General features: G+C 60.5%; 53 protein-coding genes (2 of these 53 cut by a window edge). 12 read left to right on the plus strand and 41 right to left on the minus strand.

Translation table 11 applies throughout. The annotated features are described in order from the left end of the window. The 4 genes from ACWNZ1_RS20915 to ACWNZ1_RS20930 all read right to left on the minus strand — a co-directional run. Positions 1-582 carry the start of a hypothetical protein gene (locus tag ACWNZ1_RS20915; protein WP_456027866.1) on the minus strand. It extends 1,269 nt beyond the left edge of the window, so only the first 582 of its 1,851 coding nucleotides appear in the window; the start codon lies at positions 580-582; its stop codon lies beyond the left edge, outside the window. Then, positions 579-1,577, minus strand: a complete 999-nt coding sequence (locus ACWNZ1_RS20920) for a PD-(D/E)XK motif protein (protein ID WP_053182134.1) — start codon at positions 1,575-1,577, stop codon at positions 579-581. The genes ACWNZ1_RS20915 and ACWNZ1_RS20920 overlap by 4 nt, the downstream gene beginning before the upstream one ends. Beyond that, the gene (locus tag ACWNZ1_RS20925; protein WP_216598582.1) at positions 1,570-4,200 is read right to left on the minus strand and encodes a Z1 domain-containing protein; all 2,631 of its coding nucleotides are present in this window, start codon (positions 4,198-4,200) and stop codon (positions 1,570-1,572) included. The genes ACWNZ1_RS20920 and ACWNZ1_RS20925 overlap by 8 nt, the downstream gene beginning before the upstream one ends. Before the next feature lie 184 nt (positions 4,201-4,384). Further along, positions 4,385-4,849, minus strand: coding sequence for a very short patch repair endonuclease (locus ACWNZ1_RS20930; protein ID WP_082306342.1), 465 nt, complete (start codon positions 4,847-4,849; stop codon positions 4,385-4,387). Positions 4,850-4,862: 13 nt separating this feature from the next. Between ACWNZ1_RS20930 and ACWNZ1_RS20935 the strand changes: the two genes are divergently transcribed. After that, the gene (locus ACWNZ1_RS20935) at positions 4,863-6,512 is read left to right on the plus strand and encodes a DNA cytosine methyltransferase (protein WP_053182144.1); all 1,650 of its coding nucleotides are present in this window, start codon (positions 4,863-4,865) and stop codon (positions 6,510-6,512) included. 84 nt (positions 6,513-6,596) lie between these two features. Here the strand turns inward: ACWNZ1_RS20935 and ACWNZ1_RS20940 are convergent, their stop codons facing one another. The 12 genes from ACWNZ1_RS20940 to ACWNZ1_RS20995 form a co-directional block, all read right to left on the minus strand. Continuing rightward, complete coding sequence (locus ACWNZ1_RS20940) at positions 6,597-6,956, minus strand: DUF6124 family protein (protein WP_053182146.1); 360 nt, start codon at positions 6,954-6,956, stop codon at positions 6,597-6,599. A gap of 787 nt (positions 6,957-7,743) precedes the next feature. Continuing rightward, the gene (locus ACWNZ1_RS20945; protein WP_053182152.1) at positions 7,744-7,974 is read right to left on the minus strand and encodes a hypothetical protein; all 231 of its coding nucleotides are present in this window, start codon (positions 7,972-7,974) and stop codon (positions 7,744-7,746) included. A gap of 37 nt (positions 7,975-8,011) precedes the next feature. Beyond that, the gene (locus ACWNZ1_RS20950; RefSeq protein ID WP_456027867.1) at positions 8,012-8,371 is read right to left on the minus strand and encodes a DUF6124 family protein; all 360 of its coding nucleotides are present in this window, start codon (positions 8,369-8,371) and stop codon (positions 8,012-8,014) included. 743 nt (positions 8,372-9,114) lie between these two features. Further along, positions 9,115-10,389, minus strand: coding sequence for a glycoside hydrolase family 68 protein (locus ACWNZ1_RS20955; RefSeq protein WP_258636281.1), 1,275 nt, complete (start codon positions 10,387-10,389; stop codon positions 9,115-9,117). A gap of 690 nt (positions 10,390-11,079) precedes the next feature. Further along, a complete protein-coding gene (locus ACWNZ1_RS20960) occupies positions 11,080-12,492 on the minus strand; it encodes an aldehyde dehydrogenase family protein (RefSeq protein WP_456027868.1) in 1,413 nt (470 codons plus the stop codon). Next, the gene (locus ACWNZ1_RS20965; protein ID WP_256453811.1) at positions 12,489-13,547 is read right to left on the minus strand and encodes a homoserine dehydrogenase; all 1,059 of its coding nucleotides are present in this window, start codon (positions 13,545-13,547) and stop codon (positions 12,489-12,491) included. Before ACWNZ1_RS20965 ends, ACWNZ1_RS20960 begins: the two co-directional genes overlap by 4 nt. 286 nt (positions 13,548-13,833) lie before the next feature. Beyond that, positions 13,834-14,271 (minus strand): Lrp/AsnC family transcriptional regulator, encoded by a 438-nt coding sequence (locus ACWNZ1_RS20970; protein WP_109756321.1) that lies wholly within the window; start codon positions 14,269-14,271, stop codon positions 13,834-13,836. Positions 14,272-14,283: 12 nt separating this feature from the next. Next, positions 14,284-15,663 carry a threonine synthase gene (gene thrC / locus ACWNZ1_RS20975; RefSeq protein WP_456027869.1) on the minus strand — a complete coding sequence of 460 codons (1,380 nt, stop codon included), beginning with the start codon at positions 15,661-15,663 and terminating at the stop codon, positions 14,284-14,286. A gap of 16 nt (positions 15,664-15,679) precedes the next feature. Next, on the minus strand, positions 15,680-16,570 hold the full coding sequence (locus ACWNZ1_RS20980; RefSeq protein WP_456027870.1) for a LysR substrate-binding domain-containing protein: 891 nt from the start codon (positions 16,568-16,570) through the stop codon (positions 15,680-15,682). A gap of 57 nt (positions 16,571-16,627) precedes the next feature. Continuing rightward, positions 16,628-18,058, minus strand: coding sequence for an amino acid permease (locus tag ACWNZ1_RS20985; protein WP_280944425.1), 1,431 nt, complete (start codon positions 18,056-18,058; stop codon positions 16,628-16,630). A 127-nt stretch (positions 18,059-18,185) separates the two neighbouring features. Then, positions 18,186-19,445, minus strand: coding sequence for a cystathionine gamma-synthase family protein (locus ACWNZ1_RS20990; protein ID WP_265072444.1), 1,260 nt, complete (start codon positions 19,443-19,445; stop codon positions 18,186-18,188). A 254-nt stretch (positions 19,446-19,699) separates the two neighbouring features. Continuing rightward, a complete protein-coding gene (locus ACWNZ1_RS20995; RefSeq protein ID WP_280944426.1) occupies positions 19,700-20,158 on the minus strand; it encodes a GNAT family N-acetyltransferase in 459 nt (152 codons plus the stop codon). A 403-nt stretch (positions 20,159-20,561) separates the two neighbouring features. On the opposite strand from ACWNZ1_RS20995, the gene ACWNZ1_RS21000 reads away from it, so the two are divergent. Genes ACWNZ1_RS21000 through ACWNZ1_RS21025 form a run of 6 tightly spaced genes read left to right on the plus strand, consistent with a single transcriptional unit; the run spans position 20,562 to position 26,306 of the window. Beyond that, entirely contained in the window at positions 20,562-21,185 is a 624-nt protein-coding gene (locus ACWNZ1_RS21000; RefSeq protein WP_456027871.1) for a CDP-alcohol phosphatidyltransferase family protein, read from the plus strand. A gap of 11 nt (positions 21,186-21,196) precedes the next feature. Next, positions 21,197-22,954, plus strand: coding sequence for a bifunctional alpha/beta hydrolase/class I SAM-dependent methyltransferase (locus ACWNZ1_RS21005; RefSeq protein ID WP_456027872.1), 1,758 nt, complete (start codon positions 21,197-21,199; stop codon positions 22,952-22,954). Beyond that, on the plus strand, positions 22,954-24,297 hold the full coding sequence (locus ACWNZ1_RS21010; RefSeq protein WP_256453816.1) for a phosphatase PAP2/dual specificity phosphatase family protein: 1,344 nt from the start codon (positions 22,954-22,956) through the stop codon (positions 24,295-24,297). The genes ACWNZ1_RS21005 and ACWNZ1_RS21010 overlap by 1 nt, the downstream gene beginning before the upstream one ends. Then, positions 24,287-24,742, plus strand: coding sequence for a hypothetical protein (locus tag ACWNZ1_RS21015; protein WP_135847376.1), 456 nt, complete (start codon positions 24,287-24,289; stop codon positions 24,740-24,742). The genes ACWNZ1_RS21010 and ACWNZ1_RS21015 overlap by 11 nt, the downstream gene beginning before the upstream one ends. 9 nt (positions 24,743-24,751) lie before the next feature. Further along, complete coding sequence (locus tag ACWNZ1_RS21020) at positions 24,752-25,372, plus strand: lysophospholipid acyltransferase family protein (protein WP_456027873.1); 621 nt, start codon at positions 24,752-24,754, stop codon at positions 25,370-25,372. A gap of 1 nt (position 25,373) precedes the next feature. Further along, the gene (locus ACWNZ1_RS21025; protein ID WP_135847378.1) at positions 25,374-26,306 is read left to right on the plus strand and encodes a phosphatidate cytidylyltransferase; all 933 of its coding nucleotides are present in this window, start codon (positions 25,374-25,376) and stop codon (positions 26,304-26,306) included. Positions 26,307-26,393: 87 nt separating this feature from the next. Here ACWNZ1_RS21025 and ACWNZ1_RS21030 read toward each other — a convergent pair whose 3' ends face one another. From ACWNZ1_RS21030 to ACWNZ1_RS21090, 13 genes are all read right to left on the minus strand, one after another. Further along, on the minus strand, positions 26,394-27,551 hold the full coding sequence (locus ACWNZ1_RS21030) for a glutathionylspermidine synthase family protein (protein WP_456027874.1): 1,158 nt from the start codon (positions 27,549-27,551) through the stop codon (positions 26,394-26,396). Between the two features lie 12 nt (positions 27,552-27,563). After that, positions 27,564-28,268 (minus strand): DUF1190 domain-containing protein, encoded by a 705-nt coding sequence (locus tag ACWNZ1_RS21035; protein WP_135847380.1) that lies wholly within the window; start codon positions 28,266-28,268, stop codon positions 27,564-27,566. Between the two features lie 19 nt (positions 28,269-28,287). After that, positions 28,288-28,716: a DUF350 domain-containing protein gene (locus ACWNZ1_RS21040; RefSeq protein ID WP_135847381.1), complete on the minus strand. Its 429-nt coding sequence runs from the start codon at positions 28,714-28,716 to the stop codon at positions 28,288-28,290. A gap of 15 nt (positions 28,717-28,731) precedes the next feature. Beyond that, entirely contained in the window at positions 28,732-29,400 is a 669-nt protein-coding gene (locus ACWNZ1_RS21045; protein ID WP_135847382.1) for a DUF2491 family protein, read from the minus strand. Then, entirely contained in the window at positions 29,387-30,421 is a 1,035-nt protein-coding gene (locus ACWNZ1_RS21050) for an ion channel (protein WP_280944427.1), read from the minus strand. Before ACWNZ1_RS21050 ends, ACWNZ1_RS21045 begins: the two co-directional genes overlap by 14 nt. Positions 30,422-30,686: 265 nt before the next feature. Next, positions 30,687-31,385 (minus strand): PspA/IM30 family protein, encoded by a 699-nt coding sequence (locus tag ACWNZ1_RS21055; protein ID WP_003185899.1) that lies wholly within the window; start codon positions 31,383-31,385, stop codon positions 30,687-30,689. A 22-nt stretch (positions 31,386-31,407) separates the two neighbouring features. Then, complete coding sequence (locus ACWNZ1_RS21060; protein ID WP_092258175.1) at positions 31,408-31,989, minus strand: YjfI family protein; 582 nt, start codon at positions 31,987-31,989, stop codon at positions 31,408-31,410. Positions 31,990-32,331: 342 nt separating this feature from the next. After that, positions 32,332-33,147 carry a YfaP family protein gene (locus ACWNZ1_RS21065; RefSeq protein ID WP_135847384.1) on the minus strand — a complete coding sequence of 272 codons (816 nt, stop codon included), beginning with the start codon at positions 33,145-33,147 and terminating at the stop codon, positions 32,332-32,334. Between the two features lie 3 nt (positions 33,148-33,150). Then, the gene (locus ACWNZ1_RS21070) at positions 33,151-34,770 is read right to left on the minus strand and encodes a DUF2300 domain-containing protein (protein ID WP_280944429.1); all 1,620 of its coding nucleotides are present in this window, start codon (positions 34,768-34,770) and stop codon (positions 33,151-33,153) included. 1 nt (position 34,771) lies between these two features. Further along, positions 34,772-39,340: an alpha-2-macroglobulin family protein gene (locus ACWNZ1_RS21075; protein ID WP_265073118.1), complete on the minus strand. Its 4,569-nt coding sequence runs from the start codon at positions 39,338-39,340 to the stop codon at positions 34,772-34,774. After that, positions 39,337-39,975, minus strand: a complete 639-nt coding sequence (locus tag ACWNZ1_RS21080) for a DUF1175 domain-containing protein (RefSeq protein WP_406550195.1) — start codon at positions 39,973-39,975, stop codon at positions 39,337-39,339. Before ACWNZ1_RS21080 ends, ACWNZ1_RS21075 begins: the two co-directional genes overlap by 4 nt. A gap of 5 nt (positions 39,976-39,980) precedes the next feature. After that, on the minus strand, positions 39,981-41,690 hold the full coding sequence (locus ACWNZ1_RS21085; RefSeq protein WP_256453820.1) for a DUF2138 domain-containing protein: 1,710 nt from the start codon (positions 41,688-41,690) through the stop codon (positions 39,981-39,983). A 35-nt stretch (positions 41,691-41,725) separates the two neighbouring features. Further along, entirely contained in the window at positions 41,726-42,514 is a 789-nt protein-coding gene (locus tag ACWNZ1_RS21090; protein WP_135847389.1) for a YfaP family protein, read from the minus strand. A 524-nt stretch (positions 42,515-43,038) separates the two neighbouring features. On the opposite strand from ACWNZ1_RS21090, the gene ACWNZ1_RS21095 reads away from it, so the two are divergent. The 4 genes from ACWNZ1_RS21095 to ACWNZ1_RS21110 all read left to right on the plus strand — a co-directional run bounded on the left by ACWNZ1_RS21095 (position 43,039) and on the right by ACWNZ1_RS21110 (position 48,204). After that, a complete protein-coding gene (locus ACWNZ1_RS21095; RefSeq protein ID WP_003185917.1) occupies positions 43,039-43,281 on the plus strand; it encodes an exodeoxyribonuclease VII small subunit in 243 nt (80 codons plus the stop codon). Further along, entirely contained in the window at positions 43,278-44,165 is an 888-nt protein-coding gene (gene ispA, locus ACWNZ1_RS21100; protein ID WP_256453821.1) for a (2E,6E)-farnesyl diphosphate synthase, read from the plus strand. Before ACWNZ1_RS21095 ends, ispA begins: the two co-directional genes overlap by 4 nt. A gap of 114 nt (positions 44,166-44,279) precedes the next feature. Beyond that, positions 44,280-46,178 (plus strand): 1-deoxy-D-xylulose-5-phosphate synthase, encoded by a 1,899-nt coding sequence (gene dxs, locus ACWNZ1_RS21105; protein ID WP_256453822.1) that lies wholly within the window; start codon positions 44,280-44,282, stop codon positions 46,176-46,178. Between the two features lie 145 nt (positions 46,179-46,323). Next, positions 46,324-48,204, plus strand: coding sequence for a TonB-dependent receptor domain-containing protein (locus ACWNZ1_RS21110; RefSeq protein WP_265072456.1), 1,881 nt, complete (start codon positions 46,324-46,326; stop codon positions 48,202-48,204). 38 nt (positions 48,205-48,242) lie between these two features. On the opposite strand, the gene ACWNZ1_RS21115 is transcribed toward ACWNZ1_RS21110, so the two are convergent. The 12 genes from ACWNZ1_RS21115 to nrdR all read right to left on the minus strand — a co-directional run bounded on the left by ACWNZ1_RS21115 (position 48,243) and on the right by nrdR (position 56,921). Continuing rightward, the gene (locus ACWNZ1_RS21115; protein ID WP_135847393.1) at positions 48,243-49,040 is read right to left on the minus strand and encodes a cobalamin-binding protein; all 798 of its coding nucleotides are present in this window, start codon (positions 49,038-49,040) and stop codon (positions 48,243-48,245) included. Continuing rightward, positions 49,040-49,459, minus strand: coding sequence for an MFS transporter (locus ACWNZ1_RS21120; protein ID WP_135847394.1), 420 nt, complete (start codon positions 49,457-49,459; stop codon positions 49,040-49,042). Before ACWNZ1_RS21120 ends, ACWNZ1_RS21115 begins: the two co-directional genes overlap by 1 nt. After that, positions 49,456-50,073 (minus strand): GTP cyclohydrolase II, encoded by a 618-nt coding sequence (ribA, locus tag ACWNZ1_RS21125; protein WP_135847395.1) that lies wholly within the window; start codon positions 50,071-50,073, stop codon positions 49,456-49,458. Before ribA ends, ACWNZ1_RS21120 begins: the two co-directional genes overlap by 4 nt. A gap of 109 nt (positions 50,074-50,182) precedes the next feature. After that, positions 50,183-50,941, minus strand: coding sequence for a substrate-binding periplasmic protein (locus ACWNZ1_RS21130; protein ID WP_135847396.1), 759 nt, complete (start codon positions 50,939-50,941; stop codon positions 50,183-50,185). Between the two features lie 11 nt (positions 50,942-50,952). After that, positions 50,953-51,456 carry a phosphatidylglycerophosphatase A family protein gene (locus ACWNZ1_RS21135; RefSeq protein WP_003206020.1) on the minus strand — a complete coding sequence of 168 codons (504 nt, stop codon included), beginning with the start codon at positions 51,454-51,456 and terminating at the stop codon, positions 50,953-50,955. Further along, the gene (gene thiL, locus ACWNZ1_RS21140; RefSeq protein ID WP_256453824.1) at positions 51,453-52,418 is read right to left on the minus strand and encodes a thiamine-phosphate kinase; all 966 of its coding nucleotides are present in this window, start codon (positions 52,416-52,418) and stop codon (positions 51,453-51,455) included. Before thiL ends, ACWNZ1_RS21135 begins: the two co-directional genes overlap by 4 nt. Positions 52,419-52,434: 16 nt before the next feature. Next, on the minus strand, positions 52,435-52,935 hold the full coding sequence (gene nusB / locus ACWNZ1_RS21145) for a transcription antitermination factor NusB (RefSeq protein WP_135847398.1): 501 nt from the start codon (positions 52,933-52,935) through the stop codon (positions 52,435-52,437). Continuing rightward, the gene (gene ribH / locus ACWNZ1_RS21150) at positions 52,932-53,408 is read right to left on the minus strand and encodes a 6,7-dimethyl-8-ribityllumazine synthase (protein WP_047229743.1); all 477 of its coding nucleotides are present in this window, start codon (positions 53,406-53,408) and stop codon (positions 52,932-52,934) included. The genes nusB and ribH overlap by 4 nt, the downstream gene beginning before the upstream one ends. 90 nt (positions 53,409-53,498) lie before the next feature. Continuing rightward, the gene (gene ribBA, locus ACWNZ1_RS21155) at positions 53,499-54,590 is read right to left on the minus strand and encodes a bifunctional 3,4-dihydroxy-2-butanone-4-phosphate synthase/GTP cyclohydrolase II (RefSeq protein WP_265072457.1); all 1,092 of its coding nucleotides are present in this window, start codon (positions 54,588-54,590) and stop codon (positions 53,499-53,501) included. A gap of 16 nt (positions 54,591-54,606) precedes the next feature. Next, a complete protein-coding gene (locus tag ACWNZ1_RS21160; protein ID WP_135847400.1) occupies positions 54,607-55,281 on the minus strand; it encodes a riboflavin synthase in 675 nt (224 codons plus the stop codon). Between the two features lie 45 nt (positions 55,282-55,326). After that, positions 55,327-56,460, minus strand: a complete 1,134-nt coding sequence (ribD, locus tag ACWNZ1_RS21165; RefSeq protein ID WP_135847401.1) for a bifunctional diaminohydroxyphosphoribosylaminopyrimidine deaminase/5-amino-6-(5-phosphoribosylamino)uracil reductase RibD — start codon at positions 56,458-56,460, stop codon at positions 55,327-55,329. Beyond that, on the minus strand, positions 56,457-56,921 hold the full coding sequence (gene nrdR, locus ACWNZ1_RS21170; protein WP_024778359.1) for a transcriptional regulator NrdR: 465 nt from the start codon (positions 56,919-56,921) through the stop codon (positions 56,457-56,459). Before nrdR ends, ribD begins: the two co-directional genes overlap by 4 nt. Before the next feature lie 127 nt (positions 56,922-57,048). On the opposite strand from nrdR, the gene ACWNZ1_RS21175 reads away from it, so the two are divergent. Next, positions 57,049-57,251, plus strand: the 5' end (the start) of a protein-coding gene (locus ACWNZ1_RS21175; RefSeq protein ID WP_256453826.1) for a YbaY family lipoprotein. It continues 262 nt past the right edge of the window; only the first 203 of its 465 coding nucleotides appear in the window; the start codon lies at positions 57,049-57,051; the stop codon falls past the right edge of the window.

Raw genomic sequence — 57,251 nt, forward strand, 5'->3', positions numbered from 1 at the left:
ATCAGCATCAAAAGCCGAACCGAGATGGCAGCCCATGAATCTGCGCACGGGTCTCCCTTCGTAAACTGTCTGGGTATCCACGAGAATTGTCGAGCAGGAGCTCATTGCATAGAGAGACGTCTTGCCATAGCCGTAAGTGCCGCCACCGTGATGCGTATCACGCGCGACACCCACGTTTCGCATAAAGTTGACAAAGTCGAGTGTCTCGTCACCGGTTGGCACCACATCAGCCGATGAGGGTCCACCAAGTCCTGTCGAGCTGAAGTCACATATTTCCAGAACTTTCAGCGCGCTCTTACCAAGCGATACTGCTATCTCATTTCGTGTCTGGTCTCCTTCGGGGAGATCCACAAGAATGCTTTCTCGGAGTGAGGCGCACTGGGCGGCAGTGAGGGTACGATATCGAACAAGTAAGCTAGGACCATACCCAAGTCGTGCAGCATCGATACTATTCTGGATCGACTCCCGCAAAGCTGTTTGAAGTAGCCCCTGAGTTGGGCAACCCAAGAGTCTCCTGAATCCGTCAGCTGCAATATTTCCCGTCTTGGAGAAAGGTTCGCTGAAACGCTCAAGTCGAATCATCCTGCTATTCTCCTAAAGGCGAAGTCATAATCGGCCGCGGACAGCTCAAACGATACGGCATGACCAAGATCAACTTGGTATTCTATTGCGGCAATACCTTGCGGGAGAGATCCCACATTAAAACTGGCCCCGATAACCCTCGGAAAACCATCCTCAACGGAATATACCTTTAGCCCCTCAAGCGTAAATGAAAGGCGATTCCATTCCCTCGCATGTGGATCCGGACAGTCCAAGGCAGCCAGGCGCTGGAGCAGTGAACTACCATCCACACCCAACTTAACTAGAGTGTCGAAAAGCTCGCCCACAAAGAAGAGTCCATTTTCAGCCCTTTCCATGCGGACATGAGCAAGCAGCAAGGTTCCACCTTTAGGAGCCTGGAGCTGATCGATTCCGTGAATCAAAACACTTTTTGCATCGGATCGACCCGAGGTTTTCACCTCCAGAGCGTGAATATGACGCCGAAAATCATGACGCATTTCATACGGACCAACCCAAGCTTCAACTGCTGTAAGATTGTATTTCGTCAGGACCTGCAATATATATAATTCCCCAACAACTCCGATAATTTTTCTATCGGGCACGTCAGCTCGGGAGTGTTCTCTAAGCAACTCCCTAAAATCCTCTATGGTCTCGGTCACGGAAATCAGCGGCGCAACCCCATCGCCAATACGACGCAGAATATTTTCTGCCAGTTCTGCAAACACAGAGTCCAGAGCCCGGTCCAAACTCATGATATCTATGAATAAAATCCCTTTCCCTGAAAGCTTGAAGCTAGATGTTGTCACGGAGAGTTTCGTCGTAGATGCAAGACTTTTTATTGAGTTCATGCCGCCTATAGGAACGAGGAGTCGAGGCTGGCCCTGCCCTCCTATCGCATACCTAGCAGTCCCAAATCCTGTCGCAACACCTGAGTCGATACTGGGAACTTCAATAACCCCGTCCCCCGTACCGGTCTCTCTCAGCCGCTTCCAACGGTCTATAGGTCGATTATTCATCAACCACCTCTTCCGCAATTTGGCCGAATAGATCCTCCTCTTCACTTTGCTCGTGAACAGGGGCATCCAACTCTACTGAGAAATAGTCACCTGATTGATCGGGCGTACCAGGAAACACAATACCAACCCCAATTAGATCACCGACAGCATCAAGATCTACACGCGATATCGAATGTTGCGCCTCGGACTTTCCGTCGATTACATAAATAAGAAGCAGAGGAACTTGAGGCCTACTATTTTTTAGTTCAGACCAACTATCGCTGGTTTTCGAGCCTTGAGAAGTCACATCAATCAGTATGTCACTCTTAGACATCAACGCTTTGATGTCAGCATAGTTTTTTTCGTTAGCCGCTAGCTGAGAACGCCGGGCGGTATAGACATTTCCGAGCAAGCCTAAAGGTTTAGCAGATAATTTAGAGGACGCAGGAGTAATAATACCGACATTCCATTCCTGAAGATGATCTGCCGCCTCGTCTATGTAGCCAATCAGCAATTCCTTCTTCAGATCCATGTGCTGATCACAAATCTCATACGCAACTAGAAATTTCCGAACAATTTTAAGTGGCACACCTCTTACGAGATGGCGTTTCCCCCCTCCCTGCGCCTCCAACTCTCGCTCTCCCACAGCCTCGTTAACGAACTGCGTGGCTGCCGACCAGTTACCGGAAACGATACTTTGGCTTTTATGATCGAAACGAATAGTCTGTACATGGCGCCCTTCGAAACTGATATTACTTCGATAGGCGTGCCGCATCTTGGATGCAGCAGTGATCGCCATGCCTGGAATGGAGCGCACTCTTACCGCAAATTCCTTCGGTGTTACGTCGTGCTTGCGATAGTTCAGGATATCTTCTCGAATCTCTTCCTCGATGCGTGCCAAGGCGCGGAAGTTCGCTGCAAGGTTGACTGTAGTCCAAAGGCGAGGCAGATCCTCATAACCGTGTCTGTAACCGAACCAACGCCCCATCTGCAGCAGAGTATCGTACTGCAGTGATGTACGCAGAAAGAAAGATACCGATAACCCTTCGAGGGTAAGACCCCGAGCCAGAACAGTACCACCAACGACAATATATATCTTGGGCTCTAAGGTGTAATCCAACCTCTCGAAACTTTCGCCGTTTTCGATAACGATATCCAAGGCTTCTAAGACGCACCTAAAATGGGGGAGCAACTTAGCCAAAGAACTCGTCCCTGCACACTCAAGCGGCACCTTCCCAGTCTCCTGTTGGAAGAGTTGTTCCATTCGTTTAAAAACACTTCCTGAGCCATAAACCAGATCATCTCGGTGCTTCTCGACCCACTGCCCAATTAGTTCCGCCATCCTAGTATGCTGAATTACATTAGGCGATGTGTGAACGAGCATTGTCATATGCTTGTCCGCTTGCCCTCGATCTCTTCGAATAGCACAGGAAATCAGGAACCAGAGGACGGCGCTTTCAAGCTCCTCTGTCATCTGAGGGCGAAACACGTCCTTATCACGAAGACGTATAGGACGCAGAAGATTAAGTTTTTCATCTGGAATCGTACGGATCATATCCCGACCTGCTTCGGCAGGGGTCTCATCATCTGCATCGGCAGGGTCGAAGCCAAATACTTCTCGCGCGCCGAAATAACCCTCCGAGCGAGGTAACGCGGTAATAAAATCCTCTGGATATAGATCGTCCAGTTCATTTTGATTGTGAGGGTACGGGTCGATGAAGACGTTGGCGAATGGAGTTGCCGTGTAACCCACATAGGAAACAGCAGGTAACGCTCGGATGATCTTGCGTATCTCAGCGTTAATCCGAGTCATGTCGTAATCATTGTTAGAGGAGTTGACCGAGGCCTGGTCACACTCGTCATCGATCAAGAGCACTTTCAGCCGCCTGAGGGTAGCTAAAGGGGTCTTTGGTTTTCCTTTTGCGTCCAAAATCGTCTTGCGAAAAGTCTCCAGTCGCGAGGTGATTTTCTTCATCACTACTAGTTGCGCCCCTCCCGAGGTCGGCAAAGTAAACTGTCCGTTTTTCGGATAGGTATAATCTCCATCATCGTGTTCTGTGGTGTAGAGTTGCCAAAGATGACGGTGGCGATTAACAATATCGTTTTCGATGCGACGCTGGGTTTGGGCGCGTAGTTTGTTGGTCACTCCTGCAAGTAACACGATCAGGTTATAGCCCGCATCCACTGCTTTGGCGATCACAGCAGTCATATTTGCCGTCTTGCCGGACTGGACATAACCGACCACCAAGCCTCTATGACGAAAGCTATCGCTTGACGGATCGGCAAGTAACGAGACAACCTCCGATGAGCTTTCATCAATCGAGTCTATCGTCTCCTGATCCCATCCCTTCGAATTGGCTAGATATCCCTTCAGCGCAGGCCAATGGGCCGCCTTCGAACCCGACCCCCGGTACCACTCTTCCCTGGGTTTGATCAATGAATTCCGACGCAATATCTCGACATGCTCACGCGAGGCGATGACGTGTTCCAGTGCAAGCTGGAAATTTCGCAGCATCTCTTCGGAAAAAGGCATGCCTATAGCTGAAAAATCGCGCTGAACCGCAAGTGCTGCTTGCTCCGGACCGTCATGGCTTGGAAGTTTGTCTTGAATCAGCCTTGCGAAGCTCTCAATCTGCGGGTTCATTGTCGAGACCATCCCTAGTTATATGCGCTTAGTCTGATCAGAGTTTTTCACAGACTCTCTGATCGTTTCACTCCATAGTGTCACTTTGACATTTTTTTATTGGAGGGCCTAGTCTGTCCTACGATATATTGTGCGTCAGCATCCAGTGGAAGCCCGCTGGCACCATGGCCGAAAGCAACAAGGACTAGGGGACAGGTGTTTCCGGAGGAGGAAAATCGGGCCAGGAGATGTATTTTTGATTACAATCCAAGATTGCTTCCAGCAACCAGTTCATGCCTGCTTCCGGTCCGCGTATTCCGCACTCCCATAGTTCGAAGACGCGCCAACCTTGCTGCAACAGCTCAGCGCGGTTTCTGAGGTCTCGCTTCACGTTCTGGTCGAATTTCAGGCACCAGAACTCTTCGCGTGTCTTGGGAGTCGTGGCGTATCTGCAGTGGAGATGCCTATGCCAAAAGCAGCCATGAATGAAAATGCAGACCCGATGGCGAGGCAGCACCACATCGGGCTTTCCAGGAAGATCTTTTCGATGCAAGCGATACCTGAAGCCATGCCGATGCAGCAGCTTCCGAACCTTTATTTCCGGGGACGTATTGCTGCCGCGGATGCCAGCCATCATGCGAGACCTGACTTCTTTGCTAACTATATCCATGATTGAAGCCCAAATGACCTTGCCACTGAAGCAAGATACAGCCTTCGAAACTAATGCGGAGCTCCCTGAGCCTATTCAGATTGTCGATCTCTTTGCTGGTCCAGGAGGGCTGGGAGAAGGTTTTGCCTCCTCGGGAGGTGGTCACCGATTCGAGACGGTGGTGTCCGCCGAGATGGATCCCGTTGCTCGCGAGACACTTAAACTGAGAGCTTTCTACAGACTGCTAAAGCTGAAAAATCCTGCGCATCTGGATGACTACTATGACTTCTGCAACGGCATCACAGACAAACCGTTCTCGGATGAAAGCGAGGCCCAGTGGATAGAGGCTGACGGCGAAGCACGACGCATAACCTTGGGCAGCGAAGCGGGTGACGAAGAACTGGATAGGATCTTGGATGAACGCCTCGACAGAAGTCGACCATGGGTGCTGATCGGAGGGCCTCCCTGCCAAGCCTACTCTATCGTTGGGCGAGCCCGTAACCAAGCGAAGGCCAATTACAGCGCAGAGAATGATCACCGTCATTTCCTCTATAAGGAATATCTGCGAATCATCAAGGAGCGACAACCGACTGTTTTTGTAATGGAGAACGTCAAGGGCATCCTCTCATCCAAGGTTGGTGGCGAGAAAATTTTCTCACAAATCCTCAAAGATCTTTCGGACCCTCATAAGGCACTCGGTGAACCGGAGTCCGGTACCCGATATCGCATCTGCTCGTTGGTGACTGGGCAGTCCTATGGACCTGACGAAGACATAGAAAAGCTCGACCCCCGCGGGTTCATCATCAAAGCCGAGGATCACGGTGTACCTCAAGCAAGGCATCGCGTCATTCTTCTAGGTATAGCGCTGGATGAAGAGGGGAATATCCCGTCTCATGCTTGGTTGCCGAGAGTAAATGAGCAAGTAACCGTCAAGCAAGTTTTAGGGGGGTTACCTGCTCTGCGCAGCCGGTTGACCAAGCAGAGTGATGGAAACGAGGCGTGGTACCAAGAAGTAGCGAACCAGTTGGATGAGTTACGAGCAGAGCTCGACCCCAGAGTTGATCCGAAACTAGCGTCCGAAATGGATATCGTTAGGCGTGGACTCTTGACCGCCCCCATCAATGTCGGCGCACTTCGGATCCCTCGAACCAACGGCGACGGAAAAACTGGTATACCCCCCCTGGATGAATGGTACCTCGACAGCCAATTGGATTATTGGTTGAATCATGATGCCCGCGGCCATATGCCTTCCGATCTACGTAGATATATGTTTGCAAGCGTGTTTGCCCGTGCCCATGGAACATCGCCCAAAGGGCATCAGCAATTTTCTCTTTCTGGGTTGGCACCAGCACACAAGAACTGGGAGAGCGGAAAATTCAGTGACCGATTCAGGGTTCAGATTGGAAATCTCCCCTCTAGAACTATCACCAGTCATATCTCCAAGGATGGGCATTACTTCATTCATTACGATCCCAAACAGTGTCGTAGCCTGACTGTACGTGAAGCTGCCCGCCTTCAAACATTCCCGGACAACTATTTTTTTCAAGGGAACAGAACTCAGCAATTTCATCAAGTAGGGAATGCCGTCCCTCCCTTACTGGCTAGTAGAATCGCCTCAGTAGTGTTCAACGTCATATACCAAAAAACAGTTGGTAAAAAGAATGCGTCTTGTGAAGCTATGTAGCTGAAACCGATCTTCCCGGGCTCGCCGTCACAAAAAAGGTCTTGCTATGCAAGACCTTTTTCATACGGCAGGCAACTCTTCCTCCTACCTCACCTCAACAATATCCAAAGCCCGATTCGCCAACAGCTCACTCACCTCAATCACCTGCAAAATCCCCATCGCAACGCGCCGTCGCGATCCCTCAAGACCAAACGCCAAATCACTGATCATGGCATTGGCAGAAGCTAGGTTCTCACTGAGATTGGCAAGCAGGCATTCCGAATCAACATCAGGTGCGATACGGAAGATGCTGCTGGGGTTGTCAGACGTTTCTTTCTTCGGCGTAGGCTTCAGGTAGTAGTCCAACGCCCGGTTGGCAGCGTCATCAAGCTTATTGTTACGAGCAGACTGAGCGCGAGACACATGCTCATCTGCAGTCGGAGGGTTCGGTGTAATTTTGACCATAGCCTTAACTCTCTTTGGTGAGGCCACGACCCTCTCGCTGCTAAACGAGTGGGTGGCAGCTGTACGCGGGTTAGCAGACCGACGAGTTAAGAAATCGGCGCGCCCGAGGGCGCCCCACGCACAGCCACCATCAAGTGCAGGGATGGGAATACCTGACTGATGAAGCTTGATGCGACTCAACTCGACGGGCTGCTAAACCCGATCACTGATGGGCAGTGACAGGATCAAAGCTACCGACGCGGCCAAGGGCGCACAAGCCGGCGGATTCTGGCGTAGTTGTAGGCAATGGCGCAAGGTGATGTCGGTCGTGGCTAGTCTCGTGGAGTCACGATAAACAGCTGGCCGGAATGTTGCTGACACACTGATATCGCGAGCAGGCTCGCTCCCACAGAGGAGCAGCATGTGTGCATATGTCGCTGCTGGCGACATGACGATAGAACGTGTCGCTGAACTCAATAAATGGCGACACGTCAGGCATTTCAAACATAGGACTGGCGGGAGCGGGTTTACTCGTGAATGCGGTGCGTCAGCGTCATTTATGTTGCCCGGCATGGCGCTATCGCGAGCAAAGAGCGACGCTGCGGTTGGGGAAATTGTGCAAGAGGTACTTGCACAATTTCTCTGTCGACGCTCCGTCTGTGACTACGACAGCTCGCCCCGGAACGCTGCTCGACCAGGATGTCCTCAGCCGTGCGTTCCTTTTCGCTGGAGCGAATGCCGCGGATGCGGAACCGGGTGCCTTGCTGCGACTTGACCCGGTAGCTGACAGAGATGATGACGTCGAGGTTTAGAGGTTGGTCGGGTTGATAGAAAATTCGGAAATACCGATTTTTCTCATCACCTCCTCCGGCACCAGTTCACCTTCCTCGAAAACGTTCTTGATGTACTCATTGATGGTCGACTTGGCCTTGCCTGGAGTACCGCTGCGGTTGGTAATTGTGCAAGGGGTACTTGCATAACTCCCCTGTTGGCGCTTGACAGACAGCCCTTCGCCTACAAGAAAGGCCTTGCTGTGCAAGACCTTTCTTCATACCTGGGGTAAGTGCGGCCCCTTGCTACCTCACCTCAACAATATCCAAAGCCCGATTCGCCAGCAGTTCACTCACCTCAATCACCTGCAAAATCCCCATCGCAACGCGCCGTCGCGAACCCTCAAGGCCAAACGCCAGATCATTGATCATGGCATTGGCCGCAGCCAGGTTTTCACTGAGACTGGCAAGCAGACATTCCGAATCAACATCAGGTGCGATACGGAAGATGCTGTTGGGGTTGTCAGACGTTTCTTTCTTCGGCGTAGGCTTCAGGTAGTAATCCAAAGCCCGGTTAGCAGCATCATCAAGCTCCTTGTTACGAGCAGACTGAGCGCGCGACACATGTTCATCTATAGCTGGCGGATTCGGTGTAATTTTAGCCATGGTAAAGCTCCTAGAGTCTGTTGGAGCTACCACCATTCGCTGCGAAACGAAGTATTGGGTGGCAGCTGTACGCGGGTTCGCAGACCGGGACTCTAGGGACCGGCAGACCCAAGGGATCTCCCACGCACAGCCACCTCTGACGAAATCACAGACATGGGTAATCTGCTTTCGAAGGTGACGTTGTGCGCCTATAGAGTCCGGGCTGCGAAACCCGATCACTGATGCTCAGTGACAGGACTCAAACTACCGACGCCCTCCAAGACGCACAAGCCGGCGGATTCTGGCGTAGTTGTAGGCAATGGCGCAAGGCAATGTCGGTCGTGGCTGCTCTCGTGGAGCCACGATAAACAGCGGGCCGGAATGTTGTTTATACACCGCCATCGCGAGCAGGCTCGCTCCCACAGAGGCGCTTGCGTCAGGCATTTCAAACATAGGAATGGCGGAGCGGATTTGCTCGTGAATGCGGTGCGTCAGCGTCATTTAGCAAGGAGCGACGCTGCGGTTGGGGAAGTGTACGGCGGTCTGCTGCACTGCTTAAGAGAACTCATCGTTCCAAGTGCGCAGTGCGGAAATGCATTCGCGACTGGCTGCATCCTTGCAGCCAGTCGCGAAGAGGGTTACGACGCGTTGTTCAATGGGGCTTGCGAGCAATGTCGCAATGAATCAGGCGGGATATCTCGATCATATCCACGACGGTTTTGTCATCGACCGCAAACCCGCTGCCTGAAACCCCGGTGTTGCTGTTACTTGAGGGTGACGTCGAGCATCGGCGGGATGTAACCGTAGTCGTACTCGGCCACCACGAACGTCTGCAGCCCTTTTATTTTCATGCCCACCGTTGGCGCCTCGGTGCCACCGACACGAATCTGCGTGCCGGTTTCGTCGGTCGGTACGCTGTCGATGAAGGAGGTCACCAGGCCGTTTGGCATTACATAGTGCGAGTAGGTCTGGAATGGCTGCGAGGACGGGTTGCCCAGCACCAGGCCGGAACCGTTCAGCGGCACGTAAGGGCCGAACAGCGAGTCCGCGACGAAACCGTACACGCCGTCTGGCCCGGTCACACCGTCGGCATAGGTGAAGGTGTGGCTAATCGTGAACAGGTAGTACTTGCCATCCTGGAACACGAAGTGCGGGCGCTCGGTCTGGTCGTTTACCCCGACGGCGGTCAGCAGTGGCGGCAACATTTCCCAGTCGTCACCGTCCGCGTCGCGGGCCACGGCGATGCCGACACAGGCGGTCTGGAAGCGCGAGTTGCCAACATCTTCATAACCCGGCGGCACGTCGCCAATTTCTGCCTCGCCTACTTTGTGGGAGCCGCGCTCACCGGCCACGTTACCTTCGAACAGCATGTACAGCTTGCCATCTTTCGGGTCGCGGAAAGGCCATGGGTCGCGGAAACCCCAGAACGCGTTTTGTGCTTCGGTCTGATACATCTTGCCGTCAGCCTCGAACAGCGGCTTGACCTTCTCGAAGCCGACCATGCTGACACCGTGTTCAGTGGTCACTACCCGACCGCGCACCTTGACGATGGTCGCGCCTGGGGTGACGGCGGTGTAATACAGGTCCACTTCACCTCGGTCGTTCAACAGGATCGGCGTACCGGCCCATTCGCGAGCGGTCGGCGAAACGCCTTCGGCCATTACGCGGCCACCGAACTCCCAGTTCTTGCCGGTACGAGAGAACCAGTAGTACATCTTTGCCCGACCGTGACGATCGTTCCAATCGCGGAGGATGTCGTAGTTACCGTCCTCGTCGAGGTACTGCGGGTCGTTTGGATGACGATCGGCTGTCAGGGTGAAGATCACCGACCAGCCATCGACGGACGTCACGTTACCGTCCAAGTCGCGCAAGGGCATGGTGTCCCAGATGAACACGTCGTTGTTCAGTACCGGGAAATCCGCGCTGACCAGCGGCTGGGTGGTGGTTGGGTCATCCGCCCGGACTTTCAACGCATCAGCGCGGGTCCAGAGGCTGGGTTGATGGGGGGTTACACCGAATTTTTCAGTGGTGGTTTTCATAGGTTATTGCCTCGTCCATGAATGGATTCAAATAAATGACGCTTTAGAAATGCTGTATGTGCATACAGTGAAACCACCTTATAGGGGGTTATGCATGCGGGTCAAGCATAAAAATGCATTTGTGCATAATTTGGTTTTTTCTTTCAGCTGATACGTTTCAGCCATGAACGTTTGCAGAAGTTCAATCCTTGGGAGATCGGCGACGTTGGCTGCACACTCGGCGCAGTGAACGTTACTCAGTGAAAAGCGCGCGCAACGGGGCAACAGGCGGAAGCAGTGCATAGAAGGATGGGGCAACTGAGCTTGTGCGTTTTGCGCAAAGGCCAATGCAAGGTGGGGAGCCGAAAAAAGCTTTGATTTGTCGCCGTCGGCGATATGAAAGGAAGCGGGTCGTCGTGAGCTATTCGTGAGGTGGAGAGTCAGCGGTAGTGATGTTGACTGGTGCGCCGCCATCGCGGGCAAGCCTTGCTCCCACAAGGGTTTGTCTTAGTTGCGGGGTTGGGTTTACTGGCCTTTTCGTGAACAAGCCCGCTTCCACAGAGGGCTGACACAACGTGTCGCTGTTTTTTTGATTTCTGCGACACGTTCTCTTCTCATGTCGCTGCCGGCGACATGAGAAGAGGACGTGTCGTCAAAATGGCGTTTTAGCGACATGAAAGGTAAAGCGACTCCTTCGGACTGACTCGCCCCTCACCCCAGCGTATTTAAACAAACCACCTTCGGCTGGGTCATTTCCTCATAGGCAAACCGCACCCCTTCCCTGCCCAAACTCCCGTACTTGGAACCGCCAAACGGCATCGCATCAAAGCGAAAATCCGACGAGTCATTGATCATCACGCCCCCCGCTTCGATCCGTCGTGCAGCGCTCATCGCCGTGCTGAGGTCGTTGGTGAAAATCCCGGCGTGAAGCGCATATTCAGGTTCGTTCGCCAACGCGATGGCTTCATCAAACGTGTCGAACGGCTGCAACACCACCACTGGCGCAAAGGCCTCATTGCGCCAGAGTCGGCTGGAATGATCGACGTTTTCCAGCACCGTGGCGGCGTAGCAAGTGCCTTGGCGGCGGTGGCCGCAGAGTAAGGTGGCGCCTTGTTGCAGGGCTTCGTTGACGACCTGTTCAGCGTTCTGCGCGGCCTGTTGGGTGATCATCGGGCCGATGTCGGTGCCTGCGAGCAGTGGGTTGCCGACGACGAGGGCTTGGGCCTGGTTGACGAAGCGTTCGCGGAAGGCTTCATAGATCGGTGCGTGGATGAGCAGGCGTTGGGTGCCGATGCAGTTTTGCCCGGCGGCCCAGAAGGCGCCGGAGACGCAGCTGTCGACGGCAGCGTCGAGGTTGCAGTCGGCCATGACGATGACGGGGGCGTTGCCGCCGAGGTCCATGGCGAGTTTTTTCAGGCCGGCGCTGCGGGCGATTTGTTCGCCGGTGACGAAGCCGCCGGTGAAGGAGATCATCCGCACGTCGCGGGCGGCGACCAGGGCTTTGCCCAGTTCGGCGCCGCCGGTGGCGACGGTGACCACGGTTTGTGGCAGGCCGGCGGCGACCAGGTACGAGACCAGTTTGAGGGCCGACAACGGCGCCAGTTCGGACGGTTTGAGGATCACCGCGTTGCCGCCGGCGATGGCCGGGCCGAGTTTGTGCGCCACCAGGTTCAGCGGGTCGTTGTAGGGGGTGATGGCGACGATCAGGCCAAGGGGTTCGCGGGTGAACCAGCCTTGGCGCGATTCGGCGCCTTCGTAGGCGTCGAACGGGACGATTTCGCCAGCGTTGCGCTTGGCTTCCTCGGCGGAGAGCTTGAGGGTGTTGACGCAGCGTTTGACTTCTTTTTCCGCCTGTTTGAGGGTCTTGCCGGCTTCGTCGACGATCAGCCGGGCGAAGGCTTTGGCGTCGCGTTCGATGTTCAATGCAGCGTGTTCGAGGATGCTGGCGCGGCGATGACGCGGTAGCGCGGCGCAGGCTTGTACGCCGCTGCGTCCGGTCTCCAGCAGGTGTGGGACTTCTGATGCGCAAACGTCCACGACGGTGCCGACGACGCTGCCGTCAAATGGGTTGAGGACTTCGATGTGCGGTTCGACGACCGCCAGGGCCAGGCGCGATACGTTCACAGGTTGTGCTCCTGTTTGCGGGTTGCCGATTGGTGGATGTGGATGATGTCCGAGAGCAATGCGAAGGCGGTTTCGGTGCGGCCTGCGCCCGGACCGGAGACGGTGACGGCGCCGAGCAGTTCACTGGTGAAGGACACGGCGTTGGTGGCGCCGCTGATGCTGGCCAGTGGGTGGTCGTTGTTCAGCAGGCGCGGTTCGACGCTGGCGTTGATGGAGCCGTCGGCATTGCGGGTGGCGGCGCCGATGAGTTTCCAGCGCGCGCCGTTTTGTCGGGCTTTTTCGATGTCGTCGAGGCTGAGGGAAGAGATGCCGCTGCAGGTGACGTCGTTGACCGTGAGTTTGGCGTCGAGCAGTTCGTTGGCCAGGATCACCACTTTCAGGCGCACGTCGTGGCCTTCGACATCTGCCGTTGGGTCGGCTTCGGCGTAGCCCAGGGCTTGGGCTTGGCTGACGGCTTCGGCGAACCCGAGGCCGCCTTCCATGCAAGTGAGGACGAAGTTGGAGGTGCCGTTGAGGATGCCTTCGAAACCGCTGATCGAGCTGCCGGCCAGGGATTGCTTGGCCAGGCGAATGACCGGGGTGCCGCTCATCACTGAGCCTTCGTATTCGAAGGCGACGTTGTTGCGCCGGGCCAGGGCCTTGAGCTCGGCGCCGTGCAGGGCGATGGGGCCTTTGTTGGTGGTGACCACGTGCTTGCCGCGCTCCAGCGCCCAGCGGCAGAACGAAGTGGCGGGCTCGCCGTCCACCGGGTTGGTGAAGGTGGCTTCGGCGATGATGTCGGCGCCGCAGTCTTTGATCACCGCTTCGTTGAGGGCATCGACGGTGCCGCCGGGGAGTTGTGACATGGCGCCTTTGACGGCCGGTAGTTTGGCCAGTGAGGCGGCGTCGAGGCCGTGGCGGTCCATCACCGAACCGAGGAACAGATCGGTCACGCCGACGATTTTCAGGGTGAAGCCCAGTTCGGTTTTCCAGCTTTCGTTACGCTCGGCGATGAGCTGAGCCAATGCCCGGTTCACACCGCCGAAGCCGACCAGCGCCAGTTTGTATTCAGTCATTTTTGTTATGCCCTTGATCCGGGGAGTGGGTTGTTGGGATCTAGGTTAGGGGGGTGGGCTGGGCAGTGAAATATGCCAATTTGCTCTATTTTCTGGGCGTTTTGACCAGGAGGTGGGCGAAGCGGCAGGCATGAAAAAAGCCAACAGGGTTGGCTTTTTAGTTCAGGTTGGCGCGGTCCATTTCTGGTGAGGGGATATGTCTGTGGTGTAGGGGGTATCTGTGGCTGGCTGGAGGCTTCTTTTGAACGCATGCTTACCCCTCGCTCCCACAGGGGGGCACTGTTGCCTAAACCACCGACGACAACACAAACGACGTCACCGTGTTCTCCACCCCAGGCAACGCGGATATTTCCTTCCAAACCTTATGCACCCGCTCCGGATTCGCAGCCCCCACCCGCAGCATCAAATCAAACTCGCCACTCATCACATCGCACTGCTGCACTTCCGGCATCGCGCGCAGGGCTTGCAATACTTCCGCGCCGCGCATGCGGTCGTAGCGGTAGACGAAGATCACCGCGTTGATGTTCGACGACGCTTGCCCGCCCTCGCCGGTGCGTACGGTGTAGCCCTGGATCGCGCCGTCGCGTTCGAGGCGTTCGATGCGTTGGCGCACGGCGTTGCGTGACAGGTTGACCTTCGCCGCCAGTTCGGCGTGGGCGGCCCGGGCGTTGAGCCGGAGTTCGGCGATGATGCGTTCGTCGAGCGGGTCGAGAATTCGCTTCATGGGGGCCTCCTGTTATAGAGCAGCGAGCAGTTGTTGGAGGGCACCGAGGTCGTCGGGCTGGATGCGCTGGATCTGCGCCGGGCCATGCTCGGACATGGGACGCGGTTGCGCCGCAATGTTGATCCCCAACTCACCGAGCAGCACCGCCGATTTGGCCGGTGAAATCTCACCCAAGGTCACCATCGGCGCCACCAGGCTGCGGCGATACAACCTGGCCGCGAGCACGCCCGTGGCGGTATGCGGGTCGATGACATAGCCGGTGTCGCGATACAGCGAGGTGATTTCCTCCAGCGTCTGTTCATCCGTAACCGCATAGGAGTCGATGATCATCCGCGCCTGCAGCCAGAACTCGTTGGCGATGGTCATCTCGCCAGTGGTTTCGAAGGTTGTCATCAGCGCGCTCACGGCCTGGTCGTCGTGGCCGTAGAGCTCCCAGAGAAACCGCTCCAGGTTGGAAAAGATCGACAGGTCCATGGCCGGCGACAAAGTCTTGTTGGCGCGCAAGCGGGAGTAGTGGTTCTTCAGGAACAGCTGATGCAGCGCGTCATTCCGGTTGGTCGCGACGATCATCTGCGTGATCGGCAAGCCCATTTTCTGCGCGATGTAGCCGGCGTAGACCTCGGCAAAACTCGCCGCCGGCACGCTGAAACCGATGGGGCGCTGACCGCCGCCCAGTTGCAGCACGGCATGGAAGTAAAACACCAACTGCGCCATGACGCTGACCCAGTTGCTGGAATTGAAGCTGATCGCCTCGCGGCCGGTGCACGGCCACTGCCGGAACAAGCGGGTGACGAGGGTCTGGCACTCATCGAAGCTGCCATTGACGGCGAACGGATGAACCCGGGGATGGGCCACCGCTTGCAGCTGTTGAAGTTGTTCCTGCGGCACGCCAGCCTCCGGGTAAATCACCACCACGTCGGTTTCAGCGCAGTGCTTGAAGGCTTCGATGGCGGCCAACCCGGTGTCGCCGTTGGTGGCGCCGATCACCACGGCGCGGCGCTGGCGTTTGCGCAGGAAGTACTGCACCAGCCGCGCCTGCAACTGCGCGGCGAAATCTTTCGAGGAGCGGGTCGGGCCATGGAACAACTCCAAGACCCATTCATTGCGATCCACCTGATGCAACGGCGCCAGAGAGCGATGGCTGAACTGGCTGCCGGCCTCCTTGAGCACGCGCTTGAAATCGGCCTCGGGAATCGCCTCGCCCACAAACGGACGCATCACTCGATAGGCCAGTTCGTCATAGGCCAGGGTCGACCAGTTGGCGATGTCCTGGGGTTCGAACTGCGGCAGTTCAAGCGGGACGAACAGCCCGCCGTCTTCAGCGATGCCCGACAACACGACCTTTTCGAAATCGACCTGCACCGCCGCATTCCGAGTACTCACATAGCGCATGGTTGGCTCCGGCCAATTATTTATAACGATGTGCCTGCTCGACCAGCCAGGTGGAAAACATCACCGCGTCGGGGTGCTGGTCGGCCCCGGAACCGCGTACCAGGTAGAACGATTCGCTGGCCTCGATGCGCTGGGTGAAGGGCTCGACCAGCCGCCCGTCTTCAAGCAGCTCAGCCACCATCGACGAGCGAGCCAGGGCAATGCCCTGCCCCAGTTCGGCCATGCGCAAGGTACACACCAGTGTGTCGAACTGCATGCCGGTCGAAGAATCAACGCCGTCCGCGCCGACCATGTTCAGCCAATAGCCCCAGCCCTCTTCGTAGCCCAACACGTGCAGCAGCGGATGCTTCGCCACGTCCGCCGGCACCTGCAGTGGCGAACGCGCCATCAGCGCTGGCGAGCACACCGGAAACAAGGTGTCCCAGGTCAGGCGCTGCGACACCAGGCCTGGCCATTGACCGTGGCCCCAGCGGATTTCCATGTCGTCTTCACCGTCCAGTTCCTTGACCCAGATGTTGCTGATGTAGCGGATATCGACCTGGGGATGGGCCTGGCGAAAACTCACCAACTTGGGCGCCAGCCAGTGCACGAAAAACGCCAGGCTGCCGCGCACCTTGATCGGTCGGCGTTTGTGCTGACCGAAAATCTCATTGGTGCCGACTGCCAGCCGGGTGATCGCATCCTGCACCACCGGCAGGTAGGCCTGGCCTTCCTCAGTCAAGCCCAGGCCACGGGGCAAGCGCTTGAACAGCGCCACGCCCAGATGGCTTTCCAGTTGGCGGATCTGCTGGCTGACCGCGCCTTGGGTCAAGCACAACTCTTCGGCCGCATGGGTGAAGTTCAGGCAACGGGCAGACACCTCGAATGCCCGCAGCCAGTTCAATGGGGGTAACGGCTTTTGCTTCATGATCGGACCTCGCTGACACCCCTTCCACCGAGCGCACCGGCCACGCCTCAGCGCTGGCTAGAACGCATCGGACGGCTGTGCCAAGGGGGCAACCGACAAGCGTTGCTCGCGGCTTTTGCGGGTAATGAAATACACGAAATAGCACCAGGCGATGAAGGGCAAGCCGAAGTACAGGGCCACCCGCTGCTCAGGATCGAACGCGATCCCGACACACGCCAGGCTGCAGCATACCAGCGCCCCCAGCGGCACCCACGGATAACCACGAACGCGGAACTTGAGATGGCGCACATCGCCGCCATTGGCGACATAGTGGCGGCGGAAAGCAATCTGGCTGGCGGCAATGCTCATCCACACCACCACCACGGCCAGGCCGGAGATCGACACCAGCGCCAGGTAGATGGTGTCGGCGGCAAACACGCTGCTGAGCAACGAAGCGGCGCCACCGGCCATGCTCACAATGATCGCATTGAGCGGCGTGCCCATGCGGGTCAGGGCCGAGAACTGCTTGGGCAGGTGGCCTTGGTCACTGAGGGTCCAGAGCATCCGCGAGGCGGCGTACAAACCGGAGTTGGCCGCCGAGAGCAAGGCGCTGATGATCACGAAGTTCATGATGTCGGCCGAGTACGGAATGCCGATGTAGGTGAACACGGTGACGAAGGGGCTCTCGACCAGACCGGCCTGGTCGCGGGGCAACAAGGTCGCCAGGACAAAAATGGTCCCGACAAAGAAGATCGCCAGGCGCAGCACGGTGGTGCGAATGGCGCGCGGCACATTGCGTTGCGGATCCTTGGTTTCACCGGCGGCGATGCCGATCAGTTCCGTGCCGGAGAAGGCAAAGGAGACCGCCAGCAGCGTCATCGCAATCGGCATGAAGCCGGTGGGAAACAGCCCTTCGCGAGTGAAGTTGCTCAGCCCGATACTGTGCGCCTGATCGATGTTCAACAGGCCAAGAATCGCGCCGCCGCCGATCAGCAGGAACACCACCACCGTGACCACTTTGATCAACGATAGCCAGAACTCGGTCTCGGCAAACAAACGCACCGAGATAACGTTGGTGAGGAACACCACGCCAGCAAACAGCGCGCTCCAGATCCACACGGGCGTATCCGGAAACCAGCGTGTCATCAAGATACCGGCGGCGGTGAATTCAGAACCGATTGCCACGGTCCAGGTCAGCCAGTACAGCCAGGCCACGGTGTAGCCGGTGCCCGGGCCGAGAAAGCGCGTGGCGTAGGTGCTGAACGAACCGGTTTCCGGCATCTGCACCGCCAGTTCCCCCAGGCACATCATCACCATGTAGACCATGAGCGCGCCGATGATGTAGGCGATCACCGCGCCCAAGGGGCCGGCCTGGTTAACGGTGTAGCCGGAGGTCAGGAACAGCCCGGTACCGATGACGCCACCCAAGGCCAGCATGACGATATGGCGCGTCTGCATTTCCTGCTTGAAGCCGGCCCGCGAATTCGTTTGTTGTTCTGTTATGGACATGGTTGTTCTCATGAAATGTCAGGGCGCGCATCTACGTCTGCGCGAGTAAGACAAGCGCCACTGAGCTTTTATTATTATTCCTATTCATGAACGCCCCATTCACAGCCTTGTTATGGGGTACCAACTTTCAAACTTCAGTTTGCGTCTCGATGTGGACTTCATTGAGGTGCGGATTGAGGGTCTTTTTGACGAAGGCGAATGCCTGCTTCAGATCGTCCAAGAGATCGTCGGTGTCTTCGATGCCCACCGAAACCCGCACCAAGCCTTCGGAGATGCCCAGGGCCAGGCGTTCCTCCAGGGTGTTTTCGACATGACTGGTGGTGCGGGCCGGACCGTAGATAGTTTCCACCGCACCAAGATTGCCGGCGCAATGGGCGAAGCGCAGGCGCGGCAGGAGCACCTTGACCGTGTCCATGCCACCGACCAGGACAAAACTGACGATGGCGCCGAAACCAGACATTTGCGCGCAGGCCACGGCGTGGTTCGGATGGCTGGGCAGGCCGGGATAATTCACCGACTCCACCAACGGTTCGGTACAAAGAAACTCCGCCAGGGCCCGGGCGCTGCATTGCTGCTGACGCATGCGCAGCACCAGGGTTTTCATGCCGCGAATGATCATGTAGGCCGAGAACGGGTCGAGCGACGCGCCGTTGATTTCCCGATAATGCCGAACCTTGGCCATCAAGGCGGCGCTACCACAGACCAGGCCGCCGAGCACGTCGCCATGGCCACTGAGGAACTTGGTCGCGCTGTGGATCACCACGTCCACGCCCAAGGCCAGCGGGTTCTGATTGAGCGGCGTGGCGAAGGTATTGTCCGCCACCACCACGGCACCAACGCGCTTGGCCGCTGCCACCAAGCGTGGGATGTCGAGGATTTTCAGGGTCGGATTGGTCGGCGTTTCCAGGTACACCAACTGGCAGCCCTTGGCGATTTCCCGCTCGATTTCTTCGTGATCGAACGTCTCGCACAAGGTCACGTCCACGCCCATGCGTGGCAGGAATTCTTCGAAAATCTTGTTGGTGCCGCCGTAACTGTCCTTGGTCGACACCACTCGATCGCCATGGGCCAGGAAGGTATAAAGCACGCTGCTGATCGCCGCCATGCCGCTGCTGAACGCCACGGCGGACTCGGCCATTTCCAACTCGCAGATCTTGGCTTCGAGGGTCTCGACGGTGGGGTTGCTCATGCGGCTGTAGATAAAGCCTGGCGCCTTGCCCAGCGCAACGTCGTACCAGACGTCGATGTCGTCGTAACCGTAAGCGGCACTGACCACGATCGGGGTTTGCGTGGCGTTGTAGGGATGCCTGACTTGCTCCCCGCCCCACACCGCCCGGGTCGCCGCTCCCGCATTCTCAAGCCCTGCGCTGTCAGGTTTATTGTTCATTAGGACTACTCGCACTCAAGGGGTGAACGTTGAGCCATTCACCGGATCTGGGGGCCAATATAGGGAAAAGCCGCACGCCCGAGAAACGATGTTATCGGTGCCAAAGGGCTGCTTTTTTTAATGGCTGAATGCGAAGTAGCGACCGGTAAATCACCGACAAACCTGTGGGAGCGGGCTTGCTCGCGAATGCGGTGGGTCAGCCACCCTTGATGCTGACTGACACACCGCACTCCCCTACCAAAACGACACCCGAACTATAAACACCGCGCCATAAGCCACTGCTCCTTCCCCCAAGCCTCAAACCGCTCCAGCACTTCCCAACCCAGCCTGGCGTAATAATCACGCTGGCTGTGGGTGTGCAAGAACAGGGTGATGATTCCCACCTCCCGCGCATGGCTGCAGATGCCTTCGATCAACTGCGCCGCAAGCCCTCTGCGTCGGGCACTGGGGGCGACGAGCACGCAAGCCAACCAAGGCCCCAGCTCTGGCCGGTCCGGCAGGTCGTGACTGGCCAGTGAAGCACCACCGAGCAACTGGCCGTGTTCCATGGCGATCAGGCACTTCCAGCGCCCATCGCGCTGCCCTGCGGCGAACTCCTGCTGCCAGCTGGCGAGGGATTGCTGGGCAAATTCATAACTGAATTCGCGATGGAGCCACTCGGCCATCTGGTCGCATTTATCCATGTGGTTAGCGAGCCAATCCATTTGCGGCATTTGAAACACTCCTTATTTGTCCTGGAGAGGGTTGGCGGGTCAGCAGGCTGCCGGCCTGTTCTGGTGTGCCGCTATCGCGAGCAGGATTTTCGTAGATTGATCCTGAATGGACACACCACCAACCACTTCCGTGGCATCGGCCAATGTGAATCAGTTGAAACACAGAACCTGTGGGAGCGGGCTTGCTCGCGAATGCGGTAGACCAGCCACCATGGATGTTGACTGAAACCCCGCATTCGCGAGCAAGCCCGCTCCCACATTGGTTGTTTTTTGCGCAGGTAATTTCGTTTTAGATGCCTACCCGCACTCATTCTCAAGAAATACCCGCCAGCAAGCCCTCAACCTATCGTAATCTCGCACCTGTATAAGCCCCTGCCCCGCAACCGGCCGAGATCTCACCCCGATGCCCTCCATCTACCAACTCAAGCCTGCCTTCCAAAACCTGCTGCGCCCCCTGGTTCAACGCCTTTACAACAACGGCGTCACCGCCAACCAAGTCACGGTGCTCGCAGGCATCGTTTCAGTCTTGGTCGGTGCGGTGATCGCGTGGTTCGCCAGCCATCCGTGGATCTTCGTCCTGGTGCCGGTCTGGATGTTCCTGCGCATGGCGTTGAACGCCGTGGATGGCATGTTGGCGCGGGAGTTTGGTCAGCAATCGCATCTGGGCGCCTACCTCAATGAGCTATGCGATATCATCGCCGACGCTGCCCTGATCCTGCCTTTTGCCCTGATTCCCGATGCCAGTCTGTTGCTCGTGTTGTTGGTCACGCTGTTGGCGTTGTTCAGCGAATACGCAGGCGTGCTGGGGGCGATGGTCGGGGCGTCGCGGCGCTATGACGGGCCGATGGGCAAGAGTGATCGCGCCTTTGTGTTGGGCGTGTTGGCGACCGGTATTGCCCTGGGTTGGCTCGGGGCGCTGTGGGTTGATGGTGTGATGGCGGTGGTTGCCGCCCTGCTGGTTTATACCTTGGTCAATCGGGTCCGTCATGGCCTGAGCCAAGTGAAGGAAAACGCTCCCTCAGCATAAAGGAACTTGCAATGCGCGAAGCCCAGGAACTGACGTTCACCACCCACGATGGCGTGGAATTGTTCTACCGGCACTGGCCGGCTGTCGATGCGGCGGCGGGCGAACCCCGCCAAGCTGTGTTGTTGTTTCACCGTGGTCATGAACACTCCGGGCGCATTGCGCACCTGGTGGATGAGCTGAATTTGCCCGGCTTCGACTTTTTCGCCTGGGACGCACGAGGCCATGGCCAGTCGCCGGGTGCTCGTGGCGACAGCCCGAGTTTTGCCACCAGTGCACGGGATGTGCAGACCTTCTGCGACCACATCGGCGCGACGCATCAGATCGACGAGGCGAACATCGCCGTGGTCGCGCAAAGCGTCGGGGCGGTGATCGCGTCCACGTGGGTCCACGATTACGCGCCGCGCATTCGTTCGCTGGTGCTGGCGTCGCCGGCGTTCAAGGTCAAGCTCTACGTGCCGTTCGCTCGCTCCGGCCTGGCGCTGATGCGCAAGTTTCGCGGCAACTTTTTCGTCAACAGCTACGTCAAGGCGAAGTTCCTCAGCCATGACCCCGAGCGCGTGGCGTCCTACGACAGCGACCCGCTGATCACCAAGGCGATTTCGGTGAACGTGCTGCTGGGCCTGTACGAAGCCGCCGACCGCGTGGTGGCCGATGCCCAGGCGATCCAGGTGCCGACGCAGCTATTGATCTCCGGTTCGGACTTTGTCGTGCACCGCAAACCCCAGGAGCAGTTCTTCGATCGCCTGGGCAGTTTGCACAAGGAGAAGCACATCCTGCCGGGGTTCTTCCACGACACCCTCGGCGAGAAGAACCGCGCGCCGGCCATTGCCAGTGTCCGGCGCTTCATCCTGCAAAACTTCGCCCGCCCACTGGAGCGCCCGTCCCTGCTGGACGCCGATCGCCTGGGCGTGACCTGCGCCGAAGCCGAAACCCTGGCGACGCCGCTGCCGCACAACTCGTTGCGTGACCTTTACTGGCGCATGACCCGCGCCAGCATGCGCTTTGGCAGTAAATTGTCCGCGGGTGTGAAGTTGGGCTTCGACACCGGGTTCGACTCCGGCAGCACCCTGGATTACGTCTACCGCAATCGCCCCACTGGCACCTCGGCCGTGGGCAAAATGATTGACCAGAACTACCTGAACTCCATCGGCTGGCGCGGTATTCGCCAGCGCAAATTGAACGTCGAGGAGCTGCTGCGCCTGGCCATGGGCAAGTTGCGCGAACAGGACCGCGAGGTGCGCATCGTCGACATCGCCGCCGGCCATGGCCGCTACATTCTCGAAGCGCTGCAAGGCGTCAGCCCGTTGCCCGAGTCGATCCTGCTGCGCGACTACAGCGACATCAACGTGCGCGACGGCAGTGCGCTGATCGTTGAAAAAGGCTTGGGCGATATCGCCCGGTTCGTCAAAGGTGATGCCTTTGATCGCCAGGATCTGGCGGCGCTGCAGCCAAAACCGACCCTCGCCGTGGTGTCCGGTTTGTATGAGCTGTTTGCCGATAACCAGATGGTCGGCGGCTCCCTCGCCGGTTTGGCCGAAGCGGTGGAGCCGGGTGGTTTCCTGATCTACACCGGCCAGCCGTGGCACCCACAGTTGGAACTGATCGCCCGCGCCCTCACCAGCCACCGTGCTGGACAGGCCTGGGTGATGCGTCGGCGCACGCAGGCGGAGATGGATCAACTGGTTGAGGCGGCGGGCTTCCGCAAGATCACCCTGCGGGTCGATGAATGGGGCATCTTCAGCGTTTCGCTGGCCCAGCGAGTGCAGTAATGAGCGCCGTCATCGCCCCGGCCCGCGAGACCGGTCTGCTGAAACCGGCGGTGCTCTGGTTACTGCTGTTGGCACCGCTGTTTTTCAGCACCTATGGCTTCGCCACCTGGGTCACCTCCCAGCGTGACGACGTCGGCACGCTGGTGTTCGCCTGGGAAAGCCAGATGCCGTTCATGGCCTGGACCATCGTGCCGTATTGGTCGATCGATCTGCTGTACGGCCTGTCCCTGCTGTTGCCCACCAGCCGCGCCGAACTCAAGCGCCACGCCCTGCGCCTGCTCACGGCCCAGGTGATTGCGGTCAGTTGCTTTTTGCTCTGGCCGCTGCGCTTTACCTTCCCCCGGCCAGAAATGGACGGGGTGTTCGGTTGGTTGTTCGAGGTGCTGGCGGGGTTCGACAAGCCATTCAATCAGGCGCCGTCGCTGCACATTGCGTTGCTGGTGGTGCTGTGGGTTTGTTATCAGCGGCATCTGCAGGGGTTCTGGCGTTGGCTGATGCACGGTTGGTTTGCGCTGATTGGTGTGTCGGTGCTGACCACTTATCAACATCACTTCATTGACCTGCCCACGGGTGCGTTGGCCGGGTGGTTGTGTGTGTGGTTGTGGCCGTTGGATCGGCCGAGTCCGCTGAAAACTGCCCGTCTGACGTCGGACCGTACTCGCCTGCAATTAGCGTTGCGCTATGGTTTAGGGGCTGCGGCGTTTTTCACGTTGGCGTTTGCCTTTGGCGGCGCGTGGCTCTGGTTGATCTGGCCGGCGGTGGCGGTGCTGTTGGTGGCGCTGAATTACCTGGTGTTTGACGCGAGTGGGTTTCAGAAGCGTGAAGACGGTCGGCTGAGCCCGGCGGCGCGTTGGTTGCTGGCGCCTTATCTGGCGGCGGCGTGGATCAATTCCCGTTGGTGGACGCGCCAGCATCCGCAGCCGGATCAGGTGGCGGATGGCGTCTGGCTCGGGCGCATTCCCACGCCGATGGAGCTGAAGGACAGCGCGTTTCGCGGGGTGCTCGATCTCTGCGCCGAATTGTCCATCGACAGCACGGGTGTTGCTTATCGCTCGTTGCCGGTGCTCGATTTGACGGCGCCGACGCCCGAGCAGTGCCTGAGGGCTGCACAGCTTATTGAAAACCTGCGTCAGCAGGGCCCGGTGCTGGTCTGCTGCGCCTTGGGTTATTCGCGTAGTGCCACGGCGGTGGTCGCCTGGTTGTTGCACAGTGGTCGGGCGGCGAGTGTTGATGCGGCTATCGTACAAATCCAGCGCGCCCGCCCGCACATTGTCTTGCATGCAGCACATCGTCGGGCGTTGGAGCCGTTATCCACAAGCCGGGAGAATGTCCATGATCACTGATATGGAACTGCACACCGTGGCGAGCCTGTTGCGTCGCGGTCAATCGCTGGATCAGCTGTCCACCGGGCTGACGCTGCTGGCGGTGCTGCTCGGGTTGGGGCAGTGGTTGGTGGGGGTTATCGATCCGTGGCTGCTGCTGTTGAGCGCCGTGCTGTTTGTTCTCGGTTTGCTGGAAAAATACTGGGCGTTGCGCGTGGCATTCGATGCCGATCTGTTTCAGCGCATGGCTGACAGCAGCCAATCCCTGGCCGAGCGCACCTACACATTGGATCAAGCCCTCACTTCGCTTGGCCTGCAACCGGCCGAACGCGCCGGCCGCCTCTGGACTGAACGCCGGCATGGCGCGTTGTTGCTGCTGCGCCGGCAATCGCGGCTGCTGGCCGCACAAGTTGTCTTGACGCTGGGCTTCATCCTGGCCAGCCCCTGGCTAGCCTTTTCAGGATAAGGAATCCTCATGTTCGAACCCGTAGTCGCTAACCTCATCACCTCCGCCGCCCGCATGGTCACGGGCGCTCGCAGCCTGTGGCTCGGCTGCGCGCCGACGCAGGTGCAACGGATCTACTTCGCCAACCACAGCAGCCACGGTGACTTCGTGTTGCTCTGGGCTTCGCTACCGCCAGCGCTGCGCAAGCTGACCCGGCCGGTCGCGGGCGCCGATTACTGGCAAACCAGCCCAGTGCGGCGCTACATAATCAACCGGGTGTTCAACGGCGTGCTGGTGGACCGCGAGCGCAAGGATCCTTCATACAGCCCCTTGCAGCCGATGCTCGATGCCCTGGAGAACGGCGATTCGCTGATCATTTTTCCCGAGGGCACGCGCAATCCGGAGGAAGGCTTGCTGCCGTTCAAGAGCGGGATCTACCACTTGATGAAAGCTCATCCCGAGGTCGAGGTGATCCCGGTGTGGATCGCCAACCTCAACCGCGTCATGCCCAAAGGACGGGTCTTGCCTCTGCCGCTGTTATGCACCACCAGTTTCGGCGCGCCGCTGTGCATCGAAGAAGGTGAAAGCAAAGAGCAATTTCTTGAACGCAGCCGCGCTGCGCTGCTGGCACTGGCCCCGGAGCACGTCTGACATGGATCGATATACCCTGATGTTGTTTGGCGGGATCGGCGCGATTCTGCTGCTGGCTTCGCTGGTTGGTTTCATTCTCAAGCTGCGCACCAAAGGCGCGCCGAACTCGGTCATCGAAAACCTCAACGCCCGGATCAACGCCTGGTGGATCATGGTGCTGGTGATCGGCATTGCGTTCTGGCTCGGCAACGCGGCAGTGATCTTGTTGTTCTACGCCGTGTCGTTCTACGCCTTGCGCGAGTTCCTGACCCTGACACCGACCCGGCGCAGTGACTATCCGGCGTTGGTGGCGGCGTTCTACCTGGCGCTGCCGCTGCAATACCTGCTGATCTACTACGACTGGTACGGCCTGTTTTCGATCTTCATCCCGGTGTATGTGTTCCTGCTGCTGCCGATCCTGGCGTCCCTGGGCGGCGACAGCACGCACTTTTTGGAGCGCGCTTCCAAGGTCCAGTGGGGCTTGATGATCGCAGTGTTCTGCATCTCCTTCGTCCCAGCCTTGCTGACGCTGGATATCGCCGGTTTTGAAGGGCGCAACCTGTTGCTGATCGCTTACCTGGTGATCGTGGTGCAGCTGTCGGATGTGCTGCAGTACGTGTGCGGCAAGTTGTTCGGCAAACACAAAATCGCGCCGAACCTGTCGCCCTCAAAAACCGTGGAGGGCTTTGTCGGCGGCATTTTCCTGGCCTCGCTGATCGGTGGCGCGCTGTGGTGGATCACGCCGTTCAATCCGTGGCAGTCGTTCCTTATCGCCTTGCTGATCAACCTGCTGGGCTTTGCCGGTGGCATCGTCATGTCGGCGATCAAGCGCGACCGCGGTGTGAAGGACTGGGGCCACATGATCGAAGGCCACGGCGGCATGCTCGACCGATTGGACTCGGTGTGCTTCGCTGCGCCGATTTTCTTCCACCTGGTGCGGTACTGGTGGACCTGAGAAAGTCTGTGGCGAACACCTAAACCTGTGGGAGCAAGCTCGCTCCCACAGGGGTTCAGTGCTTAACCCACAGCTGTGTGCAGGCAATCAGTCAAGGATCAGATGCGGCAAGAACCGGCTCGAATCCTTGGTGATCAAGCTGTTGTCTTCCCGCACGCCAATGCCCGCCGCCTGGTCGCCGATGACCCAGGAACCGATCAGCGTGTAGCTGTCGTCAAACTTCGGCAATGGCGCGAATTCCTGGAGGATGAACGGCGCGTCGGTGTAGGGGCCATCTTCTTTGACGATCAGGCCATCCGCGGTTTGCAGCTCGATGTTGGCGCCTTCCCGGGAAAAGAACGGCTTGCGCACCCAGCCCTTGGGCACGGCGTTGCCCGGCTCAGTGTCCAGGTGGGCCGCGAGCAGGTTCGGGTGACCTTTGTTGAACTCCCACAGCAACGGCAGGATGCCTTTGTTGGAGATGATCGACTTCCAGGCTGGCTCGAAAAACTGCGTATCGCACTCGGCAATCGCTGCGCCGAAGGGCTCATGGAAGATGAACTCCCAGGCATGCAGCTTGAACAGGTGCGGAATCCAGCGCTCTTCCAGATCGACGAAACGTCCTTCACTGTTGAGACCGATGTCCTCGATATCGATGTGCCGCGATTCGATACCGACTTTCTCCGCGATCAACCGCAAGTAGTCCGTGGTGCCCTTGTCTTCCACCGAGCCTTTCATCGAGGCGAAATAAAACGGCTCCTTGAGCTGCAACTGGGCAAAGGCCTGGTGCAGCTTAGTGTCGATGCTGTTGAACTGGTCAGCATGCTTGGGCAACAAGCCGCGCTCGATGCACTGCTCCAGCCAACCCCACTGGAACGCCGCCGCCTCGTACAGGCTGGTCGGCGTGTCGTAGTTGAGCTCCAGCAGCTTGGCAGGGCCCGTGCCGTTGTAGGAGAAATCCATGCGCCCATACAAGTGCGGGTGGCCTTCGAGCCATGAAGTGCGCACCAGGTCGAAGAACGGCGCGGGAATGCTCAGGCGCTCCAGCAATTCTTCGCTCTGCACCACCCGGGCCACCAGGTCCATGCACATGTCATGGATCTCAGTGGTCGGGTCTTCCAGGTCGTTCTCGATCTGCTTGAGCGTGAACTGGTAGTACGCGCGCTCGTCCCAATAGGGTTCGCCGTCGATGGTGTGGAACAGAAAGCCGAGATGCTCGGCCGTCTGTTTCCAGTCATGACGTTCGGCGCAATGGATTTTCTTCATGGCGCTGGTTCCTCAACCGCCGGAGCTGCTCGAACCGCCCCAACCGCTGCGGGCGCTGGACTTGCTGCCGAAGCCGCCACGGGAGGTGGATGAGGCAACGGACATCGGCTTGCTGCTGGACTTGATGGAGTCGGTGTAGCTGCCGTATCGCGCCTGGTTGGATTTGGTGAACGTCGAGCCTGTCGACACCCGCTGGCTGAGCGTGGAGGAGCCGAAGCTGCCACGATCATCGCGGTAACGGTAGACCGGCTCGGAGAAATAGCTGTTGCGGTTGCTGCTCAGCATGTTGCCGATCAGCAGTCCAGTCAGCAGGTTGCTGAAACCTCCACCGGAACTCATCGCTTCCGAGGCCGGCAATTGGGCCTTGGCCGCGTCCACTTCGGACTGCGTGACCTCGCCCTCGGCGCTCAGTTCGAAACCACCCAGCTTGGGGATGAACTTGCCGGCGGAGTCCTGCTGGCACCAATCGGGGACAAAATCGGCATCGCAATCGGCCTGGTTGTCATACACCGGCGCAATGCGACGATGCTCGGTCATGGCAGTCATGTAGGCGTCAGCACAAATGTCTACCGGCAGCTTTTCATCGACGCATTGCTGCACGGACTGGAAGTTGTACTTCTTTTTCAACTCGTAGGTTTTTTCCGTCGGCCCGCAGCCTGATATCGCCATGGCGACCGACGCGGCCAGCGAAAGCTGAACGTACTTGCTTCGTTTCATCGGGTTCTCCGTGGCGCAATCAGTTCGTGGTAGGCGTCATGCACGCGGCGTTCAACATGCCGACGCTGATGGCCACGGCGGCGATGTAGATACCGGCGGCGATTTCACCGTTCTTGATACGCGCGGAAGCGCCCTTGAGCACCAGGCTGGTGACCAGGAACGCCAGCAACTGGACGACAGCGGCGATCACCGCCCAGACGACGAAGTCCAGCATGCTGATCGAATAGGCAATCACGTTGCTGGCCGGAATGGCGAAACCGATAAGGGCACCGCTCAGGGCGATGGCCGCAGCCACGTTGCCCGAGCGGATCAGTTCGAACTCTTTGTGCGGCGTGACATGGATGTAGATGAACTGGAACAGGGCGAACAGCACGGCGGCGCCGAGGATGTACAAAACGAAGCCGAACACGGCGGCCTTGTTCAGGGAAATGGAGAGCGCTTCAAGCATGGACTTCTTCCTTATTCAAAGAGTGTTCAGGTCAGTGGTGTACAGCGAAATACCCAGCGAAGTGCTCAGGCTGACAGTGCCTTCGGCGTCCTCTTCAACGGAGAACAACAGGAACTCCCGGCGGTCCGTCAGGCCGGTGTCGCGGGCATACAGCATCGAACGGTGCTCGACGCTGTAGGACTCATCCGGATTACTCACGCGTTCGCTCAACGCCACCAGTTCGGTCTGGCCCGCCTCGGTGCCCCATTCGCGGGTGTACTCGACACCGTTGTGGGTGTAGGTCGGCAGGCCGATCAGGCTTTCAGGGCCGGCCAGCCGGCGCAATTCCGCTTCACTGTTGAGGGTGACGTAGCTGAGGTAGTTGAACAGGATCACCGACTCGACCTGTCCGGCGACGTCGCCGCTGGTGTGCACTTGCAGCCAGTAGTCTTCGTCGTTCATGTAATAGCGCGACAACCAGCTCGACTGTCCGAGGTCGACGACGCCCATGCTCCAGATCTGCTGGGAACCGGGGATGACCACGGTGCTGTTGCCATCGAGCAACAACTTCAGCGTGGCGTCGAACATGACCCCTTTGCCGGATGCCAGGCCCAGCGGCCCACTGATGGGCAGGCTATTGCTGGCGGTCGAGTGCTTGTTCGAGTTCGGGGCCTCAAGCCCCATCAACTGTTTAAACCATCCCATGGGTGATTTCCTTGAGACGCGTGGCGGCGATGTAGAAGAGCTCACCGCCCTCGACGCGCGTGGTGCCGGGCGGGTTGATCGACGGGTGTCGGGCGCCTTTGGCGCGGTAGCCGATGAGTGTAGCGTTGTGCTGTTCTTTCATCCGCGCGTAGAGATCGCCAAATGTGGCTTCAAACGCCTCGGGCAGTTTCATCAGGTATTGAGTGGCGCCTTGGCCCACGCAGAGCAATTCATTGATGACCACTGACGAGCCGGGATCCTGGGAGGCGCGCACCAACATTTCGATGGCCATGCTGGAGGTGCACTCCAGGGTCGGCGCATAGGCGCTGGCAAGGGCGGCGATCTCACTGTCATTGAAGTGGGCGACCACATGCCCGGTTGGGCCCAGTTGATTGACCGCCAGCACGGTGGCCAGGGTCATGTCGTCGGAGTGGGTTCGCACCAGGACGCGCTCGGCGCCGGGTACGCCGGCACGCTGCAACAGTGCCACAGAGGACAGGCTTTCGCCTTTGATGAACGTCGCCTTGCCCGGCATTGGGTTTTCTTCAAGATCGCAATCGCAGATGACGATCAGGTTGTCATTCGACGTTTCGTCCTGCAGCAGCAATTCGATGACCCGCTCGCTGGAGGCGCCCTCCCAGCCGATGAGAACGGTGTGGCCGACCTTGCCGGTGAAATCGCCTTTGCCCTTCATGCCTTTTCTCCATACATCGATGACGCTGCTGGTGGTTTTGCCGATGGCTGCCGTCAGCAGCGCAATGCCCCCGAGCATGACCCAGGTGGCCACGAAAATTCGTCCCGCCGCTGTCTGAGGCGCGAGATCGCCGTAGCCGACGGTGAGCGTGGTGGTGAGATAGAAGTAGGTAAATGTGGCGGCGGCAATCAAGTGTTGCTCGCCCAACAGCACCAGGCCGATCCAGGCCGTGGCCAGGTGCACGCCCAACGCAATGGCCAGGCCCGCCCAGCCGAAACGATGGAAGAAGGACGAAGCGTACGTGCGCAACAATAGGAAAATCGACATTTCGTCCCTGACTCCGTGGGGCTTTGTTCCTGGAGAGGTAATCGCGCTGATATCTGAGTGATCGCGTGCGGTTACCGGGCAGCATTAAACCTGCTGCGGGGCTTGGATAGAAGTGCTTTGGTGACAATAAATCCGGGTTTTTTCGGGAAAACAGGACTAAGACACAAAACTTGAAGCCGAACACAAAACCTGTGAACACAAAACCTGTGGCGAGGGGGTTTATCCCCTCGTCACAAAGTCTGTGCCTGGCTTGCGCCCCGCCCGATTACTCAGCCGATTTTTTCTTCAGGCGTTCCAGAATCGCATTGGCGCTGCCTTCGTTCGGCGTGATGCCGGCGTCGCGCAGTTTGCGCTCCAGGTCCGAGCCGGTCGAAGCCTCGGCCAGCTCGTCCTGGGCTTGCAGTTCAGCCGCACGCTGCTGTTGCTTGGCTTGCAGACGGTTCAGGGTACCGACGGCGGTTTCCAGCTTGCCATTGGCGCCGCCGCTGGCGATCGAAGCACTGACCTGGGCCTTCTGCACGCTTTCGCGGGCCTTGGCCATGTCCACTTGCTGGCGCAGGCTCTTGATGCGGCTTTCGGCCTTGGTGATGTCTTTGCGCATGTTGTCCGCGTAACCGCCGAATTCGGTCGCGTGCTTTTGCTCGGCGTCCAGTTCGTTGGTCAGGGTCGAAATGGCTTCGGCCACTTCCAGCGCCAGGTCTTCGCGGTTGGCCTGGATCGCGGCCAGGGCCTTGGCTTCCAGGTCCTTGATCTTGGCGTTGTATTCGCCGACGCGATCAGTCGCCAGCTTGTGCTTGGCCATGATGGTAACCAGCTCACGCTTGGCGTTGGCCAGCGCGCTGTCGGCGTCGCGAATTTCCTGGTCGAGGATGCGCAGGGCCTGTTGGTCGACGATCGATTCGCCGACTTCGTTGGCACCGCCACGCAAGGCGGTGAACAATTTGCTCCAGATGGACTGAGTCATTGGATAGTTCCTGTTCGGCGAATTAGATGAAGAAGCGTTCGAAGGCTTCGCTGGCGCGCTGGACGTTGTCGACGAGGGTTTTGACCTCAGTCACGACGTTGGTCAGGCTGGAATCGGAGCTCAATGCACCGAACATGTTGTAGACCACCTGCCCGTTGGGCATGGTCTCGATGCCGATGGACGACAGCGGGAACATTTCCCGGCTGCGCAGCACGGCGTCGTTGAATGCCGCGACGTCGCTGATCGACTCGACGTCCACCAGAACGGTGTCGACGATGATCTGGTCACCCACTACCGCGATGTAAATCGGCAAGCCACCGAAGTCGTTCATTTCCAGCTTGATGCTGGACTCCGAGCCTTGAACGAGGGAAAGGGTGATGTCGTTGGCAACCACTTCGTCCAGGGCCTGGAGGGCGCTGTAGAGGCGATCGATGTTCCAGTTGTTACCTGCGCTCATGTAATTCTCCGACATGAATGAGCCAGCCAGAATCGGTTGGCGTAGCTGTTTCTCCATCTGCTTGAGCAGGCTTCGGTTTTCAGGAAGCACCCAAGTTTCATGTTTCACATACCCGGCGGCACTCAGGCCGGCGCGCATCTGCTTCATGTAGAAGCTCGATGGTTTTTTCGCGGCGGGTTTGGAGCGCTCTCCCTTGCTGCTCGCTGAATCATCATCAGGCCCGCCTGGCGGATCCGATGGAGAGCTGGTTTGCATGGTGCTGACCCCACTGTGAAAAACTCACGCGTGAGAAACACTACAGGTACTTTCTAAACCCCACAATAGCTCACGCGTGAGATTTTTTTCGGGGCAACTGATGACCTCTGGTGGGAGCGAGCTTGCTCGCGATAGCGGTGTATCAGGTACGTAGATGCTGAATGTGCCACCGCAATCGCGAGCAAGCTCGCTCCCACAGGATCTTCCCTAGGTTGAAGTATTTCCGATGGCGTCTTACGGGTAACTAAAACTCTTAACCAACATCAACTCCCCCGCCGTCCGCATCGGCACCACGAAGGTTTCCATCTTCTCGCTCGGCGTGCCTTCTTCGGTGATCACGCTGATTTGTGCCGTGGTCAGGGCTTGTTGCGCTTGTTCCTCGCCGTCTTCATCACTGCGATAACCGCCGCCGTAGTAGTTCACATACACCAGGTACTGGCCTTTGATCGGCGCGGGCATGGCGATGATTTCCGGGCCGTAGCCGGTGGTGACGTCGACGTCGAGGGCCGCACCGTTGGGGACGACGCGGTCGCCGTACCAGATGTGCGCGCCGTCCGGGGTGATGAGGTGCAAGTCCAGGTCGGTGCCGTCGCTGTCCCAGGTCAGCAGCACCCGCAGCTTGGCCGGGGTGGCACCGCCGCTGGTGTTGAGAAATTGCGTGCGATGGCGCTGCTGGCCGTCGGGGCTGCGCACTTCGACGCTGTTGCTGCCATTGGGGAACGAAAACGGCCGGTCGAAGCGGCCCTCCGAGTCAAGCTTCAATGGCAGGGTCACGCCGTTGATGATGAGTTTGCCTGGCTCGCTGCCTTCCTTGGGTGCGCCTTTGATCTGGCCGGTGATTCGGGCGGTGCTGGCCTGGCCTGGGGGCGTGTTGACCGACGAAGCCGGGTAGTTGACGGTCTGGCTGAAACTTTCGCCTTCACCGCCCGGCGCACCGCTGCGCCAGCCGCCGATCGGGGTGTCGAGCTTGATGTGGTCGGCGGCCATGGCCGGTGGCAACGCGGTCAAGGCGCAGAGCAACAGCAAGACCTGTGGATAACGGAGTGTCATGGTCTATTCCAGCAAGAGGTGACGGGCGAGCCCTTCGATATAGTTTTCGTCCTGGCCGTTGGGGTGAGCTTCGAAGGCCAGGTGCAAATATTCATGAGTCAGGTCAAGGCGGTCTTGCAGCGACAGCACGCCGCGCACATAGATGCGCTGGCGCTCGCGGTCGACATAAGGTCGGCCGAACGCCACACGGCACACTGCGAAAGCACTGATTTCGTTGTAGCCCACTTCGCTTTCCAGCCGCGAGCGCCAGCCGCGCCGCTGTTTCAGCAACCAGTCCTGGGCAGCCGGCAGTGCTTCGCAGGACGCCACCGGGTTGTCCCAGCGGCTGAGGCTGGCGCGCGGGTAGGCATGCAGCAGAATGGTGTCGTAGCGTTGGCCGGCGTTGGCTTGCTCCACGGCTTGGGCCCAGGACAATTTGTCCGGGCCGGCCTGGTCGGAGTGGTAGGTGACATCGGTGCCGGCCAGCACCAGATCGCTGGTCCAGGCGGCAATGGCGCGGGTTTCGGGCGCCGCTGGGCGCGGGGCGACGCGTTGGCGATGGCTGCTGTCGTCGATGCTCAGGCAGTCGCCGTTGCGTTGAGCGTTTTGCAGCAGGTAGGTGCGGGCCGCCACGGCCAAGGCCTTGGCGGCCTCGACGGGCTCAGCCTTGGCCTCCCGTTGCAGGACCCGGGCGACGTACTCTTCCCGGTCCAGTCGTGCCACCAGCTTGCCGGGCATCAGGAACAGCTCGCCGTCGCTGTGGATATCCAACTGGTTACCGTTGCTGAATTCAACGCGGTAGTCGCCGCGCAGTTGACCCGGCGTGGCTGGCCGGTCGCCCGCCATCACCCGTTGCCAGGGATAACGGGCAAACAGGCCGACTTCCACACACCGCCCGGTTTCCGCCGGCCAGCGCGATGGCAATGCCGTCGCCAAGCCATCGCCATACACCTTCAAGACCTGCTGGCTGGTGCCGCGCCCACCGGCCCACACCGGTGTGCCGTCAGCCAGCCAACCGGCGAAACCGCCCTGGCGCGACGAGGGCCCCTGGTCACCCAGCCAGCTCCAGGTCTTGACCCGCAGGCGGCTGCCCAACTCGCCGACCAGTCGCCCGTCCGCCGCGTTGAGCACCACGTCCAGCAGCACCCGACGGGCCTGGTCCTGGGCCGGCAACGTTGCCAGGGCCTTGAGCAATTGCGCGACAGGCACCTGCTGTTGAGGTTGCAAGGCGGGCAAGTCCGACAGCCACGCCGGCGCCTGGCGGGTTTGCCAGTAGTCGCGCCAGTCCGAGGCCGAAAGCCCGAGCCGCTGCGGTTCGAAGTACAAGCCGCAGGATTTCACCAGGGCCTGATCGCGACCGATGCTCTGCCCGGCATTGCAGCAATAGACCTCTTCCTTCGATTCGCCGCGACACTCGTAAACCGGCTCGCGGGCGTTGGTGTCCACCAGCCAGGCGTAGACAAACAGCTTCCACAGGCTGCCCAGCGGCGCCTGCAAGGCATCAGGCAGTGGCTGACGATCCAGCACCTGGGTCTGGCTGACTCGCAGCAACTGACCGTCGAAAGCCAGGCGCAGCGGCTCGTCCTGCGCTGTTGCCAGCGCAGGGATCAAGCACAACAGCCAGCCAACCCACGGCCTGCGCATGTCAGTTGACCGTCACCTGACCGAGCGCCGGTTTCTGTTCCCGCGCCTGATTCTGCGGCGCGTAGACCTGAGTGAAACGCACCGGCGGCAAGCTGAACTGACCCTTCTGGGAGAAACGCACCAAATGCCGCAGGCGCAGTTCGCCACTGAGGGCATCCACCGGCACTGCATAAGCCATCTGGCCCGGCTCGAAGCGCGCTCTTTCCAGGGAAGTCGGTTCGCTGTCGGCCTTGCCCATCAACTGGATGCCCCAGGTGGTGCGCTCCACATCGGCGCCCGGTGGCAGCGGCACTTCGAGCATGCCGTAGCGCAGCGGCGTCGGCGCCTTGCTGTTGATGATCACTTCATCCAGATAGAGGCTGTCGCTGGACAACGGCTTGTTGCCCACGGCTTCGAGCTTGAAGGTGAACGCCTCATCGCCCGGCACCAGCCGCGACAGGCGACGGGTGATGGACACCGCCATCGGTGCTACTGGCGCTTGCTGGCTCTGGAAACTCAGTGCCGCTTGCAGCGGACGCTCCTCGGCACCGGTCAGCGTCAGCATCGTCGGAAGCTGCGCGCCCTGCCATTGCCAGTAGGTTTCACCGGTGGCGCCTTGCTTGGCTTTCCAGCCTTCGCCCGGAGCCAGTGCCACAGCCGGCGCGGTCTGCTCGATACTGCCTTGCAGCCAGGTCAGGGCCAAGGCCCGTTCCAGGGTGGACTGTTGCGGCAACACGCGTTCCAGCAAAGCCGTGGCGCGAGCCTGATCGAAGTTCTGCAGCGACAGCACCAGGGCCTCGACGAACGGCTGGGAGCTGAGTTCCAGTTGCTGTTGCGCGGCGTCTGCTTGACGGCTGAAAGCCGCCGGCAATGGCACCTTCGCCTGTTTCGCCAAGGACGCGGTCAGCACCCGGGCACTGGCCAGCCCCAGGGCCGAATCCGGAGCGTTCATCACCAGGCTGTCTTCGCCGCTGTCCAGCACGCTTTCGCTGCTGTCTTCACTGGCCTTCGCCAGGTCGTCCATCAGGCCGCTGAGCAAGGTATTCACCGGCAGTTGCATCTGCTTGGCGAACGACAGGATCAGCGCACGTTGCAGCAGTGGCGTGTCACCGGCCTGCTTGGCGTAGACCTCCAGCACCCGCTGCCAGTGTTCCGGCGGCAGGCTCAGGTCCAGGGCCTTGCTGGCGTGCCAGTCGGCGTAATAGGCGTAGGCGGTGAGGAACGCATCCGGCTCGCCGTCCTGGCCCCACCAGGTGAAGCTCGCCGAAGGCCCGGCCATCTGCACCAGGCGCAAGCGACTGTTTTGCATGATCAGGCGCAAGCGATCGCGGATCTGCGGGTTCGACGCCAGGGCCGGGTAGGCAATGCTCAACGGCAGCAGGCGGCTGGCGGTCTGCTCGACGCCGCCGTAGGGGTAGCTCAGCAGATCATCCAGGGCCGAACGGAACAGCGCTTGCGGGCTGTCATCCAGGCGCAGTCGGATGTCGCTGGCGTCAGCCGGCAGGGTCAGCGGAGTGTCACCGCTGGCCACATCGAGGCGCTGGCTCTGGGTCACTTGCCAACCGTTGCCGCTGGCGTTCAGGTGTACAGCCAGGGCGTCCTGGGTTTCACCGTTCAACTGCAACTGCACGCTCAAGTCACCGTTGCTCAGTTCCAAGGCCGGCAGCGGTACGTAGTTGATGCCATTTTTCAGCTCTACCACCACGCGCTGTTCAGCACCGGCGTAACGGATCAACAGCTCAGCTTTCAGCGGCTTTTCCGCCTGACTGAAGGCAAACAGGCCCATCTGCGGTTTGTCGCCAGTGCGGAACCGGGTCGGGCCGCTCCACTTCAGGTACAGCGGTTTTTCCGAACCGATGAATTGTTTCTTCTGACCCACCTGGCCGTCATCGGAGATGGCCCGGGCGGTGATGCGCCAACGGGTCAGGGAGTCCGGCATCTTGAAGGTGAAGCGAACCTTGCCGCTGGCGTCGGTGACCAGCTCCGGCTGCCACGCGGCGGTGTCGACGTCTTCACGACGCGGCCGCTCCAGCACCTTGACCCCACGCTCGCTGCGGTTGGCCTTGCCCGGCGCGCCGGGGCTGCCCGGCAGTGCCACGTCGTAGCTGATGAACGACAGGCTGGCGCTGGTGCGCACGTTGTTGCGACGCGGGTGATAGAAGAACTGGTCGATGGTCGGCGCCACTTCCGGTTGCAGGGCGTAGACCATTTCATCGACGACGCTGACGGTCAGGTGCGCGGGGATCGCCTTGCCAGCGAACTGGGTGCTCAGGTCCACGGTCACCGTGTCGCCCGGCCGGTAGGTGGCTTTATCGGTGACGACGGCGACGTCGATCTGCGGCGCAACCACCTTGATGCCGGCGTTCTGGAAGCTGTACTGGCCGCCCTTGGTGTAGAGCACCGAGAAGGTCATGTTTGGCGCGAAGGCGTCCTTCACCGGAATCCGCGCGCGGTATTGGGTGTCACTGAGCTTTTCCATCTTCAGCCAGTCACTGCCCTTGGACAGCAGCGCCGTGGCCTCGACCTTGTCACGCTCAAGCGACAGCAACGCATCGCTGACCGGTTCCGGAAAGGTGATCAGCGCCAGGGCTTCATCACCCATTTTGTATTCGGTTTTATCGAGAACGATCTCTACGGTGCCCGGGACGGCCTTGATGCCTTCGCCGGTCACGGCATGGCCGGCGGCGCCAATGACTCGGCCGTGGTCATCCTTGAGTGTCAGGTTGTAGGTGCCGGGGCGGTCGAAGGTCAGGCTGAAACCCTTGTCCTTGGCCGCAAGCTTGCCTTCGCCGGTGCTCTGGTCTTCCAGCCGTACCCAGCCATAACTGCCCGGGGTCACGGCTTTGGCCTGGTCGTTGCTGCCTTCGTTGGCGTAGCTGAACGAAACCTTCTGGCCGACGGCGCTGAACCGCTGGGGTGCGCTCAGGCGGAAATTCGCCGCGCCACGGTCGATGAGGATTTCCTTGGTGGTCTTGACCCGATACGCCGCGCCGTCGCTGGCAAACACGGTCAACGTGTAGCGGCTCGGCTTGTCGGCGGCCGGCAGGTCGAGGATGGCGTTGCCCTTGGCATCGGTGGTCACTTCGCTGCTGGTCAGCTCCACCGGGAATTGCCCCAGGTATTGCAGCTCGTTATCCACCATCGACAATTGCTGGGCCCGCAGGCTCAGGCTGACCTTGGCGTTGGCCACCGGCTTGCCGTCCGGGTACAGCAGCACGAGATTGCCCTTGACCGGCTCACCGGTGCGGTAATCCTGCTTGGCCAGGTTCAGGGCTATTTCGAAGTGCGGCTTGATGTATTCGGCCACGCGGAAGGCGCTGCTGTAGAGCTGGTCCTTGTAGCTGAAGCGCAGCTCATAGCCGCCGGCCACGGCGTTTTCCGGCAGTTGGAAACGGCCTTGGGTACCGGCCTTGGAATCCAGTTTCAGGGCCAGGGTTTGCAGGGCGGTGCCGGTGGCATCCAGTACGCTGACATTGACGTCGGCGGCGCTCGGTTGCACCGAATCACGGGCGTTCTTGAATTCACGGCCGACGATTTTCAGCGACACCCAATCCCCCGGCCGGTACAGCGGCCGGTCGGTGAAGGCATAGAGCTTGGTGTCGTAGATTTCGCTGTCGTAGTAGAAGTTTTCCGAGACGAATACCCCGCCCTCCTCGTCTTCGCCGATGACGAACGAACGTTCCGGGCTGACGTGCTTGAGGCGCAGCAAACCGTCTTCATCGGTGGCACCGCTGCTCATCACGCCCAGGCCGTCGGTCCACAGCACGTTGACCTTGGGCACCGAACGACCTTCATGCTTGCGTGCGGCCCAGACCAGCAGCTCGTCACCGGCAATCTTGCTCACCGCCACGGTGTTGGAGACGAAGACCATGGTGGTCGCGCGGTACTTGCCGATCAGTGCTTCCACCAGGTACAGGCCCGGCTTCAACTGGCCCAGCGGCACGTAGACGTTGCCCGGCGCGACGCTGATGAAGTCACTGGACGAACCGGCCAGGTTGACGCCCGCAGGCGGCTGGATCGGCTTGGCCTGCCACAGCGGATAACGGAACTGGCTGACCACCGGCAAACCCGGGATCAAGGCGAACTGTGCCGGCGCGTCGTACGGAGTCGGTGCAACCAGGGCGTTGCCGACCTTCAATTCCGGCACTTCTTCAGTGACTTGCTGGCGCGACTCGTAGGAGAACGCCCGCTGCATGACCCGACGGGATTTGCGATACCAGTTGTCCCACAGGTACGCGAGGGTGTTCGACAGGCCTTCGCCCTTGAACTGGCCATCGCTGACTACGCGGTGCAGGTTTTTCTGGCGCTTGAGGAAATCCAGCGGCTTGTCGATGCGATAGACGCGGATATCGGCGCCGCCGTAAGGCTCCATGCGGAACCGACGATAGTCGCGGCCCGGCGCTTCGAGGCGAACCATGGCCTGCTCGTCGCTGGCAAAGCTGCTGTCGGCCAGCAGGAAGAAACTTTCACCGGACACCGGCGTGTAGCCGCTGGGCTCCACGGTGTCTTCGGCATTCACCAGGGGTGCCAGCAACAGGGCAAACAACAAGGGCAGTTTTGAACACAAGCGCAGCATGCGGGCACCGGTCATTGGGAGAGAAAGTTGAGTCGATAGACGCCGATGAAGTTGGGGTTGGCTGCGTCGGGTATCCATCGGGTGTCCTTCCAGTTCATGAGTTGTTGCAGGCTTGCGGAGCGCATGCCGTTGTCGGTAGGGGTTGTGGTGCCGGTGTGATAGGCGATGTAGCGGCCCATCCAGATCATCAGGTGCTGGTCGTCGCCCTGATCGAAGAACATCAGGTCGCCAGGGCGGGCCTGGGCCACATCGCGGCCCACCAGGCGACTGTTGAACTGGATCAGCTTGATGGCGTTGACGTAGGGCCCGACCTTGCCGCCGCCCTGCTGCCATTGCTGGGCGAGGCGTCGTTGCGCATCGCTCAGGGGCAACTCCGGTGGCAGGTAGCGATTGGACAGGCCATTGCTGCGCAGCCATTTGTCGTCATGGACCTTCAGCGCTTCGTTGGCGGCAAAGCGCACCAGCCCGGCACAGTCCTGCTGATACCAGCGCGGGCTCGGGCCTCTGGACAGTTGTTCCTGGGCAATGCGCACGAACCAGGCACGAAAGACCTGGGACTGCTGCACATCCAGCGCCGGCGTCTCGACGGCAAACGCCTGCCCACCGAGCAGCAACGCCAGCAACAAGGTCAATCCGGAGGTGCGGATCATTCCGGTCACAGCGCTTTCCATTCCAATGGCAGCCACTGCCAGTGACCGTCCGGCTCGCTGCCCTCAGGCAACGTCAGGGCGTATTTGCCGTAGCCGCCGAGGGTGCGCAGTTTCGGAATCAGGTAGGTTTGCGCGGCGTTGTAGAACACCGGCTCCATGTCCTGGGGCAGGCTGTCGAGGGTTTCGCGCTGCATCAGTTGCGCCATGGCGTCCGGGCCGAAGTAGATCGGCATCAGGACATCCTTGGGCACCACGTCGGCCATGGGCGGGAAGCGTTTGTCGAGGGTGCCGAGGGCCTTGTCCACCAACTTGTCGTCGAGGGAAAACAGCAAGGTTGAACCGTGACGCGCCAGGCTCACGCGCATGAACGCCTTGCCGGTGATCGCATCGGGCTGCTCTGCGTCCTTGGCCAGGTAGGGGCCGAAATTGGAGCTGACCTGACGCTGCCACTGGTGCGTCGAGCCTTCTTGCTTCTCGACCACGGGGAACGCATGTTCGGCGACGTTGTTTTCATAGGCGCCCACCATCGAACCGAACAGCTTGCCCATGTCGGCGTCGAGCTTGCCGTCGTCTTCGTTCAGGCTCGCCACCAGCAGCGGCGTGTACAGCCGCGAATCGGCGTACCAGCACAGGCCTGCCGCGCCGGCCATATGGTCGATCATGGATTGGGCGGCCTTGTCGTCGGCACCGAGTCTCACCAGCAAGGGTTTCTGTTGCTCGGCGGCCAGGGGCAAAGCGACGCAGGCACTGGCGCCCATGGGCATGGCCTGCCAGATCGGCTTGAAGTCGAAGTCCGGCTGGTTTTCCTGTTCGTCCAGGGCCAGGAAGCTGTGCCAGCCCTTGTCGTCCATGTCGAAACGCAAACCCGCGAAGTTCGGGATGAAACGCTGGTAGCCCATGGCAAGAACGCTGGCGTTGACCGAAAGACGTTGCTTCACTTCCGGCGCCTTGGGCGGCAGGCCGAAGGCTTCGGGGAAGAGTTTTTCACCGGCCAGCAGCGCTTCGAGGGCCTGGGTCGAGACCATGCCGGGCTCATCGACAGGGCCATTAGCGTTGTCGTAAAGCTTGGTCGGATTCGACAGCACGACCATCTTGTCGCCATGGGAGGCGAAGGCCAGGGATTTGCTGGCGTTATAGCTCAGTTGGTAAAGCGCGACCTCATCGCCGCCCACCTTCAGGTCGCCGAGCTTGCTCAACTGGGTGTCGTCCAAGGCGACTTTCGCCAACGGCTCCAGCACCTTCGCCAAGCCGCCGCGGTCCATCACCAACAGGAAGTCCTTGAGCCGCCCGTCGGCGCCCCGCCACAGCGCCACATCGGCCGGCTGGTCGAACAACTGCTCGATCAGGCTGTCCTGCAGCTTGAGGTCATGCTCGTAGATGATCCGGCGCAGACTGCCGATCAACCCGAGGCGGTCGGCATGGGCCTCGTAATAGAAGACGAAGTCTTCGGTGAGCGTGGCCTTGAGAAACGGCACCGCCAACAGGTCCTTGGGCAACTGGCTCAGGGAATGCGCCTCAAGCAAGCCGTCGGGGCGGCTCACGCCGAGCTTTTCCAGGGCAAGCTCCATGGGTGGCGCCTTGGGCTTGGTGATGAACCAGCCCAACCCGGCAGCGACACCGACCACCAGGCACAGCCCGATCAGCAGCGCCGGCCAACGGCGTACAGGTTTGGCGAGAGGTGTCGGCGTGGTCGGGGAAGCAGTGTTGTCGCTCATATTCACAAGGGCCTGTTCATCCGTGGAGCGGATACTTAGTAGTTGAAAGTCTTGACCAGCAACAGATCGCCAATGGCGCGCAGGGGCACGACAAAGGTTTCGCGTTTTTCATCGACGGTGTTTTCGTTGAGTACCAGGTTGATCTGCGAGGTGATCACCTCCTTCTCGTTACTGGTTTCCTCGAAGTTGTAGCCGCCGCTGCCGTAGTTGCCCCAATAGTTCACGTAGACCAGATAGGTGCCGTGCATCGGCGCGGTCATGGTGAACATTTCCGGGCCGGGGCCATCGACCCCATCCGGGTCGAGGCCGCCGCCGTTGGTCAGCGCCGGCTGGCCGAAAAACGCATGTTGGCCGTCGGGTGTGACGATATGCAGATCGAGTTCGGCCTTGGGATCGTCCCAGCCCAGCACCACGCGGATCTGCGCGGGGGTGCGCAGGTTGTTGGCCTCATAGAACTGCACGCGCTTGAGGGACTGGCCCTCGGAGCTGCGCACCTCGACGCTGTTGGAGCCGGCGCCGAACGCATAGGGCCGGGCGAAACGCCCTTCGTCGTCGGTATAGAGATTCAATGGATTGCCGTTGACCGCCAGGCTGTGGGGCGGACGGGCCGTGCCCATGGCCTTGAGCCGGCCCTCGATCATCGTGCGATTGCGCTGCACACCCCGGTCGATGGGCGGTGTGGGATAGGCTACCCGTGGATTTTCAGTGCGATCGAGCAAGCCGCTGTAGCGCCAGCCGCCCACCGGCTCCGACATCTCAGCCGAAGGCTGCGCCCACGCCAGCGGCGCACCGAGCAACACGATCAATAAAGAAAGAAAACGCACGTATGCCTCCTGCCATGCATGACGCAACCCGGCGCCCTTCCTCGGCGCTGCTTGTCATTATTCGGGTTTCGTCTGAAGGCCCCGTCGCAAGGGGGCCGTAGATGGCGCGAAGAGTATCGATTTGACGGTTTTTTCACAATCGGGGAACGCGCGATTCTGTGTGGGAAATCACGTACTGAGGGGGCCGTGAGCCGAATAGACGATTTATTCGGCTCACCAGATGAGCCGAATATGAAAAACGATCCCAATTGCTCCCGTGCGGCGAGGGAACTTGCTCCCGCTCGACTGCGCCCTGTAGGTGCTGCCGGAGGCTGCGATCTTTTGATCTTTCGCTTGGGACTCAAATGCCTGGAGAAAGATCGCAGCCTCGTTGCACTCGACAGCTCCTACACAGCCCAGCGGGAGCAAGCTCCCTCGCCACAAAAGCAGTGGGTCACGGGCCGCGTTTGCCCTGCCCTGATTTGCCCCAAAACCCCATGTCTGCTAGTGTCGCGCCGGTTTAACAGTCAACCGGAATAGCCGCCATGGCCCGCAAAAAAGCTGCACTGGATTTCGAACAATCTCTGGCCGACCTGCAAACGCTGGTCGAACGGCTGGAGAACGGCGAATTGTCGCTGGAAGACTCGCTGACCGCCTTCGAGCAGGGTATCGGCTTGACTCGCGACTGCCAGGCGGCGCTGGCCCAGGCCGAGCAGAAGGTGCAATTGCTGCTCGAGCGTGACGGTGAACTGACCGAAGAGCCTTTCGACGCGGAACAGCCTGAATGATCGGCGCCTATCAGGCCGGCAGTCAGGCCCGGGTCAATGCTGCACTGGACACTTTGTTCACCGCGCCAAGCCCGGAGCTGGCGCGCCTGTACGAAGCCATGCGCTACAGCGTGATGAACGGCGGCAAGCGCGTGCGCCCACTGCTGGCCTACGCCGCGTGCGAAGCCTTGGGCGGCCAGGCCGAACAGGCCAACGGCGCGGCGTGCGCAGTGGAGCTGATTCACGCTTATTCGCTGGTTCACGATGACTTGCCGGCCATGGACGACGACGACCTGCGTCGCGGCCAGCCCACCACCCACAAGCAATTCGACGAAGCCTGCGCGATCCTCGCCGGCGACGGCTTGCAGAGCCTGGCCTTCAGCGCCCTGCTGGACCCGACCCTGAGCGATTGCCCGGCGCAGATTCGCCTGGACATGGTCAGTGCCCTGGCGCGGGCGGCGGGCCCCGCCGGGATGGTCGGTGGCCAGGCCATCGACCTTGGTTCGGTGGGCTTGAAGCTGGACCAGAGCGCCCTGGAATACATGCACCGGCACAAGACCGGCGCCTTGATCGAGGCCAGCGTCAAACTCGGCGCCCTCGCCAGCGGCCGGGCGACACCCGCACAACTACAAGCCTTGCAAACCTATGCCCGGGCCATTGGCCTGGCATTCCAGGTGCAGGACGACATCCTCGACGTCGAAAGCGATACCCAGACCCTGGGCAAACGCCAGGGCGCCGACATCGCCCGGGATAAACCGACCTACCCGGCCCTGCTCGGCCTTGACGCCGCCAAGGCTTATGCCCTGGAGTTGCGCGACCAGGCCCTGGCCGCGCTGCGACCCTTTGACGCGCCGGCCGAGCCGTTGCGCGACTTGGCGCGCTATATCGTCGAACGACGCAGTTGATACGGGGTCAACCCCTTTAGACTGCGTATCGGCCAAGTTCCGGCCAACGCGTGGGCAGCTTGCGATGCATAAGGTAAACTGCCGCCTCTTTCTATACCTATAACGATTCGCCTGATGCCCACGACGTTTCAAGAGATTCCCCGCAAGCGCCCGACCACGCCCCTGCTGGACCGCGCCAACACGCCGGACGGCCTGCGTCGCCTGGGTGAAGCCGAGCTGGAAACCCTGGCCGATGAGTTGCGCCTGGAACTGCTCTACACGGTCGGCCAGACCGGTGGGCACTTCGGCGCGGGCCTGGGCGTCATCGAGCTGACGATCGCGCTGCATTACGTGTTCGATACTCCGGACGACCGCCTGGTGTGGGACGTCGGGCATCAGGCCTATCCGCACAAGATCCTCACCGGCCGTCGCGAGCGCATGGGCACCCTGCGCCAGAAGGACGGCATCGCGGCCTTCCCACGTCGTTCCGAGAGCGAGTACGACACCTTTGGCGTCGGTCACTCCAGCACGTCCATCAGCGCCGCCCTGGGCATGGCGATTGCCGCCCGCCTGCAAAACAGCGAGCGCAAGGCCATTGCCGTGATCGGCGACGGCGCACTGACCGCGGGCATGGCCTTCGAGGCGTTGAACCACGCGCCGGAAGTCGACGCCAACATGCTGGTGATCCTCAACGACAACGACATGTCGATCTCGCGCAACGTTGGCGGGCTGTCCAACTACCTGGCGAAAATCCTCTCCAGCCGCACTTACGCGAGCATGCGCGAAGGCAGCAAGAAAGTGCTGTCACGCCTGCCCGGCGCCTGGGAAATCGCCCGCCGCACCGAAGAATACGCCAAGGGCATGCTGGTGCCCGGCACGCTGTTCGAAGAGCTGGGCTGGAACTACATCGGCCCCATCGACGGCCATGACCTGCCCACGTTGATCGCCACCCTGCGCAACATGCGCGATCTCAAGGGTCCGCAGTTCCTGCACGTGGTCACCAAGAAAGGCAAAGGCTTCGCCCCGGCGGAAGTCGACCCGATCGGCTACCACGCCATCACCAAGCTCGAGCCCCTGGACGCTCCGGCTGCCACGCCAAAAAAGGCCGGTGGACCGAAGTATTCCGGCGTGTTCGGCCAATGGCTGTGCGACATGGCCGCCGCTGACCCGCGCCTGGTAGGCATCACCCCGGCAATGAAGGAAGGCTCGGACCTGGTGGCCTTCAGCGAGCGCTACCCACAGCGCTATTTCGACGTGGCGATTGCCGAGCAGCACGCTGTGACCCTCGCGGCCGGCATGGCCTGCGAAGGCGCAAAACCGGTGGTGGCGATCTATTCGACGTTCCTGCAACGCGCCTATGACCAGTTGATCCATGACGTCGCGGTGCAGAACCTCGACGTGTTGTTCGCCATCGACCGCGCCGGTCTGGTCGGCGAAGACGGCCCGACCCACGCCGGCAGCTTTGACCTGTCGTTCCTGCGCTGCATCCCCGGCATGCTGGTGATGACCCCGAGCGATGAAAATGAGCTGCGCAAAATGCTCACCACCGGCCACCTGTTCAATGGTCCGGCGGCGGTGCGTTATCCCCGCGGCACAGGTCCGAACGCCCCCATCGAAGCCAACCTCGAGCCGATCGAAATCGGCAAGGGCGTGATCCGCCGCCAAGGCAAGCAGACCGCCCTGCTGGTGTTCGGCGTGCAACTGGCCGAGGCCCTGAAAGTCGCCGAGACCCTGGACGCCACCGTGGTGGACATGCGTTTCGTCAAACCCCTGGACGAAGCCCTGGTGCGCGAGATCGCCGGCAGCCACGAACTGCTGGTGACCATCGAGGAGAACGCCATCATGGGCGGCGCCGGTGCGGCGGTCAGCGAATTCCTGGCCCGGGAGAACATCCTCAAGTCGGTGCTGCACCTGGGCCTGCCGGACAGCTACGTCGAACACGCCAAGCCAGCACAGATGCTGGCTGAGTGTGGGTTGGATGAGGTCGGGATCGAAGCGTCGGTGCGCCAGCGGTTGCAGCTGCTGGGCCGCTGATCCAGACAACACCCAACCCTGTGGGAGCGAGCTTGCTCGCGATGGCAGCAGATCAGTCAGTAAATTATTGGCTGACACACCGCTATCGCGAGCAAGCGCGCCCCCACAGGGGGTTCTGTACGAACCAGAAATTTGCGGAACGCCCATGAAACTGCGCCTCACCCTCGCCCTTTCCCTACTCCCCGCCACCCACCTGCTCGCCGACACCTTCGAACGCGACCAAGCCCTGAAGCTGCCCGACATCGTGATCAGCGCCAACCGCCAGGTCGAGGCCCGCAACGACAGCAGCGCGGCCAATACCGTGTTCACCCGCGACGACATCGAGCGCCTGCAACCGGCCAGCGTCACCGACCTGCTCAGCCGCGTGCCGGGGGTGCAGGTGGCGCCGTTGGGCGGTCGCGGCAGCTTGCCGGGAATTTACATTCGCGGCACCAAATCGGCCCAGAGCCTGGTGCTGGTGGACGGCCAGCGTATTGGCAACGCCACCTCCGGCGACAGCAACCTGCAACGCCTGAACATCAACCAGATCGAACGAGTGGAAGTGCTGCGCGGTTCGCGTTCGGTGATCTACGGCGCCGACGCGGTGGGCGGGGTGATCCAGATTTTCACCCGTCGCGCTAGCCAACCAGGCCTGCAACCGCGCCTGCACCTGGGTTTCGGCAGCCACCAGACCTGGGAGCGCAGCCTGAGCCTGTCCGGTGGCGACGAGCAGACGCGCTTCAACCTCGGCGCCAGCCTGGACGAAAGCGCCGGGGCCAATCGAACCCAGGAGTCCTACGCCAGTGACCGGGACAACGATGCCAACCGCAACCAGTCCGTCAGCTTGAGCGCAAGTCATGCCATCAACGATGACCTGGAGGTTGGCCTGAACCTGCTGGATAACCGTGGCAAGAGCGAATACGACAACCCGTTCGGCCGCTTCGACCCGAGCACGTTCGAATCACTGCCCCAGCAGCCCTACAGCGACTTTGCGGTGAGCAGTTTCAGCACTTATGTAGACGGCCGGATCAACGACGCCTGGAAATCCCGTCTCGAACTGGGCCACAGCGAAAACCGCGAGAAGACCTTCGACAAGCTCAGCGATGTCCGCGAAGTGTTCAACACCTACCGCGACTCACTGACCTGGCAGAACGATGTGAAACTGGACGAGCGCAACAGCCTGATCGTCGGCGGCGATTGGTACCAGGATCGGGTCAACAGCAGCACACCGTTCGACGAAGACAGCCGCTGGAACCGCGCAGCGTTTATCCAGCACCGCTTCCAGGCCGAAACGTTCTCCACCGAACTGGGCCTGCGCCGCGACCAGAACCAGCAATTCGGCGGCCAGAACAGTTGGAGCGGCACCCTCACCCTGCCGGTGAACGCCGACAACGACCTGCTGCTGACCTACAGCGAAAGCTTTCGCGCCCCCACCTTCAACGACCTGTACTACCCGGACTTCAGCAACCCGGACCTGAAACCCGAAACCGCCAAAAGCTACGAACTGCAATGGCGCAGCCAATTGAGCGACAACGCCCGCCTGGAGACCTCGCTGTACCGCACGGACCTGGAAGACGCGATCATTTTTGGCAGCCACTCACGTCCGCAGAACGTCGCATCGGCGCGGATCAACGGTTTTGAGATGGCCCTCATGCAGGATATGTTCGGCTGGCAGAGCAACCTGGGCCTGGCCATCATCGACCCGCGTGACCGCGACAGCGGCCACACCCTGGCCCGCCGCGCGCGCCGGACCGTGAGCCTGGACCTGGACCGGCAATTCGACCGCCTTGGCCTGGGCGCCACCTGGCAAGCGGTGAGCGGCAGCTACGACGATGAAAACAACCGCAATGCCCTGGGCGGCTATGCCCTGCTCGGGTTGCGCGGCAGTTGGGCGCTGACCCGCGAGGTGAAGCTGGAAATGAAGGTGGATAACCTGCTGGACAAGGGGTACAGCCGGGCGCTGTATAGCCATGATGGTCAGCAGTATGGGTATCGGGAAGAGGGGCGGAGCTGGGTGTTTGGGGTGACTTGGACACCGGATATCTGATGCAGGATGTGTGATGTTTGAGCGGGCCTCTTCGCGGTCTACCTGTCCGGCGCAATCAACCCACACAACCCAGCCGTCGCCTCGATCATCTGCCCACTGGGCCGCTCCAGCCCCTTGTCACGCACTAACAACAACCGGCCCTGCGCCACTGCCGGCAACTGCGGCCAGGCTTTCCAGGCGTCGAGCTGGGCCTGCTCGGTGGCGAGGATGACCTGCGGATTGCGCTGCAACACTGACTCCACGCTCACCTGCGGCGCCGGCAGACTCAGGTCGGCAAAGACGTTCCGCGCCCCGCACACCGCCAGCGCATCGCTGATGATCTGCCCGCCACCGACGGTGTACAACGGCCGGTCCCAGACCTGATAGAACACCGGCAACGGCGTGTCACGCCGGTAACGCTGGCGCAGCTCTTCCAGACGCACGCGCAACTGCGCCGCTCGCTGCACGCCTCGCGCCGGGCGACCGAGTTGTGCGGCGATGTCTTCGATTTGGCTGATGAGTGGGTCGAGGCCATGGGGCTCGGCGACGTAGGTGGGGATGTTCAAGCCCTTGAGCTGTTCGCGCTGGGCCGGCCCAACACTGCCGGGCCAGAGCAGCAGCAGATCAGGCCGCAGGCTGAGCAAGCGCTCCATGTCCAGTTGCCCGTAACGGCCTACCGAGGGCAGCTCTTTGAGCCCCTGCGGACGATCACCGGCATCCAGCACGCCCACCAGCAGGTCGGCGGAGTCCAGCTCAACAACAATTTCCGTAAGCGACGGCGCCAGACTGACGACCCGCGGGGCCGCCGTCGTCGAGGCGCTGAGGGCCAGCAGCAGGACCGCCAGCCAGCGGTTCATCAGCCGAGCTGACGCGGGATGCGATACAGGTAGAACAACACCGTGGAGGATAAGGCCAGCAACATCAGCGGCACCGCCTCCAGGCCCACGAACACCCCCAGGGCGCCGATCCAGGCCGGCAGCCCGGCGACCAGGAACGCCACACGACGGCGGGCCGCCAGGGCGATCCAGGCCTGGGGCTCTTCCGGGGTGTCGAGGGCGTTCTGGGTGGCGATCAAGGCGTGTTTATAAGGCCCGAAGAATCGCAGGCTGACAAACATCGACGCCACGCCCGCGATAAACAGCGGCATCGCCAGCACCGGCAGAATCGCTTCACCCTGGCCAAACACCGCGTTGATCACGAACAGCGGCACCAAGGCCAGCGCCAGGTACTGCCACCAACTGACGGCCAGTCGCCGCCGAACCTGGCCACGCGTCACGCCCGGTCAACCTCGCCCTGGTGCTCGTTGCCCATCATGTGGTCGAGCTTGCTGGCCTTGGTCGCCAGATAGAGTTTGTTATGCGGATTATGGCCGGTGTGCAGCGGCACCCGCTCAGCAACCACGATACCCATGTCGGTCAGCGCCTTGACCTTGCGTGGGTTGTTGGTCATCAGCCGCAGGGACTTGATACCCAGGTGTTCGAGCATCGGCAAGCAAATGCTGTAGTCACGCAGGTCGGCGGCAAAGCCCAGGCGTTCGTTGGCTTCCACGGTATCGGCGCCGCCATCTTGCAGTTCGTAGGCGCGGATCTTGTTCAACAAGCCAATCCCACGCCCTTCCTGGCGCAGGTACAGCAACACACCACGGCCTTCGCGGGCGATGGCTTGCAGCGCGGCCTCAAGTTGCGAACCGCAATCGCAGCGTTGGCTGAACAGGGCGTCGCCCGTCAGGCATTCGGAGTGCAGGCGGCCGAGTACCGGGCTACCGTCGGCGAAATCACCCAGGCTCAGCACGACGTGCTCGCGACCGGTGGCTTCATCGAGAAAACCATGCATGGTGAATTGCGCAAAAGGCGTTGGCAGCTTGGAAGCGGCAACAAAAACGACAGGCACCGGTGTGCTCCTGATCTAGTACTGGAGTTTCGCAGAGGCGGGCATTGTAACAGCACGTCCCGACAGACGCTTAGGCTGAATTGTCGGCTATAACCATCGAAAAGTTTGATTACGGCTTCGGTGGCTTGCCATGCTCGTCGAAGGGATAGGGTTGCTTCCAGCGTTCGAAAATCGGTTTGAGCTGGCCAGTTTTCACCAGTACCTCCATGCGCCGGTCAAACAGATCAAGTAGCGCCTTTCCATTTGCAGTGTTGGCAAAGCCCAGGTACAGCGGCAAATTGATCAGCGGCGAGAGTTTGAACTGCTTGGGATTATCGGCCTTGGCCAGTAGCTCTTCGATTTCCATCGACGCATCGATGTAATAATCCGCACGCTCATGGATCAGCATCGGCAAGATACCCACCGAACGATGGACTTCATTGAAACGGCGAATGTTGGGCAGGTAGTTGTTGTATTCGTATCCGCGCATCCATACCAGGCGGTAATTGCCAATCGTCGCCAGCGTCGGCGTCGGTTTGGAGGTCAGTCCCAAGGCATAGATGTGATCGACGTCGTAGTGCCACTCGGGGTAAAGCACGCCTTCGGACTCATCCCGATAGGCACCGACCTGCACGTCGACTTCGCCGCGCTGCACCAATCCGATCGAACGGGTGTACGGCACGCTGCGGATCTCCAGCTTGACGCCTTCGGGTTCGAACACCTCACGCAAGATGTCCCAGCCCATGCCCTCGCCATTGGCCTGGGTGTAATCGGCCCACTCCTCACTGGCCGCGCGGACCTTGCCCGGCAGCTGCGCCGGGTCGGCCGCCCGTACGCCGAGACAGGCCCCTAGACACAGCAACAGCAGTAGTGCACGGCTTACGCCCATTCCTGGCTCCCTCAGGTGAAACACCACACTAATCCTTGCATTGCCAACCAGGCAAAGACCCCGGCCAATACATCGTCGAGCATGATCCCGACGCCTCCATGCACGTGCCGATCGATCCAGCGAATCGGCCACGGCTTGAGAATATCGAAGAAGCGGAACACCAGGAAACCCGCCAACAGCCAGTACCAGCCTTCCGGCACCAGCCACAGGGTGATCCACATGCCGACCATTTCGTCCCAGACGATACCTTCATGATCGTGCACCCGCAGGTCATCCGCCACTTTGCCGCACAGCCAGAAGCCGAACAGCATGGTGATGCCCAGCATCAGCCAATAGCCCCAATCCGGCAACATCTGCCACAACGGTATAAAGGGTAGCGCAACCAGCGAGCCCCATGTGCCCGGTGCTTTAGGCAAAGTACCCGAACCGAAGCCAAATGCCAGGAAATGCCAGGGATTACGCCAGACCGAGGGCGGAACGAATTCTGCCGGGACCTGGTTGGGATGATCTGTCACGGTGTCTCCCGAAAATGTTGATAGCCCCGGATTTGCGGGGTGATGTCGCGTCCTTCACTGTCGAGCAGCGTGACGCCTTGCCCGGTCATGACGGAGCCGATCACGTGGACAGGCCAGCCGTCGGCCTGCAACGTCGCCAGTCGAGCCGGTGGCACGGTGAATAACAACACATAATCGTCGCCACCACTCAGGGCGGCGTGTGCGGCACCCGACGGGCCGAGGAACGTTACTAGAGCGTTGGACAGCGGCAGTCGGTCCCGTTCAACGTGTAATGCCACGCCAGACGCCAGAGCGATATGCCCGCAATCGGCCAGTAGCCCATCGGAAATGTCCATCGCCGCACTGGCCTTGCCCCGCAATGCCAGGCCCAAGTCGATCTGCGGCTGGGGTGACCAGTAGTGGGCCAGCAGTGGCTCGGCGACCGCAGGTTCGGCGTCGCGCTGGCCGAGCACCAGCGGCAATGCGCCGGCGGCATTGCCCAGCTCGCCGCCAACACACAGCAAATCGCCAGGCTGCGCGCCGCCTCGGGTCAGGGCCTGGCCGGATGGCACACTTGCGAACACGGTCATGGTCAGGCTCAGTGGGCCACGGGTGGTATCCCCTCCCACCAGTGCTACACCGCAAGCCTGGGCCATCTGATTCAAACCACGGGCATAGGCTTGCAGCCAATCGGCGGTCACCGTCGGCAAGGTCAGGGCAAGGGTAAATGCAACAGGGGTGGCGCCCATGGCAGCCAGGTCACTGACCGCCACGGCCAGCGAGCGCTGGCCGAGCAGGAACGGGTCGCACGGGTCTGGAAAATGCACACCGGCCACGAGGGTGTCGGTGGACACCGCCAGCTGTTCCCCGGGAGGAACGGCCAGCAAGGCGCAGTCGTCGCCGATCCCCAGCACAACGCCCTCGCCGCCTTGGGCGCAAGGCGCGGCGGCGAAGTAATTACGGATCAGCTCAAACTCACCCATGGGATTTCAAGCGCAATCAGCGCTTGAACGCCTTCACTTCAGCTTCACGCAGACGCGGGGCCAGCTTGTCGAGCACGCCGTTGACGAACTTGTGGCCATCGGTGGAACCGAAGACTTTCGCCAGCTCGATCCCTTCGTTGATCACCACGCGGTACGGCACGTCGGCGCGCTGCATCAGTTCCCAGGTAGACAGGCGCAACACCGCCAGTTCAACCGGGTCCAGCTCTTCGATGGTCAGGTCCAGGCAAGGGGCCAGGGCGATGTCGATCTCGGTCTTGTGGGCCGGCACGCCGTGGAGGATCTCGCGGAAATACGCGCCATCGACATCGCTGAAATCGTTGTCGACCCGAAACTGCGCTTCGATCTCGTTCAGCGATTGCTTGGCCATGTGCCATTGATACAGCGCTTGGGTCGCGAGCTGGCGGGCTTCGCGACGCTTGACGCTTTTCGAAGGCTTGCCGGCATCGGCAGGCTTGGGATCGCGCGGGTTGAAACGATCGCTTTCGTCGCTAATCACTTGGCCTCCAACTGCGCCAGCAGGCTGACCATTTCCAGGGCGGACAGGGCAGCTTCGGCGCCTTTGTTACCGGCCTTGGTGCCGGAACGTTCGATGGCTTGCTCGATGGAGTCAACGGTCAGCACGCCGAAGGCGACCGGAACGCCGAACTCCATGGACACCTGGGCCAGGCCCTTGGTGCATTCGCCGGCCACGTATTCGAAGTGCGGAGTACCGCCACGAATGACCGCGCCCAGGGCGATGATCGCCGCATATTCGCCCTTTTGAGCGACTTTCTGCGCAACCAGTGGAATTTCGAAGGCGCCAGGCGCACGGATGATGGTGATGTCGCTTTCGCTCACGCCATGGCGAACCAGGGCATCGACCGCACCGCCGACCAGGCTCTCAACCACGAAGCTGTTGAAACGGCCCACTACCAGAGCGTAGCGGCCTTGAGGGGCGATGAAGGTACCTTCGATGGTCTTCAGGGTCATTCGTCAGATCTCTTAAAGAGCCAGAGCGCGTTCAATACGCGCTCCTTAGTGATATTAGCCACGAATACAGGGCCGGAAAATCCCGGGTGATTATTCGGAGGGCACGTATTCTACAACTTCCAGATCGAAACCGGATATCGCATTAAATTTCATCGGCGCGCTCATCAGGCGCATTTTACGCACGCCCAGGTCGCGAAGGATCTGCGAACCGGCACCGACGATGCTGTAGGTGGTCGGTTTTTTCACCACGGCCTGATCGCCGGTTTCGCGGATGTGCGCCAGCAGCACGTCGCCGTCGAGCGGGTGACCGAGCAGCAGCACCACGCCGCTGCCAGCCGCGGCCACCGCGGCCATGGCGGCCCGCAGGCTCCAGCGGCCGGGCTGCTTGACCATCAACAGGTCGCGCAGCGGGTCCATGTTGTGTACGCGCACCAGGGTCGGTTCCTCGGCGCACACGGTGCCCAGGGTCAGCGCCATGTGCACGTCGCCTTCCACCGAGTCGCGGTAGGTCACCAGGTTGAACTGGCCCAATTCGCTGTCCAGCGGCTGCTCGGCAATCCGCTGAACGGTACGTTCGTGGATCATCCGGTAGTGAATCAGGTCAGCGATGGTGCCGATCTTGATGTTGTGTTCGGCGGCGAACGTTTCCAGTTCCGCGCGACGGGACATGGTGCCGTCGTCGTTCATCACCTCGCAGATCACCCCACTGGGTTCGAAACCGGCCATGCGCGCCAGGTCGCACGCCGCTTCGGTGTGGCCGGCACGGGCCAGGGTGCCACCGGCCTGGGCCATCAACGGGAAGATGTGGCCGGGGCTGACAATGTCTTCGGCCTTGGCGTCTTTCGCCGCGGCGGCTTGCACGGTGCGCGCACGGTCAGCGGCGGAGATACCGGTGGTCACGCCCTCGGCAGCCTCGATGGACACGGTGAACTTGGTGCCGAAACCGGAGCCGTTGCGCGGCGCCATCAGCGGCAGCTTCAGCAGCTCGCAGCGCTCGCGGGTCATCGGCATGCAGATCAGGCCACGGGCGTGCTTGGCCATGAAGTTGATGTGTTCGGCCTTGCAGCACTCGGCGGCCATGATCAGGTCGCCTTCGTTCTCGCGGTCTTCGTCATCCATAAGGATGACCATCTTGCCTTGGCGGATGTCTTCAACCAGTTCTTCGATGCTATTGAGCGCCACGCGGCACCCCCTTGGGTCAGGATTTGAGGTAGCCGTTGGCGGCCAGAAAGCTTTCAGTGATGTTACCCGGCTTTTGTGGGGAGCCAGGCTCTGCGGCCTTGTCTCCCATAAGCAGGCGCTCCAGGTAACGGGCCAGCAAGTCGACTTCAAGGTTGACCCGGCGACCCGGCCGATACGAGGCCATGATGGTTTCGCTCAGGGTGTGCGGGATGATGGTCAGCAGGAATTCGGCGCCATCCACCGCATTGACCGTCAGGCTGGTGCCGTCGACGGTGATCGAGCCTTTATGGGCGATGTACTTGGCCAGTTCCTTCGGCGCACGGATGCGAAACTCCACGGCCCGGGCGTTATCGCTGCGCGAGACCACTTCGCCGACGCCGTCGACATGGCCGCTGACCAGGTGTCCGCCCAGGCGAGTGGTGGGGGTCAGGGCTTTTTCCAGGTTGACCGGGCTGCCGCTCTTGAGATCGTTCATGGCGGTGCAGTCGAGGGTTTCGCGGCTGACGTCGGCCAGGAAACCGTTGCCCGGCAGCTCCACCGCGGTCAGGCACACGCCGTTGACCGCAATGCTGTCGCCCAGTTTGACGTCGCTCAGGTCGAGCTTGCCGGTTTCGACATAAACCCGCACATCGCCGCCCTTGGGGGTGAGTGCGCGGATGCTGCCGATGGATTCGATGATGCCGGTAAACATGGAGTCCTCCTCGAGAACAGGCCGCCGCTTAGCGAAAGCCGGGAATTATACGCTCGCCGGCGAAACGGGGACGGCGATGACTCGCCAGTCATCGCCCACGGCGCGGATTTCGGTAATTTTCAGCGCTGGGGCATCTTTCATCTGCGCCAGCGGCCAATCCAGCAACGGTCGCGCCGTAGAACCGAGGAACTTGCCGGCGATGAAAATCTGGAATTCGTCCACCAGACCTTGCCGGGCAAATGCCCCCGCCAGGCGCGGACCGGCCTCCACCAACACCTCGTTGACGCCACGGCCCGCCAGCTCCACCAGCAGGCGACGCAGATCGACCTGGCCGTCATCGCCCGCCACAATCATGCATTCAGGGCCGTTGGCGTACTGTTCTTCCACCGCCATGCAGGTAGCGACCAACGCCGGGCCGGCCTTGAAGAACGCTGCATCCAGCGGCACCCGCAGGCGCCCGTCCACCAGCACCCGCAACGGCGGACGGCTCATGACCAGCGCGGTCTGCTCCGGGTCCAGCCCGAGTTCATCGGCGCGCACGGTCAGTCGGGCGTTGTCCGCCAGCACCGTATCGGCGCCGGTCAGCACCACGCTGGCCTGGGCCCGCAGGCGTTGCACCGCCGAGCGTGCGGCCGGGCCGGTGATCCATTGGCTTTCGCCACTTTCCATGGCGGTGCGACCATCCAGGCTCATGGCGAGCTTGACCCGCACGAACGGCAGGCCGTGTTCCATGCGTTTGAGGAAACCCTGGTTGAGCTGGCGCGCCTCGCCTTCCAGCACGCCGCTTTCAGTGGCGATGCCAGCCTGGGCCAGCCGTTGCAGACCACGACCGGCGACTTCCGGGTTCGGGTCCTGCATTGCCGCCACCACCCGCGCCACGCCGGCGTTGACCAGCGCGTCGGCACACGGCGGCGTGCGCCCGTGATGGCTGCAGGGCTCGAGGGTCACGTAGGCCGTGGCGCCCCGGGCCTGTTCACCGGCGGCGCGCAGGGCATGGACTTCGGCATGGGGTTCGCCGGCGCGGATGTGCCAGCCTTCGCCGACAATCTGTCCGTCACGCACGATCACGCAACCGACCCGGGGATTGGGGTGGGTGGTGTAGTGACCGCGCCGCGCCAACTCCAGGGCACGGGCCATGTAGTGGGCGTCGAGGACGGCCTGCTGCGCCGAAACGGTCATTCTTTCACCGGTTCGCGGGCCAGGCGGTCGATTTCTTCGCGGAACTCGTTCAAGTCCTGGAAGCGCCGGTACACCGAGGCGAAACGGATGTAGGCGACTTCATCGAGCTTCTGCAGCTCGGCCATCACCAGCTCACCGACCACCAGGGATTTGACCTCACGCTCGCCGGTCGCCCGCAGCTTGTGCTTGATGTGCACCAGCGCCGCTTCCAGGCGCTCGACACTCACCGGGCGTTTTTCCAGGGCGCGCTGCATGCCGGCGCGCAGTTTGTCTTCGTCGAACGGCTGGCGGCTGCCGTCGGTTTTGATCAGGCGCGGCAACACCAGTTCAGCGGTCTCGAACGTGGTGAAACGCTCGCCGCAGGCCAGGCATTCGCGGCGGCGGCGGACCTGTTCGCCCTCGGCGACCAGTCGCGAGTCGATGACCTTGGTGTCGTTGGCACCGCAGAAGGGACAGTGCATGGTGGCAGGCAACAAAAAAAGGGAGGGCCATGGTAGCGCATCCCACTGGCAAGACAAGCCATAGGGTTTACGGTATACAGACGGGCATACCGTCAGATCCATGGAATTCACCTTGCTGGAGCCACACATGCCGTTACGATCACTCGTTTTGCTCAGTCTTTTCAGCCTGCTGATGGCGTGCAGCAGTGACGCTCCCAAGCCCGCCGCCCCCGCACCGGCCCCGGCGCCGAAACAGGCCCAGGAAAAAGCCCGCCAGGCCGCCGAACTGGGGCCACTGCCGGCGTACCAGCGGGAATTGAGCGGCACCTTGCAAGGCGTACCGGTTGGGGC

Source organism: Pseudomonas sp. CFBP 5748 (genome assembly GCF_053850495.1).

Coding starts and splice junctions, on each gene's coding strand:
- ACWNZ1_RS20955 (WP_258636281.1), bottom strand. CDS start 10,389: ATGAAAACCACCACTGAAAAATTCGGTGTAACCCCCCATCAACCCAGC.
- ACWNZ1_RS21075 (WP_265073118.1), bottom strand. CDS start 39,340: ATGACCGGTGCCCGCATGCTGCGCTTGTGTTCAAAACTGCCCTTGTTG.
- thrC (WP_456027869.1), bottom strand. CDS start 15,663: ATGCGCTATGTGAGTACTCGGAATGCGGCGGTGCAGGTCGATTTCGAA.
- nrdR (WP_024778359.1), bottom strand. CDS start 56,921: ATGCACTGTCCCTTCTGCGGTGCCAACGACACCAAGGTCATCGACTCG.
- ACWNZ1_RS20970 (WP_109756321.1), bottom strand. CDS start 14,271: ATGAAGCGAATTCTCGACCCGCTCGACGAACGCATCATCGCCGAACTC.
- ACWNZ1_RS21050 (WP_280944427.1), bottom strand. CDS start 30,421: ATGTCGATTTTCCTATTGTTGCGCACGTACGCTTCGTCCTTCTTCCAT.
- ACWNZ1_RS20990 (WP_265072444.1), bottom strand. CDS start 19,445: ATGAACAATAAACCTGACAGCGCAGGGCTTGAGAATGCGGGAGCGGCG.
- ACWNZ1_RS20930 (WP_082306342.1), bottom strand. CDS start 4,849: ATGGATATAGTTAGCAAAGAAGTCAGGTCTCGCATGATGGCTGGCATC.
- ACWNZ1_RS20950 (WP_456027867.1), bottom strand. CDS start 8,371: ATGGCTAAAATTACACCGAATCCGCCAGCTATAGATGAACATGTGTCG.
- ACWNZ1_RS21085 (WP_256453820.1), bottom strand. CDS start 41,690: ATGAGCGACAACACTGCTTCCCCGACCACGCCGACACCTCTCGCCAAA.
- ACWNZ1_RS21060 (WP_092258175.1), bottom strand. CDS start 31,989: ATGAAGCAGATGCGCGCCGGCCTGAGTGCCGCCGGGTATGTGAAACAT.
- ACWNZ1_RS21110 (WP_265072456.1), top strand. CDS start 46,324: ATGAAACTGCGCCTCACCCTCGCCCTTTCCCTACTCCCCGCCACCCAC.
- ACWNZ1_RS21070 (WP_280944429.1), bottom strand. CDS start 34,770: ATGCGCAGGCCGTGGGTTGGCTGGCTGTTGTGCTTGATCCCTGCGCTG.
- ispA (WP_256453821.1), top strand. CDS start 43,278: ATGATCGGCGCCTATCAGGCCGGCAGTCAGGCCCGGGTCAATGCTGCA.
- thiL (WP_256453824.1), bottom strand. CDS start 52,418: ATGGGTGAGTTTGAGCTGATCCGTAATTACTTCGCCGCCGCGCCTTGC.
- ACWNZ1_RS21010 (WP_256453816.1), top strand. CDS start 22,954: ATGAGCGCCGTCATCGCCCCGGCCCGCGAGACCGGTCTGCTGAAACCG.
- ACWNZ1_RS20980 (WP_456027870.1), bottom strand. CDS start 16,570: ATGAAGCAAAAGCCGTTACCCCCATTGAACTGGCTGCGGGCATTCGAG.
- ribH (WP_047229743.1), bottom strand. CDS start 53,408: ATGACCCTGAAGACCATCGAAGGTACCTTCATCGCCCCTCAAGGCCGC.
- ACWNZ1_RS21025 (WP_135847378.1), top strand. CDS start 25,374: ATGGATCGATATACCCTGATGTTGTTTGGCGGGATCGGCGCGATTCTG.
- ACWNZ1_RS21015 (WP_135847376.1), top strand. CDS start 24,287: ATGATCACTGATATGGAACTGCACACCGTGGCGAGCCTGTTGCGTCGC.
- ACWNZ1_RS20965 (WP_256453811.1), bottom strand. CDS start 13,547: ATGACTGAATACAAACTGGCGCTGGTCGGCTTCGGCGGTGTGAACCGG.
- ACWNZ1_RS21035 (WP_135847380.1), bottom strand. CDS start 28,268: ATGAAACGAAGCAAGTACGTTCAGCTTTCGCTGGCCGCGTCGGTCGCC.
- ACWNZ1_RS20925 (WP_216598582.1), bottom strand. CDS start 4,200: ATGAACCCGCAGATTGAGAGCTTCGCAAGGCTGATTCAAGACAAACTT.
- ACWNZ1_RS21040 (WP_135847381.1), bottom strand. CDS start 28,716: ATGCTTGAAGCGCTCTCCATTTCCCTGAACAAGGCCGCCGTGTTCGGC.
- ACWNZ1_RS21130 (WP_135847396.1), bottom strand. CDS start 50,941: ATGGGCGTAAGCCGTGCACTACTGCTGTTGCTGTGTCTAGGGGCCTGT.
- ACWNZ1_RS21115 (WP_135847393.1), bottom strand. CDS start 49,040: ATGAACCGCTGGCTGGCGGTCCTGCTGCTGGCCCTCAGCGCCTCGACG.
- ACWNZ1_RS20985 (WP_280944425.1), bottom strand. CDS start 18,058: ATGTCCATAACAGAACAACAAACGAATTCGCGGGCCGGCTTCAAGCAG.
- ACWNZ1_RS21065 (WP_135847384.1), bottom strand. CDS start 33,147: ATGACACTCCGTTATCCACAGGTCTTGCTGTTGCTCTGCGCCTTGACC.
- ACWNZ1_RS21080 (WP_406550195.1), bottom strand. CDS start 39,975: ATGATCCGCACCTCCGGATTGACCTTGTTGCTGGCGTTGCTGCTCGGT.
- ACWNZ1_RS21005 (WP_456027872.1), top strand. CDS start 21,197: ATGCGCGAAGCCCAGGAACTGACGTTCACCACCCACGATGGCGTGGAA.
- ACWNZ1_RS21095 (WP_003185917.1), top strand. CDS start 43,039: ATGGCCCGCAAAAAAGCTGCACTGGATTTCGAACAATCTCTGGCCGAC.
- ACWNZ1_RS21045 (WP_135847382.1), bottom strand. CDS start 29,400: ATGGGATGGTTTAAACAGTTGATGGGGCTTGAGGCCCCGAACTCGAAC.
- ACWNZ1_RS21160 (WP_135847400.1), bottom strand. CDS start 55,281: ATGTTTACCGGCATCATCGAATCCATCGGCAGCATCCGCGCACTCACC.
- ribD (WP_135847401.1), bottom strand. CDS start 56,460: ATGACCGTTTCGGCGCAGCAGGCCGTCCTCGACGCCCACTACATGGCC.
- ACWNZ1_RS20995 (WP_280944426.1), bottom strand. CDS start 20,158: ATGCCGCAAATGGATTGGCTCGCTAACCACATGGATAAATGCGACCAG.
- ACWNZ1_RS21030 (WP_456027874.1), bottom strand. CDS start 27,551: ATGAAGAAAATCCATTGCGCCGAACGTCATGACTGGAAACAGACGGCC.
- ACWNZ1_RS21055 (WP_003185899.1), bottom strand. CDS start 31,385: ATGACTCAGTCCATCTGGAGCAAATTGTTCACCGCCTTGCGTGGCGGT.
- ACWNZ1_RS20940 (WP_053182146.1), bottom strand. CDS start 6,956: ATGGTCAAAATTACACCGAACCCTCCGACTGCAGATGAGCATGTGTCT.
- ACWNZ1_RS20920 (WP_053182134.1), bottom strand. CDS start 1,577: ATGAATAATCGACCTATAGACCGTTGGAAGCGGCTGAGAGAGACCGGT.
- dxs (WP_256453822.1), top strand. CDS start 44,280: ATGCCCACGACGTTTCAAGAGATTCCCCGCAAGCGCCCGACCACGCCC.
- ACWNZ1_RS20935 (WP_053182144.1), top strand. CDS start 4,863: ATGACCTTGCCACTGAAGCAAGATACAGCCTTCGAAACTAATGCGGAG.
- ACWNZ1_RS21020 (WP_456027873.1), top strand. CDS start 24,752: ATGTTCGAACCCGTAGTCGCTAACCTCATCACCTCCGCCGCCCGCATG.
- ACWNZ1_RS21000 (WP_456027871.1), top strand. CDS start 20,562: ATGCCCTCCATCTACCAACTCAAGCCTGCCTTCCAAAACCTGCTGCGC.